The organism is Dactylosporangium sp. NPDC049742, assembly GCF_040674675.1.
Taxonomy (GTDB): Bacteria; Actinomycetota; Actinomycetes; order Mycobacteriales; family Micromonosporaceae; genus Dactylosporangium; species Dactylosporangium maewongense.
On sequence record NZ_JBFANF010000076.1, the window covers coordinates 1 to 56,182 of the forward strand.

Annotated in this window: 55 protein-coding genes; 36 read left to right on the forward strand and 19 right to left on the reverse strand. The window is 72.1% G+C overall.

What is annotated here, in order from left to right; genetic code table 11:
* Window positions 1-971 (reverse strand): DUF4349 domain-containing protein (locus AB0J72_RS50630; RefSeq protein ID WP_363413648.1); only part of this gene is annotated, 971 nt, incomplete at its 3' end.
* Between the two features lie 143 nt (window positions 972-1,114).
* Between AB0J72_RS50630 and AB0J72_RS50635 the strand changes: the two genes are divergently transcribed.
* Window positions 1,115-1,741: an MBL fold metallo-hydrolase gene (locus AB0J72_RS50635; RefSeq protein WP_363413651.1), complete on the forward strand. Its 627-nt coding sequence runs from the start codon at window positions 1,115-1,117 to the stop codon at window positions 1,739-1,741.
* Here AB0J72_RS50635 and AB0J72_RS50640 read toward each other — a convergent pair.
* Window positions 1,738-2,307 (reverse strand): exonuclease, encoded by a 570-nt coding sequence (locus AB0J72_RS50640; RefSeq protein WP_363413654.1) that lies wholly within the window; start codon window positions 2,305-2,307, stop codon window positions 1,738-1,740. The two genes, AB0J72_RS50635 and AB0J72_RS50640, sit on opposite strands and share 4 nt — an antisense overlap.
* 19 nt (window positions 2,308-2,326) lie before the next feature.
* Between AB0J72_RS50640 and AB0J72_RS50645 the strand changes: the two genes are divergently transcribed.
* From AB0J72_RS50645 to AB0J72_RS50655, 3 genes are all read left to right on the forward strand, one after another.
* A complete protein-coding gene (locus tag AB0J72_RS50645) occupies window positions 2,327-3,124 on the forward strand; it encodes a TolC family protein (RefSeq protein WP_363413657.1) in 798 nt (265 codons plus the stop codon).
* Window positions 3,125-3,194: 70 nt separating this feature from the next.
* Window positions 3,195-3,944 carry a hypothetical protein gene (locus AB0J72_RS50650; RefSeq protein WP_360568486.1) on the forward strand — a complete coding sequence of 250 codons (750 nt, stop codon included), beginning with the start codon at window positions 3,195-3,197 and terminating at the stop codon, window positions 3,942-3,944.
* Window positions 3,941-4,888, forward strand: a complete 948-nt coding sequence (locus AB0J72_RS50655) for a GNAT family N-acetyltransferase (protein ID WP_363413661.1) — start codon at window positions 3,941-3,943, stop codon at window positions 4,886-4,888. The genes AB0J72_RS50650 and AB0J72_RS50655 overlap by 4 nt, the downstream gene beginning before the upstream one ends.
* On the opposite strand, the gene AB0J72_RS50660 is transcribed toward AB0J72_RS50655, so the two are convergent.
* Window positions 4,885-5,340 (reverse strand): gamma-glutamylcyclotransferase family protein, encoded by a 456-nt coding sequence (locus tag AB0J72_RS50660; RefSeq protein ID WP_344503816.1) that lies wholly within the window; start codon window positions 5,338-5,340, stop codon window positions 4,885-4,887. The two genes, AB0J72_RS50655 and AB0J72_RS50660, sit on opposite strands and share 4 nt — an antisense overlap.
* A gap of 92 nt (window positions 5,341-5,432) precedes the next feature.
* On the opposite strand from AB0J72_RS50660, the gene AB0J72_RS50665 reads away from it, so the two are divergent.
* The gene (locus tag AB0J72_RS50665; protein ID WP_363413784.1) at window positions 5,433-6,908 is read left to right on the forward strand and encodes an NAD(P)H-quinone dehydrogenase; all 1,476 of its coding nucleotides are present in this window, start codon (window positions 5,433-5,435) and stop codon (window positions 6,906-6,908) included.
* Between the two features lie 6 nt (window positions 6,909-6,914).
* On the opposite strand, the gene AB0J72_RS50670 is transcribed toward AB0J72_RS50665, so the two are convergent.
* Together AB0J72_RS50670 and AB0J72_RS50675 are read right to left on the reverse strand one after the other, a co-directional pair.
* Complete coding sequence (locus AB0J72_RS50670; protein WP_363413665.1) at window positions 6,915-7,457, reverse strand: 2'-5' RNA ligase family protein; 543 nt, start codon at window positions 7,455-7,457, stop codon at window positions 6,915-6,917.
* Window positions 7,430-8,245: a DNA-formamidopyrimidine glycosylase family protein gene (locus tag AB0J72_RS50675; RefSeq protein WP_363413668.1), complete on the reverse strand. Its 816-nt coding sequence runs from the start codon at window positions 8,243-8,245 to the stop codon at window positions 7,430-7,432. Before AB0J72_RS50675 ends, AB0J72_RS50670 begins: the two co-directional genes overlap by 28 nt.
* A 198-nt stretch (window positions 8,246-8,443) precedes the next feature.
* Here AB0J72_RS50675 and thrS point away from each other — a divergent pair, with 198 nt between their 5' ends.
* Genes thrS through AB0J72_RS50700 form a run of 5 tightly spaced genes read left to right on the forward strand, consistent with a single transcriptional unit; the run spans window position 8,444 to window position 12,370 of the window.
* On the forward strand, window positions 8,444-9,640 hold the full coding sequence (gene thrS / locus AB0J72_RS50680; RefSeq protein WP_363413671.1) for a threonine--tRNA ligase: 1,197 nt from the start codon (window positions 8,444-8,446) through the stop codon (window positions 9,638-9,640).
* 46 nt (window positions 9,641-9,686) lie between these two features.
* Window positions 9,687-10,469 (forward strand): DUF3152 domain-containing protein, encoded by a 783-nt coding sequence (locus tag AB0J72_RS50685; protein WP_363413674.1) that lies wholly within the window; start codon window positions 9,687-9,689, stop codon window positions 10,467-10,469.
* Window positions 10,470-10,502: 33 nt separating this feature from the next.
* Window positions 10,503-11,012, forward strand: coding sequence for a SigE family RNA polymerase sigma factor (locus tag AB0J72_RS50690; RefSeq protein WP_363413677.1), 510 nt, complete (start codon window positions 10,503-10,505; stop codon window positions 11,010-11,012).
* Complete coding sequence (locus AB0J72_RS50695) at window positions 11,009-11,971, forward strand: hypothetical protein (protein ID WP_363413680.1); 963 nt, start codon at window positions 11,009-11,011, stop codon at window positions 11,969-11,971. The genes AB0J72_RS50690 and AB0J72_RS50695 overlap by 4 nt, the downstream gene beginning before the upstream one ends.
* Window positions 11,972-12,028: 57 nt before the next feature.
* Complete coding sequence (locus tag AB0J72_RS50700) at window positions 12,029-12,370, forward strand: heavy metal-binding domain-containing protein (RefSeq protein ID WP_363413683.1); 342 nt, start codon at window positions 12,029-12,031, stop codon at window positions 12,368-12,370.
* Between the two features lie 1,403 nt (window positions 12,371-13,773).
* On the opposite strand, the gene AB0J72_RS50705 is transcribed toward AB0J72_RS50700, so the two are convergent.
* The gene (locus tag AB0J72_RS50705; protein ID WP_363413686.1) at window positions 13,774-15,519 is read right to left on the reverse strand and encodes a biotin carboxylase N-terminal domain-containing protein; all 1,746 of its coding nucleotides are present in this window, start codon (window positions 15,517-15,519) and stop codon (window positions 13,774-13,776) included.
* A 124-nt stretch (window positions 15,520-15,643) separates the two neighbouring features.
* On the opposite strand from AB0J72_RS50705, the gene AB0J72_RS50710 reads away from it, so the two are divergent.
* From AB0J72_RS50710 to AB0J72_RS50725, 4 genes are all read left to right on the forward strand, one after another.
* A complete protein-coding gene (locus AB0J72_RS50710) occupies window positions 15,644-16,258 on the forward strand; it encodes a PadR family transcriptional regulator (RefSeq protein ID WP_363413688.1) in 615 nt (204 codons plus the stop codon).
* Between the two features lie 82 nt (window positions 16,259-16,340).
* The gene (locus tag AB0J72_RS50715; RefSeq protein ID WP_344503804.1) at window positions 16,341-17,300 is read left to right on the forward strand and encodes an ATP-binding cassette domain-containing protein; all 960 of its coding nucleotides are present in this window, start codon (window positions 16,341-16,343) and stop codon (window positions 17,298-17,300) included.
* 6 nt (window positions 17,301-17,306) lie between these two features.
* A complete protein-coding gene (locus tag AB0J72_RS50720) occupies window positions 17,307-18,062 on the forward strand; it encodes an ABC transporter permease (RefSeq protein ID WP_344503803.1) in 756 nt (251 codons plus the stop codon).
* A 78-nt stretch (window positions 18,063-18,140) separates the two neighbouring features.
* A complete protein-coding gene (locus tag AB0J72_RS50725; protein WP_363413692.1) occupies window positions 18,141-19,343 on the forward strand; it encodes an MFS transporter in 1,203 nt (400 codons plus the stop codon).
* On the opposite strand, the gene AB0J72_RS50730 is transcribed toward AB0J72_RS50725, so the two are convergent.
* Together AB0J72_RS50730 and AB0J72_RS50735 are read right to left on the reverse strand one after the other, a co-directional pair.
* On the reverse strand, window positions 19,321-19,980 hold the full coding sequence (locus AB0J72_RS50730) for an O-methyltransferase (RefSeq protein ID WP_363413695.1): 660 nt from the start codon (window positions 19,978-19,980) through the stop codon (window positions 19,321-19,323). The two genes, AB0J72_RS50725 and AB0J72_RS50730, sit on opposite strands and share 23 nt — an antisense overlap.
* The gene (locus AB0J72_RS50735) at window positions 19,977-20,591 is read right to left on the reverse strand and encodes a nucleoside triphosphate pyrophosphatase (RefSeq protein WP_363413697.1); all 615 of its coding nucleotides are present in this window, start codon (window positions 20,589-20,591) and stop codon (window positions 19,977-19,979) included. Before AB0J72_RS50735 ends, AB0J72_RS50730 begins: the two co-directional genes overlap by 4 nt.
* Before the next feature lie 27 nt (window positions 20,592-20,618).
* Here AB0J72_RS50735 and mscL point away from each other — a divergent pair, with 27 nt between their 5' ends.
* Entirely contained in the window at window positions 20,619-21,305 is a 687-nt protein-coding gene (mscL, locus tag AB0J72_RS50740) for a large conductance mechanosensitive channel protein MscL (RefSeq protein ID WP_363413699.1), read from the forward strand.
* On the opposite strand, the gene AB0J72_RS50745 is transcribed toward mscL, so the two are convergent.
* A complete protein-coding gene (locus AB0J72_RS50745; RefSeq protein WP_363413787.1) occupies window positions 21,214-21,429 on the reverse strand; it encodes an acyl-CoA carboxylase subunit epsilon in 216 nt (71 codons plus the stop codon). The genes mscL and AB0J72_RS50745 overlap by 92 nt on opposite strands.
* Window positions 21,430-21,492: 63 nt before the next feature.
* Between AB0J72_RS50745 and AB0J72_RS50750 the strand changes: the two genes are divergently transcribed.
* Both AB0J72_RS50750 and AB0J72_RS50755 read left to right on the forward strand, forming a co-directional pair.
* The gene (locus AB0J72_RS50750) at window positions 21,493-23,679 is read left to right on the forward strand and encodes a hypothetical protein (protein WP_363413702.1); all 2,187 of its coding nucleotides are present in this window, start codon (window positions 21,493-21,495) and stop codon (window positions 23,677-23,679) included.
* Between the two features lie 65 nt (window positions 23,680-23,744).
* Entirely contained in the window at window positions 23,745-25,619 is a 1,875-nt protein-coding gene (locus AB0J72_RS50755) for a serine/threonine-protein kinase (RefSeq protein WP_363413705.1), read from the forward strand.
* Between the two features lies 1 nt (window position 25,620).
* Here AB0J72_RS50755 and AB0J72_RS50760 read toward each other — a convergent pair whose 3' ends face one another.
* Window positions 25,621-27,201, reverse strand: a complete 1,581-nt coding sequence (locus AB0J72_RS50760) for an acyl-CoA carboxylase subunit beta (RefSeq protein WP_344504022.1) — start codon at window positions 27,199-27,201, stop codon at window positions 25,621-25,623.
* On the opposite strand from AB0J72_RS50760, the gene AB0J72_RS50765 reads away from it, so the two are divergent.
* Window positions 27,200-28,063 (forward strand): biotin--[acetyl-CoA-carboxylase] ligase, encoded by an 864-nt coding sequence (locus AB0J72_RS50765; RefSeq protein WP_363413708.1) that lies wholly within the window; start codon window positions 27,200-27,202, stop codon window positions 28,061-28,063. The genes AB0J72_RS50760 and AB0J72_RS50765 overlap by 2 nt on opposite strands.
* 66 nt (window positions 28,064-28,129) lie before the next feature.
* Window positions 28,130-28,678, forward strand: coding sequence for a PH domain-containing protein (locus AB0J72_RS50770; protein ID WP_344503794.1), 549 nt, complete (start codon window positions 28,130-28,132; stop codon window positions 28,676-28,678).
* 6 nt (window positions 28,679-28,684) lie between these two features.
* Here AB0J72_RS50770 and AB0J72_RS50775 read toward each other — a convergent pair whose 3' ends face one another.
* Window positions 28,685-29,299, reverse strand: a complete 615-nt coding sequence (locus AB0J72_RS50775) for a GtrA family protein (RefSeq protein WP_363413712.1) — start codon at window positions 29,297-29,299, stop codon at window positions 28,685-28,687.
* Between the two features lie 133 nt (window positions 29,300-29,432).
* The gene (locus AB0J72_RS50780) at window positions 29,433-29,918 is read right to left on the reverse strand and encodes a GtrA family protein (RefSeq protein WP_363413715.1); all 486 of its coding nucleotides are present in this window, start codon (window positions 29,916-29,918) and stop codon (window positions 29,433-29,435) included.
* Window positions 29,919-30,205: 287 nt separating this feature from the next.
* Here AB0J72_RS50780 and AB0J72_RS50785 point away from each other — a divergent pair, with 287 nt between their 5' ends.
* Window positions 30,206-32,032, forward strand: coding sequence for a phosphoenolpyruvate carboxykinase (GTP) (locus AB0J72_RS50785; protein ID WP_363413718.1), 1,827 nt, complete (start codon window positions 30,206-30,208; stop codon window positions 32,030-32,032).
* A 118-nt stretch (window positions 32,033-32,150) separates the two neighbouring features.
* Window positions 32,151-32,921: an isoprenyl transferase gene (locus AB0J72_RS50790; RefSeq protein WP_363413721.1), complete on the forward strand. Its 771-nt coding sequence runs from the start codon at window positions 32,151-32,153 to the stop codon at window positions 32,919-32,921.
* Between the two features lie 49 nt (window positions 32,922-32,970).
* On the opposite strand, the gene otsB is transcribed toward AB0J72_RS50790, so the two are convergent.
* Window positions 32,971-33,771, reverse strand: a complete 801-nt coding sequence (gene otsB, locus AB0J72_RS50795; protein WP_363413724.1) for a trehalose-phosphatase — start codon at window positions 33,769-33,771, stop codon at window positions 32,971-32,973.
* A 428-nt stretch (window positions 33,772-34,199) separates the two neighbouring features.
* Here otsB and AB0J72_RS50800 point away from each other — a divergent pair, with 428 nt between their 5' ends.
* The 8 genes from AB0J72_RS50800 to AB0J72_RS50835 all read left to right on the forward strand — a co-directional run bounded on the left by AB0J72_RS50800 (window position 34,200) and on the right by AB0J72_RS50835 (window position 43,294).
* Window positions 34,200-35,480, forward strand: a complete 1,281-nt coding sequence (locus tag AB0J72_RS50800; RefSeq protein ID WP_360564698.1) for a PhoH family protein — start codon at window positions 34,200-34,202, stop codon at window positions 35,478-35,480.
* A 217-nt stretch (window positions 35,481-35,697) separates the two neighbouring features.
* Window positions 35,698-36,360 carry a lytic transglycosylase domain-containing protein gene (locus AB0J72_RS50805; RefSeq protein WP_363413728.1) on the forward strand — a complete coding sequence of 221 codons (663 nt, stop codon included), beginning with the start codon at window positions 35,698-35,700 and terminating at the stop codon, window positions 36,358-36,360.
* 3 nt (window positions 36,361-36,363) lie between these two features.
* Window positions 36,364-37,047, forward strand: a complete 684-nt coding sequence (locus AB0J72_RS50810; protein ID WP_363413731.1) for a lytic transglycosylase domain-containing protein — start codon at window positions 36,364-36,366, stop codon at window positions 37,045-37,047.
* A 26-nt stretch (window positions 37,048-37,073) separates the two neighbouring features.
* On the forward strand, window positions 37,074-37,727 hold the full coding sequence (locus tag AB0J72_RS50815) for a rhomboid family intramembrane serine protease (RefSeq protein WP_363413734.1): 654 nt from the start codon (window positions 37,074-37,076) through the stop codon (window positions 37,725-37,727).
* A 79-nt stretch (window positions 37,728-37,806) separates the two neighbouring features.
* Window positions 37,807-38,775 (forward strand): NAD(P)/FAD-dependent oxidoreductase, encoded by a 969-nt coding sequence (locus AB0J72_RS50820; protein ID WP_363413737.1) that lies wholly within the window; start codon window positions 37,807-37,809, stop codon window positions 38,773-38,775.
* Window positions 38,776-38,820: 45 nt separating this feature from the next.
* Entirely contained in the window at window positions 38,821-41,361 is a 2,541-nt protein-coding gene (locus AB0J72_RS50825; RefSeq protein ID WP_363413740.1) for a PAS domain S-box protein, read from the forward strand.
* The gene (locus AB0J72_RS50830; protein WP_344503782.1) at window positions 41,358-41,786 is read left to right on the forward strand and encodes a response regulator; all 429 of its coding nucleotides are present in this window, start codon (window positions 41,358-41,360) and stop codon (window positions 41,784-41,786) included. Before AB0J72_RS50825 ends, AB0J72_RS50830 begins: the two co-directional genes overlap by 4 nt.
* Window positions 41,783-43,294: an ATP-binding protein gene (locus AB0J72_RS50835; protein WP_363413744.1), complete on the forward strand. Its 1,512-nt coding sequence runs from the start codon at window positions 41,783-41,785 to the stop codon at window positions 43,292-43,294. The genes AB0J72_RS50830 and AB0J72_RS50835 overlap by 4 nt, the downstream gene beginning before the upstream one ends.
* Window positions 43,295-43,305: 11 nt before the next feature.
* Here AB0J72_RS50835 and AB0J72_RS50840 read toward each other — a convergent pair whose 3' ends face one another.
* Window positions 43,306-43,992, reverse strand: a complete 687-nt coding sequence (locus AB0J72_RS50840) for a TetR/AcrR family transcriptional regulator (RefSeq protein WP_363413747.1) — start codon at window positions 43,990-43,992, stop codon at window positions 43,306-43,308.
* A 111-nt stretch (window positions 43,993-44,103) separates the two neighbouring features.
* Between AB0J72_RS50840 and AB0J72_RS50845 the strand changes: the two genes are divergently transcribed.
* Window positions 44,104-45,009: an NAD-dependent epimerase gene (locus tag AB0J72_RS50845; protein ID WP_363413750.1), complete on the forward strand. Its 906-nt coding sequence runs from the start codon at window positions 44,104-44,106 to the stop codon at window positions 45,007-45,009.
* Here AB0J72_RS50845 and glpX read toward each other — a convergent pair.
* A complete protein-coding gene (gene glpX, locus AB0J72_RS50850; protein WP_360564595.1) occupies window positions 44,992-46,032 on the reverse strand; it encodes a class II fructose-bisphosphatase in 1,041 nt (346 codons plus the stop codon). The two genes, AB0J72_RS50845 and glpX, sit on opposite strands and share 18 nt — an antisense overlap.
* Before the next feature lie 130 nt (window positions 46,033-46,162).
* On the opposite strand from glpX, the gene AB0J72_RS50855 reads away from it, so the two are divergent.
* Window positions 46,163-46,720, forward strand: a complete 558-nt coding sequence (locus AB0J72_RS50855) for a DUF4245 family protein (protein WP_363413754.1) — start codon at window positions 46,163-46,165, stop codon at window positions 46,718-46,720.
* A gap of 91 nt (window positions 46,721-46,811) precedes the next feature.
* Complete coding sequence (locus AB0J72_RS50860; protein WP_363413757.1) at window positions 46,812-47,201, forward strand: hypothetical protein; 390 nt, start codon at window positions 46,812-46,814, stop codon at window positions 47,199-47,201.
* A gap of 1,109 nt (window positions 47,202-48,310) precedes the next feature.
* Here AB0J72_RS50860 and AB0J72_RS50865 read toward each other — a convergent pair.
* Genes AB0J72_RS50865 through AB0J72_RS50880 form a run of 4 tightly spaced genes read right to left on the reverse strand, consistent with a single transcriptional unit; the run spans window position 48,311 to window position 52,340 of the window.
* Window positions 48,311-49,303: a 4-hydroxy-3-methylbut-2-enyl diphosphate reductase gene (locus AB0J72_RS50865; protein ID WP_363413760.1), complete on the reverse strand. Its 993-nt coding sequence runs from the start codon at window positions 49,301-49,303 to the stop codon at window positions 48,311-48,313.
* On the reverse strand, window positions 49,300-51,306 hold the full coding sequence (locus tag AB0J72_RS50870) for an ABC transporter permease (protein WP_363413763.1): 2,007 nt from the start codon (window positions 51,304-51,306) through the stop codon (window positions 49,300-49,302). Before AB0J72_RS50870 ends, AB0J72_RS50865 begins: the two co-directional genes overlap by 4 nt.
* Window positions 51,307-51,585, reverse strand: coding sequence for a hypothetical protein (locus tag AB0J72_RS50875; protein WP_363413766.1), 279 nt, complete (start codon window positions 51,583-51,585; stop codon window positions 51,307-51,309).
* A gap of 11 nt (window positions 51,586-51,596) precedes the next feature.
* Window positions 51,597-52,340 carry an ABC transporter ATP-binding protein gene (locus AB0J72_RS50880; protein ID WP_363413769.1) on the reverse strand — a complete coding sequence of 248 codons (744 nt, stop codon included), beginning with the start codon at window positions 52,338-52,340 and terminating at the stop codon, window positions 51,597-51,599.
* Between the two features lie 152 nt (window positions 52,341-52,492).
* On the opposite strand from AB0J72_RS50880, the gene AB0J72_RS50885 reads away from it, so the two are divergent.
* The 4 genes from AB0J72_RS50885 to AB0J72_RS50900 all read left to right on the forward strand — a co-directional run.
* Window positions 52,493-53,686, forward strand: coding sequence for a sensor histidine kinase (locus AB0J72_RS50885; protein WP_363413772.1), 1,194 nt, complete (start codon window positions 52,493-52,495; stop codon window positions 53,684-53,686).
* Entirely contained in the window at window positions 53,674-54,315 is a 642-nt protein-coding gene (locus AB0J72_RS50890; RefSeq protein ID WP_363413775.1) for a response regulator transcription factor, read from the forward strand. The genes AB0J72_RS50885 and AB0J72_RS50890 overlap by 13 nt, the downstream gene beginning before the upstream one ends.
* Window positions 54,316-54,324: 9 nt before the next feature.
* Entirely contained in the window at window positions 54,325-55,590 is a 1,266-nt protein-coding gene (xseA, locus tag AB0J72_RS50895; RefSeq protein WP_363413778.1) for an exodeoxyribonuclease VII large subunit, read from the forward strand.
* Between the two features lies 1 nt (window position 55,591).
* Window positions 55,592-56,182, forward strand: a 591-nt coding sequence (locus AB0J72_RS50900; protein ID WP_363413781.1) for a GNAT family N-acetyltransferase, incomplete at its 3' end; no start/stop codon positions are given.

Consider the following 56,182-nt stretch of genomic DNA (forward strand, 5'->3'; position numbering starts at 1 on the left):
CGCGGCGCGGCCGGGAACGCCGGCGGGCTCCAGCCCGGCAGCGGACCACCCTGCTGGGCGAGCGCGAGCGCCGGCCGCTTCGGGCGGAACCGGCGGACCAACCGCACCAGCAGGTACAGCGGCACCCCCAGCAGCAGGACCCACGGCGCCAGCCAGCCCAGCACCGTCAGCGCGACCTGCAGCGAGGCCAGGAACGCCTTCATGCCCTCCTTGAAGCCCACCACGATCCCGATCTCGTCCTTGTCGCGGGTGATCGCCGCCTCGGGCCCGAGCAGCTGCAGCGTGATGGTGGACAGCGCGGTCAGCCCGTCGAGCTTGCGCTTGCGGGCCTGCAGGGACTCCAGGTCGGACAGGCGGCGCGACAGCTCCGACTCCAGCGACGTGATCTCGCCGATCGTGGTCGCCTTCGCCAGGAGCGCCCGGATGCGGTCGACGCTCGCCGAGGCGTTGTCCAGCCGCGCCTGGACGTCCACGACCTGGTCGGTCACGTCCTGCGCGTTGACGGTGCGGCTCTCCTCGTCGCCGAGCTCCTTGAGCTGCTCCAGCGTCGTGGTGAACTTCGGCGCCGGCACGCGCAGGACCAGCGTGCCCGTGGAGCGGCGGTCGTCGCTGCGCCGGTTGTCGCCGCCGACGAAGCCGCCCGCCGCGGTGGCGAGGGCGATCGCCTTCGCGGCCGCGTCGTCGACGTTGTCGACGCGGACGGTCATCGTGCCGGCGTAGATGATCGAACGGTCCTCGACGTCGATGTTGTCGGGGGCCTTGTTGGCGTTGGGGTCCTGGGCGGGCTGCTTCGCGGGGCCGGCACCGGGCCCGCCGCCCTCCTGCGCCATGCCGCCGGCCGCGGGTGCGACCGCGCGGTCCGCCGAGCTCGTGCTGGCGGAGTCGCTCTTGTCGGCCGCGCAGCCGCTCACCGCGACGAGCAGCGCGGCACCCGCCGCCGTGAGGAACAGTCTGGTGCGCCTGACTGACATGACGCCTCCTGGGTAGGGTCGATCGGAGCGATCGAACTGCACCCTGGGACGCAGCCGGGCGCCGCGCCGGTTCCCGGGCGGACAGTCACGGTTGTGACACAGTGACGCAACGAAAAGCACGGAGACCGACGGGAGACGGACCGATGCTCATCACCAAGTTCACCCATGCCTGCCTGCGGATCGAGCACGACGGCGGGGTGCTGGTGATCGACCCGGGCGTCTTCACCGAGGCGGAGGCCCTCGACGGCGCCGACGCCGTGCTCATCACCCACGAGCACATGGACCACGTCGACATCGACGCGCTGCGGGCCCTGAAGCGGCCCGAGCTGACCGTGCACACCCACGCCGACGTCGAGGCGCAGCTGAGCGACCTCGACGCCGACATCTACGCGGTCGAGCCGGGTGACACGTTCGTCGCGGCCGGGATGACGGTCCGCGCGCACGGCGGGCGGCACGCCGTCATCCACCCCGACATCCCCCGGATCGCCAACGTCGGCTTCGTGATCGACACGCCCGACGGCCCGCTGTACCACCCGGGCGACGCGTTCCACGTGCCCGACGAGCGGATCGCGACGCTCTTCGTGCCGGTGTCGGCGCCGTGGCTGAAGCTCGCCGAGGCGATCGACTTCACCCGGGCGGTCGCGCCGGAGCGGGCCTACGCGCTGCACGACAGCCTGCTCGTGGACGTCGGTCAGCAGATGGTCACCGGGCACATGACGAGGCTGTCCGGCACCCGGTACACCAGGCTGGAACCCGGCACGTCGATCTAACGCTCCCAGTTCATGAGGTTGGCGAAGAGCTCCGCCTGCTCGATCGCGTCGTCGAGCGCGTGGTGGGTGTGCCGGCGCTGCGACAGCAGGTGCGCCGGCATGCGGCTCTTCACGGCCGCGCCGATCGGGACGCCCGCGCGGACCGCGTAGAGCGTCTTGATGTCCAGGCAGCCGGAGTGGCCGAAGACGCTGCTGCCGGTGAAGCGCAGCAGGTACCAGTAGAGGAACATCCAGTCGAACACGGCCGGATAGGCCACGATCACCGGCCGCCCGTTGCCCGCCGTGCGGGTCACCCAGTCGCTGAGCTCGCCCATCGCCGCGGCCGGGTCGGCGCCGTCGCGCAGCAGCGCCGCCCGGTCGAGGCCGGACACGGCGAGGGCCTCGGGGACGAAGTCGTCGCTGATCGGGCGCAGCTCCCGGTAGAAGGTCTCGGCGGCCGGGTCCGCGGCCCTGAACTCCCCGTCGGACCGCCCGGCGACGGCCAGGCCGACGCTCACCATCGAGTACGGCCCGGGGATCGGGCCGTCGGCCTCGACATCGAGGGAGAAATAGACGTCCGCGCGCATCCGCTGATCCTACGATCGGATGGTGGACGATGCGCTCGCCGCCGTGGTGGCCAGGCTGTACTCGGCGCCGCCGGAGGACTTCGTCGCGATCCGGTCCGAGGAGATCGCGACGGCCCGCAAGGCGCGCGACACCCGCCTGGCGAAGGAGATCGGGGCGCTGCGCAAGCCGACCGTCGCCGCATGGCTGGTCAACCTGCTCGCCCACGAGCGGCCCGACCTGGTCGAGGAGCTGCTGGAGCTGGGCGGGCAGCTCCGCGAGGCCCAGCGTGACCTGCGCGGCGCCGAGCTGCGCGAGCTGTCCACCCGCCGCCGGGCGACCGTCAGCGCCCTCGCCAAGCAGGCCGCGCAGCTCGCCGGCCGCGGCGAAACGGCCCTGGCCGAGGTGGAGGGCACCCTCGCGGCGGCGCTCGCCGATGCGGCCGCCGCCGCGTCGGTACAGGAGGGACGGCTGACGAAGTCGCTCGAATACACGGGATTCGGGGAGACCCCGCGACCGCAGCTGCGGCTGGTCCAGGGCGGCGACGAGCAGCCCGGCCTGAGCACCGTCACCGCGAAACGCTCCACGCCGACGCAGGACGACCGGGAGCAGCGCGCCGAGGCGCGGCGGCGGGAGGAGGAGCGGCGCCGCGCCGAGGAGGAGCACGCCCGGGTAGTCAAGCAGGCCCGCCGCGAGCTGATGACGGCGCTGCAGCAGCTGACCGACGCGGAGACCGCGAAGTCGGAGGCGGAGCGCGCGGTCGCCGCCGCGGAGAAAGCCATCAAATCGGCCGAGAAGCGGGTGAAGCTCGCACAGGACGCCCTCGCGGACCTGTCCTGAACGCGACCCGGCGCATCGCCACGAACGAGTGGCTACTCTGTGATCCACCCGAGCGGGCAGAATGAGCCGGGTGACTCCCGAGCAGGCGGCAGCGGCGGCGAAGCAGGCCGTCCTGATGCTGGGCGGCGCCTTCAGCGACGACCCCAAGACCATGCGCCGGGCTCGGCAGATCGGGCTCACCGGCTGGGCGTTCTACGTCGCCGGACGCGGCGGCGCCCTCGGCGACGTGCGGGCCGACACGGTCGCCGCGGCGCTCGGCTTCATCGCACCCGACGCGGTGCAGGACGGCTGGGACGCGGCCCGCAAGGTCGCCCCGCCCGAGCAGATCGCCGCGGACAACCTCGACGAGTGCTGCCGGTGGGGCCGCGAGCACCTGGAGAGCTTCTACGCGCTGCCGAAGCTGGTCGAGCTCGCCGAGCGGGTCGTCGTCAGCGCCGAGACGGCGGGCATGCCGCTGTTCGCGGCGTGGCGGGCGATGCCGCTGCCCGACGACTCGCCCGGCGCCCGCGCCGCCGTCCTGGCGCACCTGCTGCGCGAGCACCGCGGCGCGGCGCACCTCCTCGCGATCCGCGCCAGCGGGCTGAGCCCCCTGGAGGCGATCATCGCCGGGCCGGAGGGCGAGTCGGGCGCGACGGCGTTCGGCTGGCAGCCGCCGTTCCCGCCGTTCGAGCCGCTGGTGCGCCGCCGCAGCTGGGCCGAGGCCCTCACCGACCGGATCGCCGGCGAGGCGTTCCGCGCGCTCGCACCCACGGAGCGCATCGAACTGGTCAACCTGCTCGACGCGGCGGTGACCACCGTCCGGGAGGCGACACCCGTATGACCACACTGCCGGGACTCGACGGCTGGACGGTGCGCGGCTGCACGCTGCGCGACGTGCCGGCGATCCTCGCGATCACCCGCGCCGGCGACATCGCCGCGCTCGGCGAGCCGGACTGGTCCGAGGACGAGATCGTGGAGACGCTCACGGCCCCCGCGGAGGACCCCGCGGTCGACACGTGGCTCGCCGCCGGGCCCGACGGCGAGCCGGTCGCCTGGGCCTATGTCGACAACCCGCAGCGCGGCCCCCGCGACAACGTGGAGCTCTACGGCTGGCCCGGCCGCGGTGAGCCCGCCTACGGGCCGCTGCTGGAGCTCGCCCTGGTCCGGGCCGCCGAACGGGCCCGCCGCAACGGCTTCGAGCGGGGCGTGCTGCGCGCCGGGACGCTCGCCTCGGAGACGGCGCTGGTGGCGGTACTGGTGGCGCACGGCTTCTCGTTCGTCAAACGCCACGCGCGCATGACCCGCCCGCTCGGCGGCGACGAGCGGGCTCCCGAAGGGTTCGACATCCGGCCGGTGCGCCCCGACGAGCTGCCGCGCTTCCACGAGGTGCTCGAGTCCGCGTTCGCCGACACGCCCGACTTCCAGCCGACGCCCTACGCGGACTGGCGGACGGCGCTGGACAGCCTGCCGTCGATCAGCTGGGACGAGTGGTTCGTGGCCCTCGCCGGCGGCGAGATCGTGGGCGTGCTCCAGTCCGCCGACCAGGCCCTCGAGCGCGGCGAGGGCTGGGTCAAGAACCTGGCCGTGCTGCGCGGGCACCGCAAGACCGGGATCGGCGGCGCGCTGCTGCGCACCGCCTTCGCGGCCTACGCGGCGAAGGGGCGGGCCACCGCCGGGCTCGGCGTCGACCTGACCAACCCGACGGGCGCCTACCACCTCTACACCGGGGTCGGCATGAGGGTGGTCTTCGCCGCGGACGTCTACGAGCGGGCGCTCGTGGTCTAGGGCATCGCGGTCTTGGTGGGTCGGGCCCGCAGCGCTTCGAGGTAGTCCGCGGGCGCGCCGGCCTTCGCGGCCGCGTTGGCGATCTCCGCGAGGTACCACGCCGTCGGCAGGCCACCCTCGTACCCGTTGAAGACGTACACCCACGCGGTCGCGTCGCCGTCGAGCGTGGCGACCCGCAGGTGCAGCTTCTGGTACGTGCCGGCGAGCTGCCCCTCGACCTCGTCGAGCTGCTTCTCGTCGTTGGGGTGGACGTCGTAGAGCGCGACGAAGACCCGGTCGCCGGGCGACTCGACGATCGTGGTGACCGAGCCCTCCCAGCCGAGGACATCCTCACCGGCGAACGTCAGCCGCCAGCCTTCCAGCCAGCCGGTGCCGATCATCGGCGAATACGGACAGTAGGCCCGCATGCGGGCTGGGTCCAGGTTCGAGCCATACGCGGCGTAATGACGCACGGCGATGACGATAAACCCGCCGGGGTGCGGGAGAGAATACTGCGGAGCGTGTCGGATTCGGATCCACTCGTCGGCGCGTTGCGGCCGTTCGGCTGGGTCGCTGCTCAGCGGCGTGTGCCGCCGGGCGACAATGTGCGGCAGGAGTCGGAGAAGGGGTGGCGTTCGTGGGCCGGATCGTGATCATCGGAGGGGGCCCGGCGGGCTACGAGGCGGCCCTGGTCGCCGCGCAGCTCGGCGCCGAGGTCACCGTGATCGAGGCCGAAGGTGCTGGTGGCGCCTGCGTGCTGCACGACTGCGTGCCGTCCAAGACGTTCATCGCCAGCTCCAGCGTGGTCACCGCGCACCTGGACACCGAGGAGTTCGGGGTCATGGGGCCGCCCGGCGACGACGTCCGCGTCGACGGCCCGGCGGTGCACCGGCGGGTGAAGCGGCTGGCCGCGGCGCAGTCCAGCGACATCCACTCGAAGCTCGTCAAGGCCGGTGTCGAGTTCGTCACGGGCACTGCGCGCCTCGGTGAGGACACGCTGGGTCACACCCATGCGGTGCAGATCACACCCGCGGGCGGTGACGCTCCGTATGTGATCGCGGCCTCAACGGTACTGCTGGCGTCCGGCGCGACCCCGCGGGTGCTGCCGACCGCGACGCCGGACGGCGAGCGCATCCTCGACTGGCGCCAGGTCTACGACCTGCCCCAGCTGCCAGAGCACCTGATCGTCGTCGGCTCGGGCGTGACCGGCGCGGAGTTCGCGTCGGCGTATCTGGCGATGGGCATCGACGTGACCCTCGTCTCCAGCCGCGACCGGGTCATGCCGCACGAGGACCCCGACGCCGCGATGGCGATCGAGCGGGTGTTCCGCGCCCGGGGCATGACGATCCTCAACAACTCCCGCGCCGCCGCCGCCCGCCGGGTGGACGGTGGCGTCGTGGTCGAGCTCGCCGACGGCCGCTCCGTCGAGGGCTCGCACGTGCTGATGGCGGTCGGCTCGGTGCCGCAGACGGCGCGGCTCGGGCTCACCGAGTACGGCGTCGAGGTCGCCCCCGGCGGCTACGTCACCGTCGACCGGGTCTCCCGCACCAACGTGCCGGGCATCTACGCGGCCGGCGACTGCACCGGGCTGCTGCCCCTGGCCAGCGTCGCCGCCATGCAGGGCCGGATCGCGATGTGGCACGCCCTCGGCGAGGCGGTCGCCCCGCTGAAGCTGCGCACCGTCGCCGCCAACGTGTTCACCGACCCGGAGCTCGCCTCCGTCGGCATCACCCAGTCCGACATCGACAGCGGCCGCGTCCCGGCCCGCTCGGTCATGCTGCCCCTGGCCGGCAACGCCCGCGCCAAGATGGACGGCCTCGACGACGGGTTCGTGAAGATCTTCTGCCGCCCCGCGTCGGGCCTCGTCGTCGGCGGCGTCGTCGTCGCCCCCAAGGCCAGCGAGCTGATCATGCCGATCGCCATGGCGGTGGAGAACCATCTGAGCGTCGACCAGCTCGCCCACACGATCACGATCTACCCGTCGATCTCCGGCTCCGTTGCCGAGGCCGCCCGCCAGCTCATGCTCCACGCGGCGGACTGAGGGAGGTCACGGCAGTTCCCGGTAGATGTCGCGGGCGTAGTCGACCACCGCTGCCTTCTTGACGGTGGCCTCGATCGGGAGGACCTCCAGGCAGCGGCGCAGCGCGTCGGTGAGGATCGGGCGGGGCACCCGCATGGAGACGGTGCAGTGCGGGACCCACTCGCCGGGGTCGTAGAGGGGCAGCCCCTCGATCCCGGCGCCGGTGAGGTGGCGCCAGACCTCGGCCTGGTGCCGCATCAGGTCCGGGGTCGGCGCCAGGCCCAGGAACACGACCCGCCCGACGAACACCCCGGCGAACTGGAAGTTCAGGCGCAGCGGCGTCGCGACGCGCACCGGCTTGAGCGCCTCGACGACCGCGTCGGGGTCGAGCGCCCGGGCGCTGATCAGCGAGACGTGCGGCCGGTGCTTGCCGTCGTGCGGCGTCCGCAGCGTCTGTACACCGAGATCCTCCAGCAGGTCCCACAGGACGCGGATGCGGCGGGTCGCGCGCTCGTCGAGGTGCAGCTCCAGGGCGGCGACCATCAGCGGGTCCTCTGGCAGACCCGGCACCAGTACGCGTTACGGGCGTTGACCTCCGCCGTCTGCACGGGCGTGCCGCAGACGAGGCAGGGCTGGTTCGTCCGGCGGTACACGTAGACCTCGCCGCCGTGCCGGTCGACGCGCGGGGCGCGGCCCATCGCCTCGGGCAGGTGGATGCTGTGGACGGTGTCGATGCGGCCGTCCGCGACGCCGGTGCGCATCAGGGTCCGCAGGTCCTGCCAGATCGCGTCCCACCGCGGGCGGGTCAGCCGCCGGCCGGCGACCGTCGGGCGCAGACCGGCCCGGAAGAGGGCCTCGGTCACGTAGATCAACCCGGCACCGGCCACGATCGACTGGTCCATGAGCAGCGCCATGAGCGGCCGGTCCGACTTCTTGATGGCCTTGAACGCCTTGACGCCGCCGTCGTCCTCCTCGGCGAGCGGGTCGGGGCCGAGCCGGGCGTGCAGGGCGTCGATCTGGAGGGGGTCGAGCAGCTCGCAGGCGGTCGGACCGCGCAGGTCGAGCCAGTGCTCGCCGTTCGCCATCCGCAGCCGCACCTCCCCGACCGCGGGCGGGGGGTCGCCGTCGCCGTCGGTGAACTTGCCGTACAGGCCCAGGTGGACGTGCAGCGTGACGTCGCCCTCGTACTGGTGGAGCAGGTGCTTGCCGTGCGCCGCCGTGTCGAGCAGCACCCGCCCGTCGACCTGGGCGGCGCCGGCGGCGAACCGGCCCTGCGGGCTGCTGACGGCGACGGGCCGGCCCGCGAACAGCTTGCGGTGCCGCTCGGCGAGACGGTGGATGGTGTGACCTTCAGGCACCGCACGTTTATACCCGTCGCACCCTCCGAACGGCGCGCTATTCTCGTCGGCATGAGTCACAGCGCACTGTTCACGACGACGCCGGGCCTTCCCCGGCGGCGCTGACACTCACCTGTTCTCAGCAAAGCTCCGGGGCGCCCGCGCTCCGGAGCTTTTTCGTGCGCGGCGCCCCCTTGTCGCATCAAGGGAGTCAAGACCATGCAGGACCATCGCAAGCTCGGCCGCGACCTCGAGCTCTTCCACTCCGACCCGCTCGTCGGCGCGGGGCTGCCGCTGTGGCTGCCGGCCGGCGCCGCCGCCCGCCGCGCCGTCGAGGACTACCTCCACGCCCTCGAACGCCGCAGCGGCTACCAGCACGTCTACTCGCCGCCCCTGGCCAAGCAGGAGATGTACCTCAGATCGGGGCACCTGCCACACTTCGCCGACGACATGTTCCCGCCGATGGCGCTCAGCGAGCACGACGCGTTCGTGCTGCGGCCGAGCCTCTGCCCGCACCACGCGGCGGTGTTCGGGGCGCGCGGCCGCTCCTACCGGGAGCTGCCGCTGCGCATCGGTGAGATCGGCGGCCAGTACCGCGCGGAACGCTCCGGCGTCCTCGGTGGGCTGTCACGCGTGCGGGCGATCTCCCTCAACGACGGGCACGTCTTCTGCGCCGAGGAGCAGGTGCGCGACGAGGTCGTCGAGGCGCTGCGGCTCATGCGGGTGGTGCACGCCGCGCTCGGCTTCGAGCCGTCGTCGTTCCGGCTGTCGCTGCGCGGCGAGGGCGGGAAGTATGTCGACGACCCCGAGATGTGGGCGGCGGCGTCGTCGGTACTGCGGGAAGCGCTGGACATCGCAGGGGTGTCCTACGTGGAGGCACCCGGCGAGGCGGCCTTCTACGGGCCGAAGATCGACGTGCAGCTGCTGGACCACGCCGGGCGGGAGAGCACCCTCGCGACCGTGCAGGTCGACTACTTCCAGCCGGCCCGCTTCGACCTGTCCTACGTGGACGCCGGCGGCGAGCGGCGGCGCCCCGTGATGGTGCACCGCAGCGCGGCGGGCAGCATGGAGCGGCTCTTCGCGCACCTGATCGAGGTGCACGACGGGGCGTTCCCCGCCTGGTACGCGCCGCTGCAGGTCGCCGTCCTCCCCGTCGCCGACGCGCAGGCCGGCGGCGACTTCGTGCGCGCCTGCCGGGCCGCCGACCTGCGGGTCGAGGAGTGGCACGCGGGCAGCCTGGGCGCGCGGATCCGGCAGGCGGCGGCGCGGAAGGTGCCGTTCGTCGCGGTCGTGGGGGAGCGGGAGGCGGCCGGCGGCTCGGTCTCGCTGCGCCCGCGGGATCCCGGGGCGCTGTCGGGGGTGCTGCCGATCGCCGCGGCGGTCGCGGGCCTGTCGGAGGTGTGTGCTGCGCCATAGGTCCGCGTCATAAACAGGTGGGCGGGGGCGGTGCGTCAGTCCCGGTGTGCGGATCTTCCCGACCATCGTGACGCTCGCCCTCGTGGCCGGCTGCTCGTCCACGCCGTCCTTCTCGGCGTCGGCCGCCTCGCCCGCCCCGTCGATCGCGTCCTCGTCACCCTCCCCCTCTCCCTCCTCGCCATCGGCTTCACCGTCGTCGCGGGGACCGGCCACGACCGACGTGCCGGTCATCCGGTTCCCCGTCGACGGCGGCGGCACGTTCGGCTTCGCCACCGCCGGCGGGCCCGTCATCGGGGCGGCGGGCCGGCTGCTGACCTACCGGATCGGGGTGGAGCACGGCATCACCGGCGTCGACGCGGCCACGTTCGGCGACGCCGTCGAGCTGATCTTCGCCGACCCGCGCAGCTGGCCCGGCACCGGCAACTGGCGGCTGCGCCGGGCCGGGCAGGGCGAGCCGTTCGACTTCACCATCTACCTCGCCACCCCCGCGACCCGCGACGTGCTGTGCGGTGGCGGCTACGACCGGTACACCTCCTGCAGGAACGGCAACACCGTCGTCGTCAACGTGGCCCGCTGGGCCCGCGGCATCCCCGGCTACGGCGCCGACCTCGCCGCCTACCGGGCCTACGTCGTCAACCACGAGACCGGTCACCGCCTCGGCCGCGGCCACGAGCTGTGCCCCGGCCCGGGCCGGCCCGCCCCCGTCATGCAGCAGCAGACCTTCGGCCTGCACGGCTGCGTAGCCAACCCGTGGCCGATCGTCGACGGCCGGCCCTACGCGGGGCGCTCCGGCCAGTACGACGACCCAACTCCGTCGGAACAGCCATAAACGCCCGACCCCACCGGCAACGTCAAGGAAGACGTGCAGGACTTCGACGAATTCGTGACGGTGCGCAGCGCGGCGCTGCTCCGGTTCGCGTACCTGCTGACCGGCGACCGGCACCTGGCCGAGGACCTGACCCAGGAGGCGCTCGTCCGGGCGCACCGCCGCTGGCACGCGATCACCGGCGACGAGGGTCCCGAGCCCTACGTCCGCCGGGCGGTCCTGCGGCAGTACCTGTCGTGGCGGCGCCGCCGCGCGAGCACCGAACGGCCGGTCGCCGACCCGCCCGACGGCGCGCCGCCCGGCTCCTCGCCCGACGCGCTCGCCGACCGGGTCGTGGCCGCGGACGAGATGTGGACGGCGTTGAACGCGCTGCCCCGCTCCCAGCGTGCCGTCGTCGTCCTGCGGTACTACGAGGACCTCCCCGACGCCGAGATCGCCAGGCTGCTGGGCTGCGCCCAGGCGACCGTCCGCGTCCACGCGTTCCACGCGCTGCACAAGCTCCGGTCGGCACTGACCCCCGTCCCACTCCGCAGAGGCGAGCCATGAACGACCTTTCCCCGCAGCGCGGTGCGGTGAGCGACGTCGAGCAGCGCGTCCGTGACCTGATGCACCGCCACGCCGCCGAGGCCCCGGCCGGGGCGGCGCTGCTCACGGTCGTGCGCGCGGAGAGCCGCCGGCGCGCGCGGCGGACCCGCGTCGTGGTCGGCGCGGTCGTCGCCGTGCTGGCCACCGTCGGGGTCACCGTGCCGCTGCGGCTGGCCGCCGCCCCGGTGGCGGTGGCCGCGCCGTCGGTGCTGGCCTCGCCGTCCGGCCCGCTGACGGTCACGTTCCCGCTCAGCCCGCCACCGTCGGGCGCCGCTCCCGAGGTACGCCTCGCCGCCGGACTCCCGACGCTCAGCCATCCCCTGCCGGACGGCGCCGCCACCGCCACGCTGACGGTCAGCCCTACCCGCCCGCTCGCGACCGGGACCGAGCCGATCATGGTCCGCGGTGTCGTCGGGTACGCCGCGGAATCCGCCGACACGGGGACCTCCCTGATCTGGCAGGAGGCGCCCGGGCAGTGGTTCGAACTGCGCGCGTCCCCCGCCGTGCCGGTCGACCGGCTCGCCGGGTTCGCCAAGAGCCTCCTGCCGCAGCCCGTCAGCGTGCCGGCGCCGTTCACGTTCGCGCTGGTCCCCGACGGGTACACGGTCGACAACATCAGCCCGGCCGCGGTCACCTTCTGCCCGCCGGACGGCACCGCCGACGAGACCTTCGTCGGCAAGCTCACCGTGATGCTGGGCGTGACCGACGAACTGTCCACGGGCCGCGCGGTCGACGTCGCGGGCCGCCCCGGCATCCTGACCGACCAGGTCGACGGCTTCTTCTCGCTGCAGGTCGACCTCGGCGACGGCCGGCTGCTCGTGATCCAGTCCGCGACGCCCGTGCCGCTGCCGGAGCCCGACCTGATCCGCTTCGCGGCGGGGATCACGGTCAACCCCAACGCCACCCCCGGGCAGGGCTGAGGGGGTGGTTCCCAGTAGATCCACCCTAAACCGTACATATGTGCATACGATTCATATGTGCTGGTTGTAACGACTGAGGGTTTACCGGGGTACGAGATCACGACCGTGCTCGGCGAGGTGCTCGGGGTGTGCGCGACGTCGCGGAACCCGTTCGCCGCGGGGCTACGCTCGACCGAGGGCGGCCCGGGCCTCGACATGTCCCAGTTCCTCGTGCAGACCCGGGCGCGCGCCGTCGGCCAGATGGTCCACGTCGCCGAGCAGCGCGGCGCCAACGCCGTCGTCGGCATGCGCTTCGACCACCGCGACTTCACCAACACCTGGGCCGAACTGTGCGCCTACGGCACCGCCGTCGTCGCCGTCCCCCTCCACGCCACCACAGGCGCCCACGCCGCACCGTAATTCCCCCCACCGCTGCCGCGGCGGGGCCCGGCGGGGATTCTCACCCGCACCCCAGATGCGCCGCTCCGCGACGCACTGCCCGCGCCGAGACGCGAGGCAGCACAAGCGGCGCATACGCGCCGCATCCGGTGGTCCCCCCACCTGCGTTCAGCAGCACGGTGCCCCCCGGCCCCATGATCCAAGGACGGTTCCGGCCGTCCGGGTAGCCGCATTCGTCCGTCGATCATGCTGACGGTCGATCCGCTGTGCCCCCGGTCAGCGGTGATGGAGGTCGGTCCCGGGGCTTGCCGGGTTTGCCGTCGCCCCCCGGTGATCCAGGGACGGTTCTGGTCGTGCGGGTGGCCGGATCCGTCCGTCGATCATGGCGGTGGTTGAGCTGTTGTGGCGGGTCGGTGGTGGTGGAGGTTGGTCCTGGGGCCTGTCGGGGTTCGCCGGTGCCTCCCGTCGTGATCCAAGGACGGTTCTGGTCGTGCGGGTGGCCGGATCTGTCCTTTGATCATTGGTCGGGAAGGTGAGCCGTGCGAGGTGTGGTGGTCAGGGCTGCTTGAGTGGCCGACTGCGGTATGCCGCCGCGTCCGGCGGTGCGGTGTTCGCGGTCATGGCACTGAGTGGGCGTGGCGTGCCTCGTGGTGGAGGAATTCTGCCGATTGATCCGCTTCGTCCGGTCGGTGGTGGTGGAGGTTCGCCCTGGGGGCTACCAGGTTCGCCGGTGCCTCCCGTCGTGATCCAAGGACGGTTCTGGTCGTGTGGGTGGCCGGATCCGTCCGTCGATCATGCTGATGGTGGTTGATCCGCTGTGTCGGGTCGGTGGTGGTGGAGGTCGGTCCGGGGCTTGCCGGGTTCGCTGGTGCCTTCCGTCGTGATCCAAGGACGGTTCTGGTCGTGTGGATGGCCGGATCTGTCCTTTGATCATTGGTCGGGGAGGTGAGCCGTGCGGGGTGTGGTGGTCAGGGCTGCTTGAGTGGCCGACTGCGGTGTGCCGCCGCGTCCAGTGGTGCGGTGTTCGCGGTCGTGGGCCCTGAGCGGGTGTGGCATGCCTCGTGGTGGAGTAATTCTGCCGATTGATCCGCTTTGTCCGGTCGGCGGTGATGGAGGCTCGCCTTGGGGGCTGCCGGGGTTGCCGGTGCCTCCCGTCGTGATCCAGGGACGGTTCTGGTCGTGTGGGTGGCCGGATCCGTCCGTCGATCATGCTGGTGGTGCTCGGCGGACAGGGGCTCACCAGGCCAGATCCGCCTTAGAGCTTCCGCCCGGGGGATCGGTCATGGGGCCCGCCGAACGATGCCGGCCGGGGCGGAGGTGGTTGCGGCAATGTCGCCGGTGAGGACGCGGGCCCGCCACCGGAACCGCGGGGCTTGTGCGGCGGTGCCGGGTGCTGGAGTGGCGCGGCTGCGTGGTGGAGGCGGCTACTTCAGGGTGGCGATGACGGCGCCGGCGGAGACGACCTCGCCGACGGTGGCGGAGAGGTCGGTGACGACACCCGACTTGTGGGCGTTGAGGGGTTGCTCCATCTTCATCGCCTCCAGGACGACGATCAGGTCACCCTCGGCGACCGTGTCGCCCTCGGCCACGACGATCTTCACGATCGTGCCCTGCATGGGGCTGGTGAGGGCGTCGCCGCTCGCGGCGCCCGACTGCTTCTTGGTGCCCGAGCGGCGGCGCGGGGCCGGCGAGCCGGCGGCGGCGGGGCCGGCGCCGAAGCCCGCGGGCAGCGACACCTCCAACCGCTTCCCGCCGACCTCGACGACCACCGTCGAGCGCTCCTCGGCGGCGGGCAGGTCGCCGGAGGGGGCGGTGAACGGCGGCACCGTGTTGACCCACTCGGTCTCGATCCAGCGGGTGTGCACCCGGAAGGGGGAGTCGGTGAAGGCCTCGTCGCGCAGGACGGCGCGGTGGAAGGGCAGGGCGGTGGCCATGCCGTCGACGACCATCTCGTCCAGGGCGCGGCGGGCCCGCTCCAGGGCCTGCTCGCGGGTCTCGCCGGTGATGATGACCTTGGCGAGGAGAGAGTCGAAGTTGCCGCCGATGACGCTGCCGGACTCGATGCCGGTGTCGACGCGGACGCCGGGGCCGGTGGGCAGGCGCAGGGTGGTGACGGTGCCGGGGGCGGGCAGGAAGCCGCGGCCCGGGTCCTCGCCGTTGATGCGGAACTCGATGGAGTGGCCGCGCGGGGTGGGGTCCTCGTCGAAGCGGAGCTTCTCGCCGTCGGCGACCCGGAACTGCTCGCGGACCAGGTCGATGCCGGCGGTCTCCTCGCTGACCGGGTGCTCGACCTGGAGGCGGGTGTTGACCTCGAGGAAGGAGATGGTGCCGTCGTTGCCGACGAGATACTCGACGGTGCCGGCGCCGTGGTAGCCCGCCTCGCGGCAGATCGCCTTCGCCGACTCGTGGATCTGGGCGCGCTGGGCGTCGGTGAGGAACGGCGCGGGCGCCTCCTCGACGAGCTTCTGGTGGCGGCGCTGCAGGGAGCAGTCGCGGGTGCCGACGACGATCACGTTGCCGTGCTGGTCGGCGAGGACCTGGGCCTCGACGTGGCGGGGCTGGTCCAGGTAGCGCTCGACGAAGCACTCGCCCCGCCCGAACGCGGCGACCGCCTCGCGGGTCGCGGACTCGAAGAGCGCCGGGATCTCCTCCAGCGTGCGGGCGACCTTCAGGCCGCGGCCGCCGCCGCCGAAGGCGGCCTTGATGGCGACGGGCAGGCCGTGCTCGCGGGCGAACGCGACGATCTCGTCGGCGTCGCGGGCGGGCTCGGCGGTGCCGGGGACGAGGGGCGCGCCGGCGCGCTGGGCGATGTGCCGGGCGGTGACCTTGTCGCCGAGGTCGCGGATCGCCTGCGGGGCCGGGCCGATCCAGGTCAGCCCGGCGTCGATGACGGCCTGGGCGAAGTCCGCGTTCTCGGACAGGAACCCGTAGCCGGGGTGGACGGCGTCGGCGCCCGCGGCGAGGGCGACCTCGACGACCTTCTCGATGCGCAGGTAGGACGTGCCGGGGGTGTCGCCGCCGAGGGCATAGGCCTCGTCGGCGAGGCGGGTGTGCAGCGCGTCGCGGTCGGAGTCCGCATAGATCGCGACGCTGGCCAGGCCGGCGTCCTGGCAGGCGCGGATGACGCGGACGGCGATCTCGCCCCGGTTGGCAATCAGAACCTTGCGCACGCTGAACGCTCCCTTGGGTAACCCTCAGCCGCAGTCTAAGCGACCTGTACGACAAGTCCCGCTGCCAACAATGTCATAGTCAAATCAACCCTATTAAGCTTATGTCGTGTCTACTACGCGTTTGATGATCATGGGGTTGATCTCCTACCTGCAGCCCGTCCACGGTTACGACATCCGCAAGGAGCTGACCAGCTGGAACGTGGAGAGCTGGGCCAACGTCCAGCCGGGGTCGATCTATCACGCGTTGCGCAAGCTGGCCGAGGAGGGCCTGCTCGAGGCGGTCGACACCGAGCAGGTGGACGGGCGTCCGGCCCGCACGAGGTACCAGCTGACCAAGGCCGGCGAGGTCGAGTATCAGGCCATGCTGCGCCGGTACTGGTGGGAGTACGCGGAGCCGGTCGACCCCTTCCAGGCCGCCTTCGCTTTCCTGCCGTCGCTGCCGCGCCCCGAGGCGGTCGGCGCGCTGCGGGCCAGGGCGCGGCTCCTCAACGACTGGGTTGCAACCTATCGCGACAGTATCGACGAGTGGATCGCCGACAAACCGCCGCACGTGGGCTGGCAGCTGGAGCTCACGGCGGTGCGCGCCGAGGCGGAGGCCCGCTGGTGCCAGGACGTGGCCGCGCGGGTCGAGGCCGGCGAGGGTGCGCACTTCAACGAGGGTGGGCAGAGCCCCGATGCCTGGCGCGCGGCGATCCGTGAGCAGTTCGGCGACCCGCAGGACGACGAGGATGAGGTTTAAAACGCGATATAACGCGCTTGACTAGTGGTTTATATCGCGTTAGGTTGACCCGCGTAGCACACAGACGACAGGGGAGACCGTCATGATCGAGACGAAGGGTCTGCGGAAGTCGTACCGCTCACGGGCCGGTCGGGAGACCAAGGTCGTCGAGGCGGTCCGGGGGGTCGACCTCTCCGTCCGGGAGGGGGAGATCTACGGGTTCCTCGGCCCCAACGGCGCCGGCAAGACCACGACGCTGCGGATGCTGGCCACGCTCATCACGCCCGACGGCGGCGAGGCGGTCATCGCCGGCGCCGACCTGCTCAAGCACCCGGGCGAGGTCCGCCGCCGGATCGGTTACGTCGCCCAGGGCGGCAGCACCTGGGACGAGAGCACCGCGCGCGAGGAGCTGGTCCTGCAGGCCCGCTTCTACGGCATCCACAAGGCCGAGGCGCTCGAGCGGGCCGACAAGGCGCTCGCGGCGTTCCAGCTCACCGAGTACGCCGACCGCAAGACCAAGACCTACTCCGGCGGCCAGCGCCGGCGGGTCGACATCGCGCTCGGCATCATCCACGGGCCGAAGGTCGTCTTCCTCGACGAGCCGACCACCGGCCTCGACCCGCAGAGCCGCGCCCACATGTGGGACGAGGTGCGCCGCCTGCGCGCCGAGGGCATGACGGTCTTCATCACCACCCACTACCTCGACGAGGCCGACGCGCTCTGCGACCGGATCGCGATCATGGACCACGGCGAGATCGTCACCGAGGGCACGGTCGACGCGCTCAAGCGCGAGGTCGCCGGCGACGTCGTGACCGTCGGCACCGCCGGAGCATCCGCTGAAACGGCGATCGCGCTGCTCAGGAACCAGGACTACGTCCGCAAGCTCGAAGAACACGCCAAGAACGAGCTCCGGCTGTACGTGGACGAGGGCGCCGTCGCGATCCCGCACATCCTCCGCGTGCTCGACCACGCCGGCGTGCAGCTCACCCAGATGGAGCTGCACCGCCCCAGCCTCGATGACGTCTTCCTCACCAAGACCGGCCGTTCACTTCGGGAAAGCTGAGCAGCGATGAAATTCCTCCGTGACACCTGGCTCGTCTTCGCCCGCCAGATGCAGCTCATGCTCCGCCAGCCGGTGTGGCTGATCGTCGGGGTCATCCAGCCGCTCTTCTACCTTCTGCTCTTCGCGCCGCTGCTGAAGCCGGCGCTCGGCGTGAAGACCAACGCCGAGGCCTACGAGCTGTTCGTGCCGGGCCTGCTGGTGCTGCTGGCCATGTTCGGCTCGCTGTTCACCGGCTTCGGGCTGATCGCCGAGCTGCGCGCGGGCGTCATCGAGCGGAGCCGGGTCACCCCGGTCAGCCGCCTGGCGCTGCTGGTCGGCCGCTCGCTGCGCGACGTCGTGTCGCTGCTGTTCCAGGCGGCGCTCATCGTCATCGTCGCGGTCGGGTTCGGCCTGAGCGTCGGCGTCCTGGACGTGCTCGCCGCGTTCGCGCTGATGGCGGTCATCTCGCTGATGCTGTCGGCGTTCTCCTACGCGATCTCGCTGAAGCTGCGCAGCGAGGACGCCCTCGCGCCGCTGCTGAACACGATCTCGCAGCCGCTGCTGCTGACCGCCGGCATCCTGCTGCCGCTCACGTTCGCCCCGGCGTGGCTCAAGCGCGTCGCCGACTGGAACCCGTTCTCGTGGGCCACCGACGGCGTCCGGGCCCTCTTCGCCGGAAACCCCGGCGCCGACTCGGTCTGGCAGGCGGGCGTCGTCATCGGCGGTCTGACCCTGATCACCGTGGTCTGGGCCTCCCGCGCCTTCGCCAGGGGCGTCCGTTAGGCCGGTCAACTTTACCGGTAACGACAATCACCGTCACGGCCCCTTCCACCACGGGAGGGGCCGTGACACCGTCAGGCGGTGCCCAAACTCGTCCGCGACCGCCTCACCTGGGTGATCTACGTCCAGCTGTCCCTGTGGTGCTACTTCCTCTACGGGTTCGGGCCGGTCGCCCCGCTGCTGCGCGACGAGCTGCACATCAGCAGGACCCTCGCGAGCCTGCACGGGACCGGGTTCGCCGTCGGCGGCATCGTCGGCGGCGCCGTCATTCCGGCGTTGACCCGCCGGTACGGGCGGCACCGCCTCATCTGGGCCGGCCTGACGCTGATCAGCGGCGCCGCCGCGGGCATGTTCGCCGCGCACCACCTGGCGCTGACCCTGACGTTCGCCACCCTCGCGAGCTTCGGCGGGTCGTTGCTGGTCAACGGCATCGTCGCGGCGCTCACCGAGCACCACGGGACCGCCGGGCCGGCCGCGATCAGCGAGGCCAACGCCGCCGCGGCCGCCGTCGGCCTGGTCGCGCCGCTGGTCGTCGGGCTCGCCTACGGCACCGGTCTCGGGTGGCGGGCCGGGCTGGTCCTCGTGGTGGTCCCCACCGTCCTGTTGGCGGTGTTCGCCGGTGTACGGGCACCCGAGCCGCTCCAGCACGGCACCGCCGACGGTAGGCGCGCCCGCCGGCTCCCCGCCACCTACTGGCTGGCCGCGACCAGCCTGTTCGCGACCGGTTCGGTGGAGGTCTGCCTGACGCTGTGGGGCAGCGACGTGCTCCGCGACCACGCCCACGTGTCCGCCGGGGTGGCGACGGCGGCCGTGTCGACCATGATCGCCGGGATGGTGACCGGGAGGGTCGTCGGCGGGCGGCTGCTGCTGCGGTACCGCCCGACCCGCATGCTCCTGGCGGCGCTCGCCGTGTCCGCCGCCGGGTTCGCGCTGTTCTGGTCGGCGACCGTGCCCTGGCTGGCGATGGCGGGCCTGTTCGGCTGCGGGCTCGGCTGCGGCCTGCACTACCCGCTCGGGATCGGCCTCGCCCTCGCCCACTCCGACGGGCAGCCGGACCTGGCCGCGGCCCGGGCCTCGTTCGCCGTCGGGATCTCGTTCGCGGTGGCGCCGTTCGCGCTGGGCTCGCTCGCCGACCGGGTCGGGCCGCACACCGCGTTCCTGCTCGTGCCGGCGTTCCTGCTGCTGAGCGCCGCGGTGGTGGCGCGCCTGGAGAGACTCACGGGGCGCGCCACCCTGATCACCGCGCAGACCGCGGCGCCGGTCAGAGCCGCCGAGCCAGTGTGAGCCCGTCGGCGATCGGGATGAGCACCGACTCGACCCGGTCGTCGGCGAGGACCCGCTGGTTGAACTCGACGATCGCGAGGGTGCCGTGGTCGCCCGGGTCCGGGTCGAGCACGTGCCCGTGGCGCAGCACGTTGTCCACCAGGATCAGGCCGCCGGGCCGCGTCCGGGGCACGACCGCCTCCCAGTAGCCGAGGTAGCCGGTCTTGTCCGCGTCGATGAAGGTCAGGTCGAGGTGCGGCTCGGCCGGCAGCGCGCCGAGGGTCTCCGCGGCCGGCCCGATCCGCAGCTCGATGCGGTCGTCGAGGCCGCCGCGCCGCCAGTACCGCCGGGCGATCGACGTGAACTCCTCCGACACGTCCAGGCAGGTCAGCCGGCCGCCGTCGGCGAGGCCGCGGGCGATCGCGATCGACGACAGCCCGGTGAACGTGCCGATCTCCAGGGCCTGCCGGGCGCCGCTGATCCGGGTGAGCATCGTCAGCAGCGCCGCCTGCTCCGGCGCGACCTGCATGCCCGCGTCGCGCGGCAGCGCCGCCGCGGTCTCCTCGATCAGGTCGCGGACCAGTTCGTCGGGCTCGCTGCCGTTGGCGACGACATACGCGTGCAGCGCGTCGGTGAGGGCAAGTGTCTGTCTCGTCATGATTCGATCCTGCCCCGCCAGAAGTCGGTGATGCGGACCCCGAGGATCGACAGCAGCACCCGCAGCGTCGGCAGCGACAGGCCCACGACGTTGCCGTGGTCGCCCTCGATCCGGTCGACGAACACGCCGCCGAGCCCGTCGATGGTGAACGCGCCGGCCACGTGCAGCGGCTCGCCCGTCGCCACGTACGCGGCGATCTCCTCGTCGTCGGGCTCCGCGAAGTGCACGACGGTGCCGACGGTCTTCGACGTGTTGCTGCCGGACTCGGCGTCGACCAGGCAGTGGCCGGTGTACAGCACACCGGAGCGGCCGCGCATCGCCTTCCAGCGGGCGACCGCCTCGTCGGCGTCGGCCGGCTTGCCGAGCACGTCGCCGTCGAGCTCGAGCACCGAGTCGCACCCCATGACCAGAGCGTCGGTGCCCGCCACCCCGGCTGACTCGGCGACGGCGAGGGCCTTGAGCTCGGCGAGCGTGCCGGCGAGGGCGGCGCCGCCGGCCGCCTGGATCGCGGACTCGTCGACACCGCTCACGATGACCCGCGGCTCGATTCCGGCGGCCTGCAGCAGCCGGCGGCGGGCGGGGCTGGCAGAGGCGAGGATGAACGTCTTCACGGGACGGACGTTAGTACCATCGCGGCCATGCGGAAGCTCTGGGCGGAGTTCAAGGCGATCGCGATCGGCGGCTCGGTCCTGGACCTGGCGCTCGGCTTCATCATCGGATCGGCCTTCGCCACGCTCGTCCAGTCCTTCGTCACCAACCTGTTCCTGCAGGCGGTCGCCGCCGTGGTCGGCGAGCCCGACTTCCAGCAGCTGAAGATCACGGTGCACCGCACGCCGATCAAGTACGGCGTGTTCCTCAACGACCTGCTGCAGTTCATCCTGCTGGCGGTCGCCCTGTTCGTGATCATCAAGTTCATGACCTGGATCGGCGTGGAGCGGGGCAGGTCGCTGGACCAGCGGCAGTGCCCGTTCTGCTACGACCGGGTGCCGGCCGCGGCGCTGATCTGCCGCTCGTGCGGGCAGCAACTGGTCGAGGACCTGCCGACGCTCGCCCAGGCCGAGCTCCTGCAGGACGAGCGCGAGGCCCGCCGCTGGCCGACGCTGCCGGCCCTGCCGCCGATCGTCATCCCACGCCGGCGCCCGCCGACCGGCCGGCCACCGGCGGGCGAGCCGCCTGTCAGCGAGCCCCCTGTGAACGATCCCACTGCCGGCGAGCCTCCGGCGGGTGGCGGCGCTAGCGCCAGCGGGGACGAGCCGCCGGCCGGGCGCTCTGGCGCCAGTGCGACACCGGCTGAGGAGCCACCGCCGCAGCGGCGGGACGGCTGAAGAGCACCCCGACGATCGCCGCGACCTCCTCGGCCGTCGGCGTGCCGCGGACGACCTTGAACAGCGGTTCCTCGGCCACAGGACCTCCCGGAAAGTACGCGAAACGTTGCCGTCCTGCGAGCATACGCATGCATCGGCGGCGCATACTCAAGCGGAACGGGAGTCGATGGCGAGCTTGGGGGGCGCATTGACAAACGCCCCATTCCGGGCCGCATCGATGCTCATCGTCGGCGCGCTCCTCGCGGTACTGCTGCCCGGGGTGTCCGCAGCGCGTGAGGGCGAGCAGCCGGCGTCGGTGTCCGCGTCGCTGCGGTATCAGATCACGTTCGCGGCGCGCTCCTGCGGCTCGTACGACGACGTCATGGCCAACCGGGTCCGCGACGACCGCATCGAGGCGGCGTCCGCCCCCGGCCGCGCCAGCGCCTACAAGGACGGCCAGGCGGTCGACCCGGCCGTCGAGGCGGCCAACGGGGCCGGCTGCACCGCCCTGCCCGGCTGGCACTTCTCGCTGGGGCCCGGGCAGGAGAAGAAGGGCGCGCTGTCGACGGTGACCATGCCGGCGGTCGACTCCGGCGCGACCGCCGCCCAGGTGCCGCTGCTGGACGCGGCCGGCCACAAGACCGACAAGCTCATCGACGGCGCGGTCACCCTGCAGCTGACCCCGGAGCAGGCGAGCGCCTCCTCGCACCGGCAGCTGTGGGTGCAGGGCGGCACGCCGGGCGACCCGCTGCTCGCCGCGGCGCTGCCCGGGCACGGGTTCGGCGTCCTGCGCTGCGGCGCCGACGGCCACGCCGGCGGCAACGTCCAGTGGCTCGGCTTCCCCGCCGGGGCGCGGCACGTGCTCTGCTTCGCGTACTACGTGAAGTCCGCGCAGGCCCCGGCCACGCTCGTGGTGAAGGCCCGCACGACGGCCCCGGCCGGCTACCAGCAGCGGTTCGCCTTCGACGCCTCCGCCAGCTACGCCGCCGACAAGCGGATCTACGCCGACGCGAAGACCGACGCGACCCTGGTGCGCAGCTCCGGCGGCCAGCCCGGCACGGTCGTGTCGCGGACCCCGGCGGGCTGGACGCTCACCGACCTGAGCTGCGGCAAGAGCGGTGCCGGGCGCAGCCTCACCGCCACCGACCTGCCGACGGGCGCCGCCACCGTCACGCTCGCCCCCGGCGAGGTCGTCACCTGCACGTTCACCTACACCCCGCCGGTCGCGCCGCCGGGGCTGACGCTGCGGCTGTTCGGCGACGCGCCCGGCGGCGCGTTCAACCTGTCCGTCGCCTCGGGCGGCGGCGCCGACCCGCCGCGCCTGCTGCAGGCCGCGCCGGCAGGTGACGGCTCCGCCACCGTCGCGACCGGCGCCGACCTGAGCACGCTGCTGCCGGGGGCGTATCCGGTGACGCTCACCGCCCCGGCCGGCGAGACCGACGCGTGGTCGCTGACCGGGGTCGGCTGCGGGTCGACCGAGCTCAAGCCGGAGGGCATGTCCGTCACCGTCATGATCGCCGCCGGCGCCCCGACCGACTGCGCGCTGCGGGTGACCCGCAAGGGCGGCAGCATCCAGCTGCGGTCGGTGACGGTCGGCGGGATCGGCGCGGCGTCGTTCGTCATCGCGCCGCGCGGCGAGGGCTCGCCCGGCTGGTCCGGGGTGGCGACCACGACCGCGTTCGGCGAGGCCGCGATCGCCCAGGGCATCCCGGCGGCGCTGCCGCTCGGCGACTACGTGGTGACCCCGCTGCCGCCCCTGGCGACGGTCGAGGGCAGCTGGCGGCTGAGCTCGTTCGCCTGCGACCCGGGCGAGTCGCAGGACGTGCCCAACGTCGGCGCCGACGTCGTGCCGCTCACCGCCGCCGTGCCCGCCGCGAAGTGCACCGCGTCCTACCTGTTCGTCGAGGCGCACCAGCTGCAGGTCACGGTCCGCTTCGCGGGCAGCACCAGCGGCCGCGACGGCCCGATCGTGCTGGATGTGGACTGCACCGACGGCTCGACCGGCCGGGTCGTGCTGCCCGGGGACGACAACAGCGAGGCGTCGCTGCCCACGCCGCTGGGCTTCCTGGACCCGGCGAAGTGCACGGTGCAGCGCCCGGCGACACCCGCCGCGCCCGGCGCCGCGGTGGCCGTCGGCGCGACGGTCGACCCCGCGCCGGGCAACGCGCCGCTGCCGATCCCCGGCACCGTCGTCGTCGGCGAGGAGGCCGGCGCCGACGTCGACCTGTACACGGTGACGGTCACGGTGACCTTCACCGCCGACGACAGGGCACCGACCCAGCAGAAGGTCCTCGACACGTTCCGGGTCCTGCCGGTGGCTCTGATCGGCGCCGGTCTGGTCGGTATCGGTCTCGTCATCCTATTGATCATGGTCTTGCGGTCCCGCACCGACTGAGACGGGTGATCTCGCCCAGGTCCGGGCTGTCTGGAACGTGCGCTCGTTCGGTAGCGTCTGTGGTGATGACGCAGTCCACGTCCCTGATTGCTGAGCGCTATCGATTGATCGAGTCGCTCGGCGCCGGTGGCATGGGCCGGGTGTGGCTCGCCCGCGACGAGATGCTGCGCCGCGACGTCGCGATCAAGGAGGTCATCCCGCCCGAGGGGCTGACCGCCGAGGAGCGCGAGGAGCTGCGGCTGCGCACCCTCCGGGAGGCCCGCGCCGCGGCCCGCCTCAACGACGCGAACGTCGTGCGGATCTACGACGTCGTGCAGACCGAGCAGGCACCGTGGATCGTGATGGAGTACGTGCCGTCGCGGTCACTCCATCAGGTGATCACCGACGACGGGCCGCTGCCGCCGGAGCGGGTCGCGCAGATCGGGCTCGCCGTGCTCAACGCGCTGAAGGCCGCGCACGCCGCCGGGGTGCTGCACCGCGACGTGAAGCCCGGCAACGTGCTGCTCGCCGACACGGGCCGGGTGGTGCTCACCGACTTCGGCCTCGCGGTCTTCGAGGGCGGCGACGGCGCCGTCACCCGACCCGGCCTGATCCTCGGGTCACCGCAGTACATCTCCCCGGAGCGCGCGCGAGAGGGCACCTCCGGACCGGAGTCCGACCTGTGGTCGCTCGGTGCCACGCTCTACGCGGCCGTCGAGGGCCGCTCGCCGTACGCGCGCTCCACGACGTACGCGACGCTGACGGCCCTCGCGACCGAGGACCCCGACCCGCCGACCCGCGCGGGCGTGCTGAAGCCGGTCCTCAACGCGCTGCTGCGCAAGGACCCGAAGGCGCGCGCCGCCGTCGCCGAGACCGAGCGGCTGCTGCAGCGGGCCGCGTCGGGGGAGGGCCGCGCCTGGTCCTGGACCCTGCCCGCGCTGCCCCGGCCGCGCCGCTCGCGGGAAGGCCACCCTTCGGGCCTGCGCAGCTCCTCCAGCGGCCCGTCGCGAGGCTCGTCGCACCCGCTCGGCGGGGGGTCGCCGCGGCCGGAGGCGCCGGTCAGCTCGCCGCCCGCGGGCCTGGACCAGGACAGCCCGGCGCAGGTCGCCGAGGACGCCGCGGCCCGGATCGACTTCCCCGGCAAGGCCCGCGGCAGCGCGCCCGTCGGCGCCGGCCTCTACTCCCGCGGTGCGGTTCCCGCCCCCGTGGTGGTGCCGGTCAGCGACGACGTCGCGACGGTGCCGCCCGGCCAGCACCGCGGCCGCTGGATCGCCGCGGTCCTCGTCGCGCTGGCCCTGCTCGTCGGGGCCGTGATTCTGATCGCCGACTCGGGCGACGACCCGCCGCAGACGCTGCCGACCGGCGCGCAGGCCACCGGGCTGGGGGCCGGGCCCGCCACGTCCGGCGCCGCGGGCCCGGCGTCGGGCAGCCCCGCCGCGAGCGCGTCGCCGGACGTCCGCGGCACCTTCGGCGGCACCGTGATGGACCTGCCGGCCGGCTTCCACTGGGAGACCGACGCCAAGTACGGCTGGGCGGTCGCGGTGCCGGACGGCTGGGTGCGCACGGTGAAGAAGCCCAGCTACCCGTCGATGATCTCGTTCGTCGACCCGCTCGACGGCCGGTGGGAGGTGGCGATCGACACCTCCTTCAACCCGCCGAAGGGCGACCCGGCCGCCGACTGGCGCGAGCAGGAGGCGGCGCGGCTCAAGGACGGGATGTACCCGGGCTACGAGCAGGTCGGGATCGGCACGGTCAACTTCCGGGACGGCTGGGCCTGCGCGGACTGGCAGTGGCGGTACACGGCGCCCAGCGGCCGCCTGCACATCTCCAACATGGGCTGCCGGGTCAACCCGGGCCGGGGCCACGCCATCTACTGGCAGACCCCGGACGCGCAGTGGGAAGACTCCGCCACCGTCAACAAGTTCAACATCATCAAGGTGTCGTTCAGGGTGACGGCCTGACCTACAGCGGGATGTTGCCGTGCTTCTTCGGCGGCAGGGTCTCCCGCTTGGTGCGCAGCAGCCGCAGCGCCCGCACGATCTCCACCCGAGTCGCCGACGGCGCGATGACCCCGTCGACGTAGCCGCGCTCCGCCGCCACGTACGGGTTGGCGAGGGTGTCCTCGTACTCCTGGATCAGCTCGGCGCGCAGGCCGGCCGGGTCCTTCGCGTCGCGCAGCTCCTGGCGGTACAGGATGTTGACCGCGCCCTGCGCGCCCATGACCGCGATCTGCGCGGTCGGCCAGGCGAAGTTGAGGTCGGCGCCGAGGTGCTTGGAGCCCATGACGTCGTAGGCGCCGCCGTACGCCTTCCGGGTGATGACCGTGACCTTCGGGACGGTGGCCTCGGCGTAGGCGTAGATGAGCTTCGCGCCGCGCCGGATGATGCCGTCCCACTCCTGGCTGGCGCCCGGCAGGAAGCCCGGCACGTCGACGAACGTGAGGATCGGGATGTTGAACGCGTCGCAGGTCCGCACGAAGCGGGCCGCCTTCTCCGACGCGTCGATGTCCAGGCAGCCGGCGAAGTGCATCGGCTGGTTGGCCACGACGCCGACCGGGTGGCCCTCGACCCGGCCGAAGCCGATCAGGATGTTCTGCGCGAACAGCGGCTGCACCTCGAGGAAGTCCTCGACGACCGACTCGATGACCGTGTGCATGTCGTACGGCTGGTTCGCCGAGTCCGGGATGACGGTGTCCAGCGCCAGGTCGTCCTCGGACACCTCCAGCGAGGCCGGCAGCGGCACGACCGGCACGTCGTCCATGTTGTTGGACGGCAGGTAGGACAGCAGGGCCTTCACGTACTCGATCGCGTCGTCCTCGTCGGTGGCGAGGTAGTGCGCGTTGCCGGACTTGGTGTTGTGCGTCCGGGCCCCGCCCAGCTCCTCGAACTCGACGTCCTCGCCGGTCACCGTCTTGATCACGTCGGGGCCGGTGATGAACATGTGCGAGGTCTGGTCGACCATCACGGTGAAGTCGGTGACGGCGGGGGAGTACACCGCACCGCCCGCGCACGGCCCCATGATCAGTGAGATCTGCGGGATGACGCCCGACGCCCGGACGTTGCGGAAGAAGATCTCGCCGTAGAGCCCGAGCGAGACGACCCCCTCCTGGATGCGCGCGCCGCCGGAGTCGTTGATCCCGACCACCGGGCAGCCGATCTTCATCGCCAGGTCCATGACCTTCACGATCTTCTCGCCGAAGACCTCGCCGAGGCTGCCGCCGAAGATCGTGAAGTCCTGCGCGAAGACGCAGATCTGCCGCCCGTCGACGGTGCCGTACCCGGTGACGACGCCGTCGCCGTACGGGCGCGACTGCTCCATCCCGAAGTTGGTCGACCGGTGCCTGGCCAGCTCGTCGAGCTCGACGAACGAGCCGGGGTCCAGCAGCAGCTCGATCCGCTCGCGTGCGGTCTTCTTGCCCCTGGCGTGCTGCTTCTCCACGGCCCGGGCGGACCCCGCGTGCACGGCCTCGTCGGTCCGCCGGCCCAGATCGGCGAGCTTCCCCGCGGTCGTGTGGATGTCAGCGCCGACACCAGCCTGCTCAATGGTCACGTTCGGCATCGTAATCGGGCGGAGATACGGTCGACCTGTGAACATTTACACCGACCTGGAGCGCCCCCCGCTGCATGCAGCCGCGCTCCGGCACGCGCTGGTCGTCCCCGGCGGGCTCTGGACCGACCTGCGCGTGGTCGAGGAGACCGGCTCGACCAACGCCGATGCCGCCGAGGCCGCGCGGGCCGGCGCCGCCGAAGGTCTGGTGATCGTCGCCGAGCGGCAGACCGCGGGGCGGGGCCGGCTGGGCCGGCAGTGGCAGTCACCGCCGCGGGCCGGCCTGGCGCTGAGCATCCTGCTGCGCCCGGTGGTGCCGGTGTCGCGCTGGGGCTGGCTGCCGCTCCTGACCGGGGTCGCGCTGGCCGACTCCGTGCGCCGCGTCGCCCGCCTCGACGCCTACCTGAAGTGGCCCAACGACCTGCTGCTGCAGGGCGACCGCAAGACCGCCGGCATCCTCGCGGAGGGGGTCGGCGACGGCGCGGTGGTGGTCGGCATCGGGCTCAACACCACGCTGCGCGAGCACGAGCTGCCCCGTCCCGACGCGACGTCCCTCGCCCTCGCGGGCGCCGCCAGTGCCGACCGCGACCCGCTGCTGCGCGCCCTGTTGCGCGGGTTCGAGGAGGTGTACCGGCAGTGGCAGGCCGGCGACGACTCCGGCATCCGCGAGGCGTACCTCTTCCACTGCGGCACCATCGGCCGGCGGGTCCGGGTCGACCTTCCCGGCGGCGCCACGCTCGACGGCACGGCCACCGGCGTCGACGTCGACGGCCGGCTGCAGGTCACGGACGTGTTCGGGAAGGTGCACGAGGTCGCCGCCGGGGACGTGGTGCACGTCCGCGCAGAGACGACCGGGTAGGCCAATGTCGCACCGGGTCGGGACGGTCTAGCCTCCACCTCGACATTCATGAACGAGGAGGTTGGCGTGGGGTTCCCGGAAAGCGTCCTGACCAAGGACGAGCAGGTGGTGCTGCACCTGCACCCCCACTGGAAGGCACTGTTCCTGCCGGTGCTCTGGTTCGTCCTCACCGCCGCCGCGGTCGTGGCCATTTCCCTGTTCACGGGGGTGGGCATGATCGGCACGCTGATCGCGGCCGGGGTCGGCCTGGTGATCGTGCTCGTCGTCACCGTGTGGCCGTGGATCAAGTGGAAGACCACGCACTACGTCTTCACCAACGAGCGGGTGATCATGCGCAGCGGCGTGTTCTCGCGCAGCGGCCGGGACATCCCGCTGGGCCGGGTCAACGACGTGTCGTTCTCGCACTCGCTCTTCGAGCGGATGCTCGGCTGCGGCACGCTGACCATCGAGTCGGCCGGTGAGCGGGGTCAGGTGCAGCTCACCGACATCCCGCAGGTGGAGAAGACCCAGAGCATGCTCTACGAGCTGGTCGACGCGGACCGGCAGAAGCACACCTTCGGCGACGACGACCGGCAGGCCCTCGTCGACGAGATCAAGAACGACGCGGCGTCCTGATTCTGGTCAACGGTGGCCGGCGGGTTCATTGAGGGTCAGCTCGCCGGCGCCGTCCTCCTCGGGGTGGCGCGGCACCGGCGCGACGGCCACGTCGGTCAGCGCCACCTCCAGGGCCTCGACCTCGGCCTCCAGTTCGGCGTCCGCGATCACCTGCGGGTCGTCGGAGGCCACCGGCGTCTGGAAGACGAACGTCCGGTACGCCCAGAAGCGGAACACCATCGCGATGCCGATGCCGAGCGCGCTGGCGATGTTGAAGGCCAGCCGGTCGGCGCTGTTGGTCTCGCTGAAGCCCAGCCCGTACTTCGCCACCGCGAGGACCGCGCTCTGGATCAGCAGGCCGACGCCGTTGAGCGCGAAGAACAGCGTGTACTCCCGCCGCATGCTCTGGCGGTCGCTGTGACGGTAGGTCCACTGCCGGTTGAGGAAGTAGGACGCCGTCGTGGCCACGACGGCCGCGACGATCTTCGCCTTCAGCGGGCCGATCGACAGCAGCAGGTTGAGCACCGCGAAGTCGATGATCGTGTTGATCCCGCCGACCGCCAGGAACTTGAACAGCTCGGTCACGAGCGAGCGGTGCCGCTCGGGGACATACCGGTCGCGAAGATTGCTGGCAAGGCGCACCGTGCAACCTTACGGTAGGTCGCCAAGCATCGCCCTGGGTACGGCGCAGACTGCGGGCCAGCTCACCCGCATCTTGACCCCTGCGCAACCAGGCTGTTACCTGCCGCTGCGTTTGAACTTCAGTTTATGCCGGTCAGGCCGTCTTTCGGAACACGATCTGCCGATAGCTCCAGAAACGGAACAGCGTCCCGAACGCCATGCCGACCACGTTGGCCGCGATGTTGTCGGCGAGCTTGCCCTCGAACCAGGGCCACACCGAGCCGAGCCCGTAGTGGCTCGCCCACAGGCAGAGCAGGCCGATCAGCAGGCCGACCAGGTTGAACAGGAAGTACAGCGTGTATTCGCGGCGCAGGTTGGTGCGCTCGCGGTCCCGCCAGGTCCAGAACCGGTTGCCGATGAAGGCGACGGTCGCCGCCACCACCGTGGAGATCGTCTTCGCCAGAAGGGTCGGCGTGCCGCCGAAGAGCAGCACGTTGAAGATGGCGACGTCCACGATGAACGCCACGATCCCGACCGTCCCGAACTTCCCCAGCTCGTGGACGAGGTGCTCGAAGCGTGCGAACAGGCCGCGCAGGCCGCCCGGCCGTGGCTCGGACGCCACCGACTGCAGTTCCGTCACGTGGCAGAGGGTACGGCACCGCTGACCCCAGCGGGCGCACCTGCCACAGACCGCACGGTTTGCGCATTGATGCGCGGTTGACGAAAAGTTCACGCGTGATTCTGCGAACGGCCGCGAGATTCTCCGGTCCTTGTGCAAGGTTTCACAAGCTCTCACGCTGCCCGGCCCGGTTGACCGGTTTAGGCTGAGGGAAATCAGTAGAACGCATTCACGGCCGCTCGCAGCATCGCGCGCCGTGCTTTGGCATTTGCGCCTACAGGTCAACGCCGACCACAGGGAGATTCTCGATGTCAGCACCGGTCACGGTCCCGGGTCTCGACCAGGCACCCACCGCCCATTCCAAGCTCCTCGCCTGGGTCCGCGAAGTCGCCGAGCTCACCACCCCCGACCGGGTGGTCTGGTGTGACGGCTCCGAGGGTGAGTGGCGCCGCATCACCGACGAGCTCGTGGACAAACAGGTCCTGGTGCGGCTGCGGCAGAAGCCCAACTCGTTCTGGGCCCGCACCGACCCGTCGGACGTCGCCCGGGTCGAGGAGCGCACGTTCATCTGCTCCGCGGACGAGGCCGACGCCGGCCCCACGAACAACTGGATGGCGCCCGCGGAGATGAAGCGGGTGATGACGGAGCTGTACGACGGCTCGATGCGCGGCCGCACGATGTACGTGGTGCCGTTCTGCATGGGCCCGCTGACCGCCGAGCGGCCGATGTTCGGCGTCGAGCTGACCGATTCCCCGTACGTCGTCGCCTCCATGCGGATCATGACCCGGATGGGTGCCGACGTGCTCGACCGGATGGGTGCCGACGCGCCGTTCGTGCCCTGCCTGCACTCCGTCGGCGCGCCCCTCGCACCCGGCGAGCAGGACGTCGCGTGGCCGTGCAGCGACACCAAGTACATCTCCCACTTCCCGGAGAGCCGGGAGATCTGGAGCTACGGGTCCGGGTACGGCGGCAACTCGCTGCTGGGCAAGAAGTGCTTCTCGCTGCGCATCGCCAGCGTCATGGGCCGCGACGAGGGCTGGCTCGCCGAGCACATGCTCATCCTCAAGCTGACCGGACCGTCCGGCCAGGTGAAGTACGTGGCCGCCGCGTTCCCCAGCGCCTGCGGCAAGACCAACCTGGCGATGCTGGAGCCGACCATCCCCGGCTGGAAGGTCGAGACGCTCGGCGACGACATCGCCTGGATGCGCTTCGGCGCGGATGGGCGGTTGTACGCCGTCAATCCCGAGTTCGGCCTGTTCGGCGTCGCGCCCGGCACCGACTGGAAGACCAACCCCAATGCGATGCGGACCCTCGCGAAGGGCAACTCGGTCTTCACCAACGTCGCGCTGACCGACGACGGCGACATCTGGTGGGAGGGCATGGGCGAGCCGCCCGCGCACCTCACCGACTGGAAGGGCCGCGACTGGACGCCCGACTCGGACGAGCCGTCGTCGCACCCGAACTCGCGCTTCTGCACGCCGATCGAGCAGTGCCCGATCCTCGCCGACGAGTACGCCGACCCGCGCGGCGTGCCGATCGACGCGATCCTCTTCGGCGGCCGGCGCAAGACCACGATCCCGCTGGTCACCGAGGCCCGCGACTGGGTGCACGGCGTCTACCTCGGCGCGACCCTGTCCAGCGAGACCACCGCGGCGGCCACCGGCAAGGTCGGCGTGGTCCGCCGCGACCCGATGGCCATGCTGCCCTTCATCGGCTACAACGCCGGCGACTACTTCGCCCACTGGATCGAGATGGGCAAGGGCGCCTCCTCCGGCACCGCGCAGCTGCCCAGGATCTTCTACGTCAACTGGTTCCGCCGCGGCGACGACGGCCGCTTCCTGTGGCCCGGCTTCGGTGAGAACGCCCGCGTCCTGAAGTGGGTCGTCGAGCGCATCGAGGGCACCGCCGACGCCGTCGAGACCCCCATCGGCCGGGTGCCGGCGCCCGGCGCGCTCGACGTCGACGGCCTCGACCTCACGGCCGAGGACCTCGCCGCGGTCCTGCGGGTCGACGCCGACGAATGGCGGGCGGAGATCCCCCAGGTGGTCGAGTGGTTCGAGCGGTTCGGCGACAAACTGCCCGGGGTCCTCTGGGCCGAGCTCGACGCCCTGAAGGCCCGGCTCGACGTCGCATAGTGGCTGGTCGGCGGCCGGTCAGTCGGCAGATCGGCCGCCCACCCACCCGCCGTTCAGCACTGTCCGGTGCACGGCTGACGGTGTCGCTTTGCCCGGTAGGTCGCTACTCTTCTCGACCGTGGGCCTGCGTGACGTGGTGTATTCGTTGTACGAGAAGCGTCTCGCCCGACGGCTGCACGGCAAACCTCAGCCGCGACACGTCGGGGTGATCGTCGACGGCAACCGGCGCTGGGCGCGCGAGATGGGCTACGTCGATCCCAACGACGGCCATCGCGTCGGCGCCGAGCGGATCAAGGAGCTCCTGCGCTGGTGCGACGGCGCCACGGTGAAACACGTCACCCTGTGGCTGTTGTCCACCGACAACCTGTCCCGCCCCGCCGCCGAGCTCGACCCGCTGCTGCAGATCATCGAGAACCTGGCCGCCGAGCTCGCCGACGAGGGCAACCCCTGGCAGCTGCGCATGGTCGGCGCGCTGGACCTGCTGCCCACCGCCAGCGCCCAGTCCCTCAAGGCGGCCGAGGAGCGCACCGTCAACCGCACCGGCGGCGCCCAGGTCAGCCTCGCCGTCGGGTACGGCGGCCGCCGCGAGATCGCCGACGCCGTGCGCTCCCTCCTCCACGAGCACGCCAAGGCCGGCACGTCGATCGAGGAGCTCGCCGAGATCCTCGACGTCGACCACATCTCCGACCACCTGTACACCCGCGGCCTGCCCGACCCCGATCTGGTGATCAGGACCAGCGGCGAGCAGCGCCTGTCAGGCTTCCTGCTCTGGCAGAGCGCCCACTCCGAGTTCTACTTCTGCGACGTCCACTGGCCCAGCTTCCGCCGCGTCGACTTCCTCCGCGCCCTGCGCTCCTACGCCAACCGCCAACGCCGCTACGGCGTCTGAGCTGCTGCATTTCCGCCCCACCGCTGCCGCGGCGGGTCCCGGCGGGGAATTACAGCAGCGCGAGCAGGGTGCGGAGGAGGGCGGGGACGTCCTCGGGGGCGTCGACGTGGATGTCGGCGGCCTCGATCAGGGCGTGGCCGCTCTCGGCGTTGGCCACCGCGACCCGCACGCCGACGAAGTCGGGGTCTGCCGCCTCGCGGGCGGTGAGGGCGTCGAAGGCGCGCAGGTCGGCCACGTCGTCGCCGAAATACCAGGCGCAGCTGTGGCCCTCGGTCTCCTCGCGCAGGACGCTGCCCTTGTCGCGCTGGCCGGGGGGCTTCAGCTCGACGACCATGCGGCCCGCCTGGAGGCGCAGGCCGAGCTCGCCGGCGCGCTCCTTGGCCCACTGCTCGACCTCCGGGCCCAGGTGGGGCGCGTTGCGGTAGTGCACGGCCACGGAGAGGCGCTTGTACTCGACCCGGGTGCCCGCCGGCAGCTCCGCCCGGGCGCGGTCGGCCAGGTCGCTCATGACCTGGACGAAGGGGGCCGCCGACGGGTCGGTCTCGACCAGGCCGCCGGGGCGTTGGACCTCCAGCCCGTACAGGCCGAAGACCGCGACATCGGGCAGGTCCGCGAAGCGCTCGCGGAGGAAGCCGGCCGGCCGGGCCGAGACGATGACGACCTTGCCCAGGCGGCGGCTCAGCTCGCCGAGGACCTCGACGATGCCGTCGGCCGGGTGGACCGTCTCGGGGTCTTCCTGGATGGGCGCGAGCGTGCCGTCGAAGTCGAAGAAGAAGGCGCAGTGGCCTGCGCGCTCCGCGGTCAGCTGGAGGATGGCCTCGCGCGAGCGTGCAGTGTCAGGGACCGCCATGTGCCAAGCGTACTGAAGAATTCACGCAGCGGCGTACCTCACAAGGCGGGCAATCAAGGACTCGATCTAGTGGATTTTGCTTGCAGCGGTTAGCGTCTGTGCTGTGGCTTGGGGTTTTCCCGGCCATCCGAGGCCCGGACCGAGCGATCACTGTGAAGCCACGGGGCCAAGCACCCGACCCCGTGCGGGCGTCGGAGGACGCGAGTGCGGGCGGCGAGGTGCCCGTCCCCGGAGATCCCGTGACCGTTCGCCGTAGTCCCTCGGAGTCCACCCCTCCCGCTCCACGCGGCCGCGCCAAAAAGGCGCAGCCCGCGGAGGCGCCTGAGGTCGTCAAGCCGGTCCGTCGCACCAGGAAGACGGCCCAGGAAAAAGCTCAGGAAGTAGTCCAGGAGAAAGCCCAGGAGCAGACACCGGACAAGCGCACCTTCGTGCTGGACACGTCCGTGCTGCTGGCCGACCCGGGCGCGTTCCTGCGCTTCGGGGAGCACGACGTGGTCCTGCCCCTGGTCGTCATCTCCGAATTGGAGGGCAAGCGGCACCATCCCGAGCTCGGATACTTCGCGCGGCGTTCGCTGCGGTTCCTGGACGACCTGCGGGCCAAGCACGGCCGGCTGGACGTCCCGCTGCCACTGACGGACTCCGGCGGCACCCTGCGGGTCGAGCTGAACCACGCCAACCAGAACGTGCTGCCGGCCGGCTTCCGGGCCGACACGGACGACGCCCGGATCCTCGCGGTCGCGCTCGCGCTCGCCGCCGAGGGCAAGGACGTCCTGCTGGTCACCAAGGACATGCCGCTGCGGGTCAAGGCCGGCTCGGTGGGCCTGGCCGCGGACGAGTACCAGCCGGGTCCGGCGACCAACCAGAGCTGGACGGGCATGGTCGAGCTCGGCATCGCCGAGGACGAGGTGAAGCGGCTCTATGCGGGTGAGGCGATCGACCTCGACGGCGCCGGCGACCTGCCGGTGCACACGGGTCTGGTGCTGACCTCGCAGAACGGTTCGGCGTTGGGGCGGGTCTGCGCCGACAAGTCGGTGCGGCTCGTGCGGGGCGACCGGGAGGCGTTCGGCGTGCGGGGGCGCTCGGCGGAGCAGCGCATCGCGCTGGACCTGCTGCTGGACGAGTCGATCGGCATCGTGTCCATGGGTGGGCGGGCCGGCACCGGTAAGTCCGCGCTCGCGCTCTGCGCGGGCCTGGAGCAGGTCATGGAGCGGCGCAAGCACAAGAAGGTGATCGTCTTCCGGCCGCTGTACGCGGTCGGCGGGCAGGAGCTGGGGTACCTCCCCGGCGACGCCGCCGAGAAGATGTCGCCCTGGGCGCAGGCGGTCTTCGACACGCTCGGCTCGCTCGTGCACGACAACGTGATGGAGGAGGTGGCGGCCCGGGGAATGCTCGAGGTCCTGCCGCTGACCCACATCCGCGGTCGCAGCCTGCACGACGCGTTCGTGATCGTCGACGAGGCCCAGTCGCTCGAACGTGGCGTCCTGCTCACCGTGCTGTCCCGCATCGGCAGCAACTCGCGGGTGGTGCTGACGCACGACGTCGCTCAGCGTGACAACCTGCGGGTCGGCAGGCACGACGGCATCGCCGCGGTGATCGAGGCGCTGAAGGGCCACCCGATCTTCGCCCACGTGACCCTGACCCGTTCGGAGCGGTCACCGATCGCCGAGGTCGTCACGGACCTGCTGGAGGACCTCCCGTTCGAAAGGTGAGTTGAGTAAAAGAGTCCTAATTGTCACGTGATTAGGATCACATAACCTACTGTTTGGGTTCTCACCTGCGAATGCACTAGGCGATGGTGGGGAACGAGCGCGTGACGCCAGGCGAACCGGCATCAGGCGCTCACGGTGCGTCATCGGCCCGGAGGGCAGGTCCGCTGCAACGCGTGGACCGCCGTCCGGGCCGTGCGCCGCGACCTGTCCCCGACGAATGGATACGTTCGTGATCCAGCTGTGGCAGCGGATCGGCAAGATCCGTGCCCTGGCGGCCCTCGCGCTCGTCGCGGCCCTCGCGGGCGGCGTCGTGATCGCCAACTGGGACAGCGGCGAGAAGGCTGAGCCGGTCAACGCCGCCGCCAACGCCGCCCTTCCGAAGCCGTCGGAGACGAGCGCCAGCGCCGCGCAGTCGCAGGACCCGCAGAGCAAGGCGCAGGACGCCGCCTCTGCCGCCGCCGCGCAGGCCAAGGCCGCCGAGGACGCCGCGCGCAAGAAGAAGGAAGAAGAGGCGAGCCGGTCCAACACCCGCTCCGCCGGCCCGCCGTCCTACCCGGCCCCCGCCTCGTGCGGCGTCTACTCCGGCCACAGGAACACCGGCTGCACGCTGATGGTCGCCGCCGGCTACGGCCTCGACCAGATGCCGTGCCTGGACAAGCTGTGGACCAAGGAGAGCGGCTGGAACCCCGCCGCGCACAACAACGGCAGCGGCGCCCACGGCATCCCGCAGGCCGTCCCCGGCGACAAGATGGCCGCCTACGGCGCGAACTGGAAGACCGACGCCGGCACCCAGATCAAGTGGGGGCTGAGCTACATCAAGGGCCGGTACAAGACGCCGTGTGGCGCATGGGGTCACAGCCAGAGCACGGGGTGGTACTAGGCCATGGACGTCCTGACGCTGCTGTGGCAGCGGGTCGGCAAGATCCGTGTCCTGGCCACCCTCGCGCTGGTCGCGGCCCTCGCGGCGGGTGTCGTGATCGCCAACTGGGACAGCGGCAAGAAGGCCGAGCCGGTCAGTACCGCCGCCGACGCCAACGTCCCGAAGCCTTCCGACACGAGTGCGAGCGCCAGCGCCGCGCCGACGTCCCAGGAGGCCCAGAGCAAGGCGCAGGACGCCGCCTCCGCGGCCGCCGCGCAGGCCAAGGCCGCCGAGGACGCCGCGCGCAAGAAGAAGGAAGAGGAGGAGACGAGCCGGTCCACCACGCGGACCCTGGGCCCGCCGACCTACTCGATCCCGGCCGCTTGCGACGTGTACAAGGGCAAGAGCGACAACAAGTGGCGCGGCTGCGGGCTCGTGTTCCAGGCCGGCTTCGGGTTCGACCAGATGTCGCCGTGCCTGGAGAAGCTCTGGGACAAGGAAAGTCACTGGACGACGACGGCGCGGAACAAGAGCTCCGGCGCCTACGGCATCGCCCAGGCGCTCCCGCCGTCGAAGATGGGCTCGATCGCGAGCGACTGGTCCTGGAACCCTGAGACCCAGATCAAGTGGGGCCTGGGCTACATCAAGGGCCGCTACAAGACGCCGTGCGGTGCCTGGTCCCACAGTCAGTCCACCGGCTGGTATTAGCGCGCGAAACCTGTTACCAACGTGGCGTGACCGTCGATGCCACGAGTCCGTCCGACCCAACGCGATTCGGCACGGAGGCGTTCTACGCCTCCGTCGGCCGAGCCTTCGTCGCCATGTGCGCGTTCGTGCCGGTGCTGTTCGCGGTCGAGTTCCTCGACCGGCTCACCGGTGAGCGGCTCGACCAGGACGGTGGCATCAAGCCGCACCATCTCGACGGCCTGGACGGCATCGTCTTCTCGCCGTTCCTGCACGCCGGCTTCGCCCACGTCCTGGCCAACAGCATCCCGCTGATCCTGCTCGGCACGTTCGTCCTCGCCGCCGGCACCACCCGCTTCCTGCTCACGACCGCCTTCATCGCGATCGTGGCCGGGGTCGGGGTGTGGTTCATCGGCGATCCGGACACCGTCGTGGTCGGGGCCAGCGGCGTCATCTTCGGCTATCTCGGCGTGATCCTGATGCGGGGCGCGGTCGAGCGCAGCTGGTGGCACATCGCCGTCGGTGTCCTCATCGGGCTCCTGTACGGCTGGCAGCTCTTCGGCGTCCTCCCCGGCGAGGAGGGGGTGTCCTGGCAGGGGCACCTGTGCGGGTTCATCGGCGGCCTCGTCGCCGCGGTGATCTTCCGGCGCCGCAGGCCACGCCGCTCCGACGACCCCCTGGCCATCGACACCGACACCAAATAGCAAGCCGCGGCGCCGGCGCCGCGCGGCAAGCCGCGGTGTCCTCTGGTCATCGGCTCCGGCGCCGCATAGCGTTCCCCGTATGCGGGATGTCGACCTGGCCATCGTCGGCGCGGGACCGGCCGGGCTCTTCGGTGCCTACTACGCCGGCTTCCGGGGGCTCAGCACCGCCCTGATCGACGCGCTGCCGGAGCCCGGCGGCCAGGTCACGGCCATGTACCCCGAAAAGATGATCTTCGACGTCGCGGGGTTCCCCGGCATCCGGGGCCGCGACCTGGTCGCCAACCTCGTCGAGCAGGCCGGGCAGTTCAACCCCCATTACCTGCTCGGCGTGCGGGCCGAGGGCCTCACGTACGACGAGGGCCGCCCCGTGCTGACGATGTCCGACGGCACCGTCCTGCGCTGCGGCGCCGTGCTCATCACCGGCGGGCTCGGCAGCTTCACGGCCCGCCCGCTGCCCGCCGCCGACGGGTTCACCGGCACCGGCCTGCTCTTCTTCGTGCCGCACCTGGCCGACCTGGCCGGGCACGACGTCGTCATCGTCGGCGGCGGCGACTCCGCCTTCGACTGGGCCCTCGCGCTGGAGCCGGTCGCCAGGTCGGTGACGCTCGTGCACCGCCGCGAGAAGTTCCGGGCGCACGCCTCGACCGTCGCCCGCGTGCAGGCCCTGCCGATCGAGATCATCGTCAACGCCGAGGTCACCCGGATTCTCGGGGACGCCAGGTGCACGGGCGTCGACGTCGCCGTCCGCGGCGCGGCACCGCGCACCCTCCCCGCCGACTCCGTCGTCGCCGCGCTGGGCTTCACCGCCGACCTCGGCCCCCTCGCCGACTGGGGCCTCGAGCTGGACAAGCGCCACATCAAGGTCGACTCGACCACCGCCACCAACCTGCCGCGGGTGTTCGCCGCCGGCGACATCAGCGAATACCCGGGCAAGGTCCGGCTCATCGCGGTCGGCTTCGGGGAGGCCGCCACCGCCGTCAACAACGCCGCCGTGATCATCGACCCGGCCGCCCACCTCTTCCCGGGGCACTCGTCCGACAACGGGTGAGCAACTTCTCAGTAACCGCAGCGCACCGCCGATCTGCAGAGCGTGGTGGGCGTCCGTCTGCAGGTCCTCGGGGTGGTGCTGCTCGGCCTGCTGGTCTCCGGCGGGGCGGGTCTGCTGATGCACCGCGTCGAGCTGGACAACGCCGGCCAGACCCTCGACCGGCGGGTCGCCGCCGCGCAGGAGGCGGTGGCGTCCACCGCCCAGCGGTACGTCGACGCGGTGCAGCTGGTCGCCGGCAGCCTGGAGGCGCTGCCGAAGATCGACGCCACCTCGTTCACCTCCGCCACCGCCCCGCTCGGCCGGCTCTGGCTGCCCGGCGCCGCGTCCGCCGACTTCGTCGTCGCAGTGCAGCGCTCCGACGTCCAGGCCGCCCAGGACGACTGGCGGACCCGCGGCGCGGTCGGGCTGACGCTGCGCCCGGGCACCGACGCCGGCCGGCACTACTTCACGGTCCTGCAGCGCAACCTGACGCAGGACACGAGCGACGGTGTCGGCCAGGACCTCACCACGGCGCCGGAGGCGGCCCTGGCCCTGGAGCGGGCGCAGCGGATCGGGCTGCCGGCGATCTCCGGCCCGTACCTGCTGCCGCGCGACGCCGACCTGCCGGAGCAGGAGCGGCAGCACTCCGTGGTGCTGCTGCAGCGGGTTGTGGACCAGGTCACCGGCGAGCTGCGCGGGTTCGTCGAGCTGACCGTGCGGATGCAGGCCTTCTTCACCGACACGATGCTCCAGCCGTCCCGCGAGCTGGTGGACGTGACGCTGTCCGCGATCGAGGACAACGCGTGGACGCCGATGGCCCGCATCTCGCGGCAGCACGTCGGCGGGCCCGACCTGCGCCGCAGCGTCATCGTGCAGGTCGCCGACCAGCAGTGGCGGCTGATGGTCGTCACCGACAGCGAGGCCCTGATGGGCGCCGAGAGCCACCTCGACGCGGGCATGGTGTTCAGCGGGCTCGCGCTCACCGTCGTCACCGCCGTGCTCGTCTACACCCTCGCGACCTCGCGCCGCCGGGCCGAGGACCGGGTCGCCCAGGCCACCGCGGACCTGCGGCACCAGGCGACGCTGCTGTCCGCGGTGATGAACACGATCGGCGACGGCGTGGTGCTCCTCGGCCCCGACGGTGCCGCGGTGTGGCTCAACCCGAGCGCCCGCGAGCTGCTCGGCGACGACGTCGAGCGGCAACCGCCGGCCGAGTGGGCGCGGCTGCTCGACGCGTACGAGAGCGACGGCGTCACCCCGTTCCGGTTCGAGGACCTGGTGAGGCGCCCCCTCGCGGCGCAGGCCGAGATCATCGTGCGGGGCCGCCGGCTGGACGTGCGGCTCCGGCCGCTGGTCCACCGGGACGGCGACGGCGGCGCGGTCGCCGTGCTGCGCGACGTCACCGACCTGCACGACGCCGACGAGAAGGTGCGCGCCTCCGAGGAGCTGCTGCAGCTGCTGCTGGACGGCGCCCGCGACTACGCGATCTACATGCTGGACCCCGACGGTGCCGTGATGAGCTGGTCCGCCAACGCCGAACGGATCAAGGGCTACCGCGAGGACGAGGTCATCGGCCGCTCCTACGCGATGTTCTTCACGCCGGAGGAGGCCGCCGAGGGGGTGCCGCAGCGCGTCCTCGCGCAGGCCACCGAGTACGGCCGGGTCGAGATCGACGGCCCGCGGGTGCGGCGCAACGGCAGCCGCTTCTGGGTGCACGGCACGCTCACGGCGGTGCGCGACCCCGACGGCTCGATCCGCGGCTTCGTCAAGGTCGGCCAGGACGTCACCGAGCGCAAGACGGCCGAGCGGGCGGTCGAGCGGCTCAACGCCGAGCTGGAGCTGCGCGTCGCGGAGCGCACCGCCGACCTGCGCGAGGCCAACTCGGAGCTGGAGTCCTTCTCGTACAGCGTCTCCCACGACCTCCGGGCGCCGCTGCGGGCCGTGGACGGCTTCGCCAAGATGCTCGCCCTCGACCACGGCGACGCGCTCGACGAGCAGGGCCGCCGGTACCTGTCCCGCATCCGCGCCGGCGCGCAGCAGATGGGCGAGCTGATCGACGGCCTGCTCGCGTTCTCCCGGCTGCAGCGGCAGGAGATGGCGAGCCTGCGCGTCCACCTCGACCAGCTCGTCGCCGACGTCTGGGATGAGCTGAGCGTCGAGCGCGGCGACCGCGACATCGTCCTGACCGTGGGGGACCTGCCGGACGCCCAGGGCGACCCGCGGCTGATCCGGCACGTGGTGGGCAACCTGGTCGGCAACGCGGTCAAGTACACCCGCGCCGTCTCCCCGGCCCGGATCGAGGTCGGCCACAAGGTCACCACCGAGGCGGACGCTGCAATGCCGGGCGTCGGGGGCGACGCCGTCTATTACGTGAAGGACAACGGCGCCGGTTTCGACATGCGGTACGCCGACAAGCTGTTCAAGGTCTTCCAGCGGCTGCACCGCGCCGAGGACTACGAGGGCACCGGCATCGGGCTTGCGCTCACCCACCGCATCGTGGTGCGGCACGGCGGCCAGATCTGGGCCGACGCGGCGCCCGGCGAGGGGGCCACCTTCTACTTCACCCTTCCGGCATACGCAGACACGCTGTTGGAGGTGGGCGGATGAAACCGCTGTCGAACAGGGTCCTGCTCGTCGAGGACAATCCCGACGACCTGGAGCTCGCCCGCCTGGCCTTCGAGCGGGGCAGGTTCGCCCGCAACGTCGACGTCGCCCGCGACGGCGCCGAGGCCCTCGACTACCTGTTCGGGCGGGCCGCCGCCGACCCGCCGCAGGTCGTGCTGCTGGACATCAAGCTCCCGCTGGTCGACGGCATCGACGTGCTGCGCCGGGTCAAGGCCGACGCGCGCACCCGCCACATCCCGGTCGTCATGCTCACCTCGTCGGCGCAGGACCGCGACCTGCACGCCTGCTACGAGCTGGGCGCCAACAGCTACATCGTCAAGCCCGTCGACATGGAGCAGTTCCTGTCCGCCGTCAACAGCATCGGCCTGTACTGGCTGGGGCTCAACCTGACCGACCAGCACTCATGAGGATCCTGCTCCTCGAGGACAACCCCGACGACGCCGAGATGCTCGTGTTCGAGCTGCGGCGTTCCGGCTTCGCGCCCACGTGGCGGCGGGTCGAGTCCCGGGCGGAGTTCCAGGCCGCACTCGACGACCCCGAGGGCCTGCCGCAGGTGATCCTCGCCGACTACTCGCTGCCGCAGTTCAACGCCCTGGAGGCGCTGCACATGCTGCGCACCGGCGGCTACGACATCCCCGCGATCGTGGTCAGCGGCGCGATGAGCGAGGAGTCGTGCGTGGACGCGCTGCGCCACGGCGCCGTCGACTACCTGCTCAAGGACCGGCTCAGCCGGCTCGGCTCGGCCGTGCAGCACGCCCTGTCGCAGCAGCGGCTCGTCGCCGACCGGCGCCGCGCGGAGGAGACGTTCCGCGCCGCGTTCGACCACGCCCCGGTCGGCATGGCCGTCACCGACCTCGACGGGCACGTGCTGGAGGTCAACCAGGAGCTGGCCCGCATGACCGGGTTGCAGCCCTCGCAGCTGCTGCTGGACATGGTCGCCGAGGAGGACCGGCCGATCGTCGCGGAGAAGATGAAGCGCCTCGTCGCCGGCGAGGCCGAGAAGGTCAGCAAGGAGCTGCGGCTGTGCCGCTCCGACGGCGCGCCGCTGTGGGGGCAGTACTCGGCGTCGCTCATCGGCTCGGGCGGCAGCGCCCGCGGCCGGGGCCATCACGGGGCGCACCACGTGGTGCACCAGATCGCCGACGTCACCGACCGGCGGCGCGCGGAGGAGGCCCTGCAGCGGCAGGCGGCGAAGCTCGCCCGCACCAACAGCGACCTGCAGGAGCTCGACCGGCTCAAGAGCGAGTTCGTCGCGACCGTCTCCCACGAGCTGCGCACGCCGCTGACCAGCATCCGCGGCTACACCGAGATCCTCGCCGACGCGCACGCCAGCTCTCTCGGCGCGACCGAACGCAAGATCGTCGGCATCATCGACCGCAACGGCCGCCGCCTCCTCGACCTCATCGAGGACCTGCTGACCTTCTCCCGCATCGAGTCCGGCACGCTCACGCTCAGCGTCGGGCCGGTGCAGATGCGGCAGATCATCGACGCCGCGTACGAGGCGATCCGGCCCTCCGTCGAGGCGGCCGGCCTCGGCGTCACCCTCGACGTCGACGAGCACATCCCGGTCGTGCAGGGCGACGGCGAGCAGCTCGAACGCGTCGTGCTCAACCTGCTGACCAACGCGGTCAAGTTCTCCGACGCGGGCGGAGCGATCACGGTGACCGGCCGCGAGCGCGACGGCGAGGTCGTCGTCTGGATCCGTGACACCGGGGTGGGCATCCCCGAGCACGAGCAGAGCATGTTGTTCACCCGCTTCTTCCGTACCGCCGACGCGCAGAAACGGGCGATCAAGGGCAGCGGCCTGGGCCTCGCGATCAGCAAGGCGATCGTCGAGGCACACGGCGGATGGATCGCGCTGGAGTCCATCGAGGGCAGCGGGACCACCGTCGGCTTCGGCATCCCGACCCCCTAGACCCCCTCGACCTAGATCCCGACGAACCCGGCCTGCGCCCGCATCTGGTGCTCGAAGAACTCGTCGCGGTGCTCGACGACGTTGTTGAGCTGGCCGAACACCTCGAAACTGACCAGGCCGAAGAGCGTGACCCAGGCGGACAGGGCGCGGGCCGTCACGGCGTCGGGCACGTCCGGGGCGATCACGGCGCCGGCCCGCCGTACATCCTCCGCGACCGCGTCGGGGACGGGCTCCCGCGGCCCGGGCGGCAGCCGGCGCGCCACCGCGGCGTCCTGGATGATCGTGCCCAGCACGGTGACCGCCCTGGTCGCCGCGGCGACGGTGTCCGTGGGGGCCTGGTATCCGGGCACGGGGCTGCCGTAGATCAGCGCGTACTCGTGCGGGCGCTCCAGCGCCCACCCGCGCACCGCGTCGCAGACCGCCATCCAGCGACCGGTGAGGTCGTCGCGGCCGACCGCGCGCTCCCGGTCCTCGACGGTCTGCCCGAGGGAGTTGTACGCGTCGAGGATCAGCGCCGTCAGCAGGTCGTCCCGGCTGGCGAAGTACCGGTAGATCGCCGAGGAGACGACGCCGAGGTCGCGGGCCACGGCGCGCAGCGACAGGTTGGCCCCGTCGGTGGCCAGGTGCCGCCGGGCGATCGCCTTGATCTCCTCGGTCATCTCCGCACGGACCCGCGCCCTGATACCTGTCGCCTTCATGCCGTACATAGTCTCATGCTCTTTTGCGAGAGCACTGCTCTTGTTTCGACGGACGACACATGCTCTACTGAGAGAGCAGTGCTCTTGCAATCGTCGTCAGGGGAGGCAGTCATGCAGGTCATCATCGGTGCCGGCGCCGTCGGCTCGATCATCGCGGCGCGGCTCGCGGAGTTCGGTGAGTCCGTCAAGATCGTCAGCCGCTCCGGCGGCGGGCCCGCCCACCCGCTGATCGAGCGGGTCGCCGCGGACGCCGCCGACGCGGCCGCCCTGCGCCGGATCGCCGCCGGCGCCACCGTCATCTACAACTGCGTCAACCCGCTGTACCACGCCTGGACGACCGACTGGCCGCCGATCAACGACGCGCTGATCCGGGCCGCGGCCGCCAACGACGCCGTCCTCGCGATCACCGGCAACCTGTACGGCTACGGGCCCGTCACCGGCCCGATGACCGAGGACACGCCGCTCGCGGCGACCGGTCGCAAGGGTCGCGTGCGGGTGGCGATGTGGCGCGACGCGCTGGGCGCCGGCATCCGTACGTTCGAGGCCCGCGCGTCGGACTACATCAGCCCCACCTCGTCGATCATCGAGATGGCGCTGCCGGCGATGCGGGCCGGGACGACCGCGTGGCTGCCCGGCGCCCTGGACGTGCCGCACACCTACACGTACATCGGCGACGTCGCCGACACGCTCATCTCGCTCGCGACCGACGAGCGGGCATGGGGCAAGGCGTGGCACGTGCCCTCGCCGCCGCCGATGACGGGCCGCTCACTGCTGGACACCGTGGCCCGCGTCGCCGGCCTGCCCGCCCCGCGCCTGCGCCCCTACCCGGCGGCCGCGGTGTGGGCCGCCGGGCTGACCGACAAGTTCGCCAAGGAGTTCCGCGAGGTGCGCCACCAGCACGTCAAGCCGTTCGTCATGGACTCGTCCCGGGTCACCGCGACGTTCGGCCTGACGCACACGCCGGTCGACGAGGCCGTCCGGTCGGTGCTCAGCCTCTCGTCAGCCAGTGCTGGGTAGCGCGCCCTCAGGCTCGATCGCCAGCGGCGGCAGGATCCCGTCGAAGTCGACCAGCGAGTAGGCCCGCAGCTTCTCCAGGCGGTGGAACGAGTCGACCACCCGGATCGTGCCCGACCGGGACCGCATCACGATCGACTGCGTCTCCGCCCCACCCCGCCGGTAGCGGACGCCCTTGAGCAGGTCGCCGCTGGTCACCCCGGTCGCGCAGAAGAACATGTTGTCGCCGCTGACCAGGTCGTCGGTGTGCAGCACGCGACCGAGATCGTGGCCGGCGGCGACGGCCTTCTCCCGCTCGGCGTCGTCCTGGGGCCACAGCTTGGCCTGGATCGCGCCACCCATGCACTTCAGGGCCACCGCGGCGACGATGCCCTCGGGCGTGCCGCCGATGCCCATCAGCACGTCGGTCTCCGAACCTTCGCGGGCGGCGCTGATCGCCCCGGCGATGTCCCCGTCGGAGATGAACCGGATCCGGGCCCCGGTCCGCCGCACCTCCTGGATCAGCTGCTTGTGCCGGGGCCGGTCCAGGATGCAGACCGTGACCTCGTCCACCCCGGCCCGCTTCACCCGCGCGATGCGCCGCAGGTTCTCCTCGACGCCGGCATCGATGTTGATCACGTCCGCGTAGTCCGGCCCGACTGCCAGCTTCTCCATGTAGAACACGGCGCTCGGGTCGAACATCGCCCCGCGCTCCGCGACGGCCAGCACCGCCACCGCGTTGGGCATCCCCTTGCTCATCAGCGTCGTCCCGTCGACCGGGTCGACCGCCACGTCCACCTCGGGGCCTGTCCCGTCCCCGACCCGCTCGCCGTTGTACAGCATCGGCGCGTTGTCCTTCTCACCCTCGCCGATCACCACGACGCCCTGCATCGGCACCGAGTTGATCAGCAGGCGCATCGCGTCGACGGCCGCACCGTCGCCGCCGTTCTTGTCCCCCCGTCCGACCCACCGTCCGGCGGCCATGGCCGCGGCCTCCGTGACTCGTACCAGGTCGAGGGCCAGATTCCGATCCATCTCACGACTCATGTGTGTGCTCTCCTCGCGCGGCGTTGCGTGGGCGGGCGGGCCACCCTCAATCGTGTCAGGCCGGCGTGTTCCGCGTCGCTAGTGGCCGGGCGGTTGTGGCAACTTCCATCCGATGGTTCACGATGGGGGTGTGGAAACCGCTGCTCCCGCACCCGCTGGCTCCTCGTCGTCGTCGGCTCCCGCTTCTTCGGAGCGTGCCGGTCGCCGCCCGCGCGACATGGCGCTGTCGATGCTGGTCCTGCTGGTGCCGGTCTTCCTGCTGGTCGGCTTCTACCGCTACCTCGGCCACGAGGACCCGCCGGCGGTCGACACCACCGAGGTGTACGGCTCGGTCGAGCGCGCCGGCCAGTTCACCCCGCTGCGCCCCACCGATCTGCCACCGGGCTGGCGGATCGCCTCGGCCACCTACACCGACGGCATCCTGCGCCTGGGCGTGACCGCCCCCTCCGACGGCGCCATGCAGCTCGTCCAGAGCGCCCAGCCCGCCGCCACCCTCATCCCGTCGATCATCGGCACCGGCGGGTCCGCCGGCGCCCCGGTCTCGATCAACGGCACCGACTGGCAGCGCCACGACGATGCCCGCCCGGGCGAACGCGCCCTCATCCAGTCCACTTCGACCCGCACCGTCATCATCTTCGGCCGCGCCACCGACTCCCAGCTCCAGCGCCTGGCCTCCTCCCTCCGCTGACCGCCGTCCTCCGCCGTCGGTCGGCCGTCCGATCCCGCAGTGTCGGCCACATGATCGCGGCGGCGCGGACCTGGGGGATACCGTCCCCGGCATGTTCGGATTCGGCCGGAAACCCGGCGCCAAGGCAGTCAGCGCACGTGGCGAGATCGCCCACGTGGACTTCGGCCTGCAGAGCGTCGACCAGCAGGGCCATACCCGGTCGGCGAGCTACACCGTCCGCGTCCAGGTCTTCCCCGACGGCGCGGCCCCGTTCCTGGCCTCGATCAAGGTCAAGCTCCGCGGCACCGCGGGCCCGATGATCGGCGAGGAGACCTGGGTCCGCTACCAGCCGAACGACAAAGAGCGCATCGACTTCGACCGCGACCAGATCAAGCTCCGCGCGTACGACCGCGTCCGAGCCAACCCCGCCCTCCAGCTCGTCGTCGACACCCTCTACACCCACGGCGACCCCCCCATCAGCGTCATCGCCACCGCCCGCTGACCCACCCCCCATGATCCAGAAGACTTCGTGTACCCAGGGGTGCACAAGGTCTTCCGGATCATGAGAACCAAGGGCCAGGCGTCCTCACACGGTGGGCGGCCCTCGCTCAGGCGATCACCGGCCCCCTGGCCAGCGCGATCTGCCCCGCCCGGCATTGCGCCAGCTGGTTGGACGTTGTGCGGTGGCCAGCACCCCCGTGATCCGGAAGACCTTGTGTACCCAGGGGTGCACAAGGTCTTCCGGATCATGAGAACGGAACGGCAAGTGTCCCCATGCGGTGAGGTAGCCATGGCTCAGGCGATCGCCGACCCCCTGTTGTCAGCCTGATCGGCACCCGCTCGGTTCTGCGCCAGCTGGACCAGCTGTGCGCGGTGGCCGGCGTCCCCGTGATCCGGAAGACCTCGTGCACCCAGGACCGCACAAAGTCTTCCGGATCATGAGAACGGAACGGGCAAGTGTCCCCGTGCGGTGAGGGGTAGCCATGGCTCAGGCGATCACCGCCCTGGTCAGCGCGATCTGCCCCGCTCGGCGTTGTGCCGTCTGGGTCGACGTTGTGCGGTGGCTGGCGTCCCCGTGATCCGGAAGGGTTTGTGTACCCAGGGGTGCACAAGGTCTTCCGGATCATGAGAGCCGAGGGTCGGGCGTCCTCGTGCGGTGGGGCGGCCGGCGCTCAGGCGATCGCCGCCCTTGGTCAGTGCGATCTGCCCCGCTCGGCGTTGTGCCGTCTGGGTCGACGTTGTGCGGTAGCTGGCGTCCCCGTGATCCGGAAGGGTTTGTGTACCCAGGGGTGCACAAGGTCTTCCGGATCATGAGACATGTGGCCGCCAGGAGTTGCGGCATGGGTGGAGCGGTCGCCGTGCGGCGCGTGCTGTCTGCGGGTCGGTCGACGTGTTGTGCTGGTTCGGGTCGGGACCCCGTCTCCGGTCCTGCGGGCTGCCTGGCGTCGCGGGTGAACGTTCGGCCTCGCCGTTGTGCAGCGCCTCACCTGCCTCGGCCACGCCCACATGGAGCTGGGTGGTGGCGGGGCACAGCAGCGACGCGGACGGCGTCGGCCCGTCGATGACCGGCGGCGGCGAGGCGGCGGCGAGGTGGCGGGGGAGAGCGAGCCGCTACGACAGGGTTTTGGCGACCTCGGCGGCGCGGGTGGCGGCGTTGGCCTTCATGTCGCGCTTGAGCTCCTGGGGCAGGGAGAACACGAGCTTCTCCTGGGCCGTGGTGATCTCGGCGACGTCGGTGAAGTCGCGGGCGGCCAGGAAGTCGAGGACCTCCATGACCAACTCGTCGGGGACCGAGGCGCCGGAGGTGACGCCGACGGTGGTGGCGCCGGTGAGCCAGTCGTCCTGGATCTCGTGGGCGTAGTCGATGAGGTAGCCGGCGCTGGCGCCCGCGTCGACGGCGACCTCGCGGAGGCGCTGCGAGTTGGACGAGTTCTGCGAGCCGACGACCAGCACCACGTCGCAGTTGGGTGCCATCGCCTTCACGGCGTCCTGCCGGTTGGACGTGGCATAGCAGATGTCGTCGCTGGGCGGGGACATCAGCAGCGGGAGCTTGGTCTTGAGGCGCGCGACCGTCTCCAGGGTCTCGTCGACCGACAGCGTGGTCTGCGAGAGCCACACCACCTTCGACGGGTCGCGGACGGTGACCTTGTCGACGCCGTCGGGGCCGTCGACGAGCTGGATGTGGGCGGGGGCCTCGCCGGCCGTGCCGATGACCTCTTCGTGCCCCTCGTGACCGATGAGCAGGATGTCGTAGTCCTCGGCGGCGAACCGGCGGGCCTCCTGGTGGACCTTGGTGACCAGCGGGCAGGTCGCGTCGATGGCCTTCAGCGAGCGGGCGGCGGCCTGCTCGTGGACCTCGGGCGCGACGCCGTGGGCGGAGAAGACGACGGTGGCGCCCTCGGGCACCTCCTCATTCTCCTCCACGAAGATCGCGCCCTTCGCCTGCAGCGTGCCGACGACGTGCTTGTTGTGCACGATCTCCTTGCGGACATAGATCGGCGCGCCGTAGAGCTTCAGCGCCTCCTCGACCGTCTGGACCGCACGGTCGACGCCGGCACAGTAGCCGCGGGGCTTGGCGAGCAGAACGCGCTTCGAACCAGTCACCCCGCCATGGTACGTGCCCCCACCGACAACATCCTCCGTCGGAAAAACGGTACAAGCGAGGCAAACATCGCAAGCAGCGCACACGCACCCGCCACGGCGGCCAGCGTGGCCCACGGCATGACCAGCGTCACAGGTGCGCCGACCTCCTCCTGCAGCCCGGCCCGCGCCTCGAAGAGGGCCGGCACGGCGACCGCCAGCCCCAGCAGGACGCCGAGCGTGACCGCGAGCAGTGACTCGACGACCACGAAGCGCGCGGTCTGGCCCGTCGTCGCTCCGGTACGGCGCAGCGTCGCCAACTCCTGCCGCCGCCCGTACGTCGCCATGAGCACGGTGTTGGCCACCGCGAGCCCCGTGTAGCCGACGGAGATGCCGAGCAGCACCGCCAGGAACAGGTTCACCAGGTCGTTCTCGCTCGCGGCCTCCCGCTCGACGTACGCCCGGGCCGTCATGGCGACGGCGCCCGGCGACGGCACGAACGCGCCGGACAGGTCGACCACCTGCGTCATCGCTGTCGGGTCGTGCTGCCGTACCAGGTCCCGCGGCAGCAGCACCGAGTCGGACGAACCGGTCACCCGAAGCGGCACCACGACCCCGTCGGCGAACCGCAGCGGCACCACCGAACCCACCTGGAAGCCCAAGACCGAAGGAACCGAAAAACCCGAGAAATCGGGCGCGCCGGAGACGGGGACCGACTCGCCCGAGGGCAGGTACGCCACGGACGGCAGCACGGAACGCCCGGGCTGCGCGGAAACGGCCGCCTCGGAGAGGCCGGGGACACCGGCGGCGCCCGCCGCGACCGAGGAGGAGGGAAGCGCCGAGGCGTCCTCGATGCTCACCGCCTCCGAAGCGGTCTGGAACGTGCCGACCAGCAGCACCGCGAACCCCACCGCCGCGAGCACCGGCGCCGCGACCGATGCCAGCCGCCGCGCCGACACCGCCGCCGCGCCCCGGACGAGGACGCCGGTCGCACCCCGTCCGGCGGGCGTCAGCCGTACCAGCGGAACAACGACCACGGGAGCCAGCAATGCCGCCGCGACCAGCAGGAACATCGCCGACGCCAGCACCAGGGTCGGCTTGTCCTGCGCCGAGGAGCCCGGCAGGAGCAGCGCCAGCCCGCCGCCGCCGAGGCCGCAGAGGATCCCGGCCGCCCAGCGGGTGCGGGTCATCGGCCGCCGCTCCGCCGCCGCCTCGCGCAGCGCGTCCAGCGGCGACACCCGCCCGGCCCGGCGCGCGGAGAGCCACACCCCGGCCGTGGCCACGACGAGCCCGGCCAGGACGGACACGCCCAGCGCCCACCACGACAGGCCGACGGTGAACCCGGTCGGCTCCAGGCCGACGGACACGAACGGGCCGGCCAACAGCGGCGCGGCGAGCGCGCCGAGCAGCGCGCCGGGCACTCCCGCCGCGAGCGCGACGAGGATGGTCTCGGTGAGCAGCAGCCGCCGCACCTGCCCGGGGGTGGCGCCGACGGCGCGCAGCAGCCCGAGCTCCCGCCGCCGTGACGTCACGGCGAACGCGCAGGTCGACGACACCACGAACACCGCGACGAACGCGCCGACGAACACGGTGGCGATGATCAGCTGCGCGCCGATCCACCGGGTCCGCGTGTCCTGCTCCGGCTCGACCGCGGCCCGCGCGTCGCCGGTGAGCACCGTCCCGGCCGCCCCGGCGTCGAGCCGCACCGAGGCGCCCGGCTCGAAGCGGACGCCGATCACCCGTACACCACCCGCCGACTCCGACGCGGTGGCCTCGTCGACGTAGAAGCCCTCGCCCTCGAAGACGCCCGTCACCGTCCAGCTCGCGGGTCCGGCGGCGGTCAGGACCGGCAGCGTCGCGCCGACGGGGACACCCGCCGACGCGGGCACCACCACCTCGCCGCGACCGGCCGGCGGTTTGCCGTCGCGGATGGTGTACCCGCCGAGCCCCGCCGACGACCAGGCGCGTCCACTGTGGACCGAGTCGCGGGGGTTCCCGATTGGCTGCCCGTCGACGAGGCGCTGCACCTAGAACGTCCGGAACGGCACCGCCGCCAGGACTCCGGGCGTCGCGCCGAGGTCGGCGACCAGCGAGGACACCTCGTCCGGCGACCACGGGCGGTACACCGGAAAACCGCCGTCGACGGGATCGAACGACGGCGAGGCGACCACCGCGTCCGTGGCCGCGAGCGCGTCGGGGACCCGCGGCTGGGCGGCCGCCCACAGGGTGAGGCTGCCGGAGATGACGGCGACGCCGAGCAGCAGCACCGCGAACGTGCCCAGGAACCCGGCCCACCTGTGCCGCACGGAGGCCAGCGTCATGACAGCGCCGCCATCCGGGTCGCGATGTGCTCGGCGCCGCGCGGCTCGTGCAGGTCCTCGACGATCGCGCCGTCGGCGAGGAAGAGGACCCGGTCGGCGTACGCGGCGGCGAGGGGGTCGTGGGTCACCATGACCACCGTCTGGGCGTGCCGGTCGACGGCGGCCCGCAGCAGCCGCAGCACCTCCCGGGACGCGGTCGCGTCGAGGGCCCCGGTCGGCTCGTCGGCGAACACCACGACCGGCCTGGTGACGAGGGCCCGGGCGATCGCGACCCGCTGCTGCTGCCCGCCGGACAGCTCACCGGGCCGGTGGGTGGCCCGGTCGGCGAGCCCGACCTCGGCGAGCATCGCGTCGACCTGTCCGGGCGCGGCCCGGCGGCCGGCGAGGCGCAGCGGCAGCTCCACGTTCTGCGCCGCGGTCAGCGACGCGACGAGGTTGAACGCCTGGAACACGAACCCGATCCGGTCGCGCCGCAGCCGCGTGCGCGCCTTCTCCCGCAGCGGTCCGAGCTCCACCCCGTCGACGAGGACGCGGCCGTCGCTGACCTGGTCGAGGCCGGCCGCGCAGTGCAGCAGCGTGGACTTGCCGGAGCCCGAGGGGCCCATCACGGCGGTGAAGCTGGCCGGGGCGAACCCGACGGAGACCCGGTCGAGGGCGGTCACGGCCTGCTCGCCGGCACCGTACCGGCGGGTGACCGTGTGCAGCTCGACGGCCTGGCGCAGTTGCAATGTCGTCGTCACGCTGTCGAGCCAACCGTTTCGCCGGCCCTGGCACAGTCGCGCTGCGGCGACAGTCGAAGGTAACGCCAGCCATACCGTGCCCGGGCGGCGTGGTCGGTAGCGTCACCTGGGTGCCGGTCCGATCCGCGTTGGAGTCGCTGACGCTGCCACCCATGAAGTTCCTGACCTCCTCGTGGCCGTGGCGGTCGCTGCTGTACCTCGGCAGCGGCGGTCTCTTCGGGGTGGTCATGGGGGCGGTGCTGTTCGGCCTGCTCGCGTTCGGGGTGATCCTCACGCTGTTCGTGGTCGGCATCGCCGGGTTCCTCGCGTTCGCGCTGTCCGGCGTCTTCGTCGCCAAGGTCGAGCGGTGGCGGCTGCGGCTCGTCGACGCCGTCGACCTGCCCGACCTGCACCGGCCCGTCGAGGAGCCGGGGCTGCGCGCGTGGGTGACGACCCGGCTGCGGGAGGGGGTCACCTGGCGCGAGCTGGGGTACACGATCGTGATCTGCGCGATCCTGGGCTGGCTCGACTCGCTCGTCGTCGCGTTCGTGGTGTGGGCGGTCACGGCGCTGCTCTGCGGCCCGCTCTACATCCACGACACCCCGCTGGGGTGGACGCTCCTGGGCAGCGTCGCCGGCCTCGCGCTCGCGGTGATCGTGTTGTACCCGGTGACGGCCTGGGCGGGCGCGCGCGCCGCGATCACCAGGTCGATCCTGGGTCCCCGCGCCGAGGACGACCCCCGGCTGGTGGAGCTGACCAGGTCCAGGGCGCGGCTGGTCGACGCGTTCGAGGTCGAGCGCCGCCGCATCGAGCGTGACCTGCACGACGGCGCGCAGCAGCGGCTCGTGGCGCTGAGCATGCAGCTCGGCCTGGCCCGCCTGGAGCTGCCCGACGGTTCGCCCGCCGCGGATTCGGTACGGCGCGCGCACGACCTCGCGAAAGAGGCGCTCGCCGAGCTGCGGGAGCTGATCCGCGGCGTACACCCGAAGATCCTGACCGACCGTGGACTCGCCGCGGCGGTCCGCGAGGTCGCCGACCGCGCCCCGCTGTCCGTCGACGTCGACATCGCCCTGCCCGCCCGGCTGCCGGAGCCCGTCGAGGTGACCGCGTACTTCGTCGTCGTCGAGGCCCTCGCCAACGTCGCCAAGCACAGCGGCGCGCGGCGGGCCAGGGTCGTCGCGTCGGTCGTGTTCGACCGGCTCACCGTGCAGATCCGCGACGACGGCCGGGGCGGCGCCGACCCGGCGCGCGGCACCGGACTCGCCGGGCTCGTCGACCGGGTCGCTGCCGTCGGCGGGACCGTCGCGCTCGCCAGCCCGCACGGAGGGCCTACGGTGGTGCACGTGGAGCTTCCGTGCGGGTCGTGATCGCCGAGGACGGGATTCTCATCCGGGAGGGGATCGCCGGCCTGTTGCGGCGGTTCGGGCACGAGGTCGTCGCCGCCGTCGGCACCGCCGGCGAGCTGGTCGCCGCGGTCCATGCCGCGCCACCCGACCTGGTGGTCACCGACGTGCGGATGCCGCCGGGGTTCACCGACGAGGGGCTGCAGGCGGCGATCGCGCTGCGGGCCGCCTTCGCGAACCTGCCGGTGCTGGTGCTCAGCCAGTACGTCGAGCAGACGTACGCCGCCGAGCTGCTGGACTCCGGGCGGAACGGGTACGTCGGGTACCTGCTGAAAGACCGCATCGGGGACGTGGCGGAGTTCGTCGACGCGGTGGACCGGGTCGCGGCCGGGCACACCGTGGTCGACCCGGAGGTGGTGATGCAGCTGCTGGGCCGCCGCCGCGACCCGCTGCAGCGGCTCACCCCGCGCGAGCGCGACGTGCTGGCGCTGATGGCCGAGGGGCGGTCCAACGCGGCGATCGCCCGCACGCTCGTGGTGTCGGAGGCGGCCGTCTCGAAGCACATCAACAGCCTGCTGGCCAAGCTGGACCTGCCCCCCGACGAGGACGACCACCGCCGGGTGCGGGCGGTTCTCGCGTACCTGCGCGGCTAGGGTGTCTCAGTGACTACTGACGCTCCGTCGTCGACCTCCGACTCGCCCTGGCCGGTCCGGGTCGTCTCGCAGAAGATCGGCGCGTGGATCGGCAAGCTCGGCTGGATCTGGGTCGACGGCCAGGTCGCGCAGATCACCCGGCGCCCCGGCACCAACACCGTCTTCCTCACGCTGCGCGACCCGTCCGCGGACCTGAGCCTCACCGTCACCACTAACCGTGACGTCGTCGACCTCGGCGCGCCCGGCCTCAGCGACGGCGCCCGGATCGTCGTGCACGCCAGGCCCGAGTTCTACGCGGCCCGCGGCTCGCTCAGCCTCCGCGCCGACGAGATCCGCCAGGTCGGCCTCGGCGAGCTGCTCGCCCGGCTCGAGCAGCTCAAGAAGCTCCTCGCCGCCGAAGGCCTGTTCGACCGGGCCCGCAAGCGCCGCCTGCCCTTCCTGCCCTCGAAGGTCGGCCTGATCACCGGCCGGGCCAGCGCCGCCGAGCGCGACGTCCTCACCAACGCCCGCCGCCGCTGGCCGACCGTCGACTTCCGGGTCATCAACGTCGCCGTGCAGGGGACTTCCGCGGTACCGCAGATCATCGACGCCCTCGCCGTCCTCGACCGCGACGAGACCGTCGAGGTCATCGTCCTCGCCCGCGGCGGCGGCTCCACCGAGGACCTGCTGCCGTTCTCCGACGAGGCGCTGTGCCGGGCCGTGTTCGCGTGCCGGACCCCGGTCGTCTCCGCCGTCGGCCACGAGACCGACGTGCCGCTGGTCGACTTCGTCGCCGACGTGCGCGCCTCCACCCCCACCGACGCGGCCAAGCGCGTCGTGCCCGACCTCGCCGACGAGTTCCGCCTGATCGGCCAGGCCAAGCAGCGCCTGGACCGCGCGATGTCCGGCCTGCTCGACCGCGAGCAGCACCGCCTCGACGCGATCCGCTCCCGCCCTGTCTTCGCCCGCCCGCTCACGATGGTGGAGCACCGCGCGGCGGACGTGACCCAGCTGCGCGACCGGGCCAGCCGCAGCCTGAGCCACCGCCTCGACCGGGCGTCGACCGAGCTCGACCACACCCTCGCCCGCCTGCGGACCCTCTCCCCGCTGGCGACCCTGGAGCGCGGCTACGCCATCGTCCAGCGCCCGGACGGCGCCGTGGTCCGCGCCGCCGCCGACGTCACCCCCGGCGACGAGCTCCGCGTCCGGGTCGCGTCGTCCTCCTTCACCGCCACCGTCTCCGGCCCTGTCCCCGGCCCTGTCTCCGGTCCCGTCTCCGGAAACTCGGAAGGCTGACATGTCGCAACGGATCCAGGACTACCTGCTCGCCAGCGCTTCCGCGGGCCGGGAGGTCGTGCCCGTAGGCCCGTTCACGGTGACCATCAGCCCGCACGACCCCCTCGTGTACATCAACTACGCGATCCCGGCCGCCGGCGCCGCCCCGACGCCCGCCGACGTCGCCGCGCTGGAGGAGGCCTTCGTCTCCCGGTCGCGGACGCCCCGCCTGGAGTACCTGCCTGGCCTGGCCCCGCTGGTCGAGCCCGCCCTGGTCGCCGCCGGCTTCACCGTCACCGACCGCCTCCCCCTGATGGAGTGCCCGCCCGGCGCCGTCGCCGACCTGCCCCTCCCTCCGGACATCGAGCTCGTCACCCCTTTTGCCGACGACGAGCTGCGCGACCTGCTCACCGCTCAGCACGAGGCCTTCGGCGAACCCCCACCGACCGCCGCCCACCTGGAGAAGGCCCGCACCTCCGGCGGCATCCGCGTGCTGGCCCGCACCCTGTCCGGCGAGCCCGTCGGCGGCGGCGCGGCGGTCGCGGTGAGGGACGGCATCAGCGAGGTCGCCGGCATCGCCGTCCGCTCCGCGTTCGAACGCCACGGCATCGGC

What these genes read in the sequence shown, in the direction of transcription:
- AB0J72_RS50635 (WP_363413651.1), top strand. Translation starts at nt 1,115, where the DNA reads ATGCTCATCACCAAGTTCACCCATGCCTGCCTGCGGATCGAGCACGAC.
- AB0J72_RS50640 (WP_363413654.1), bottom strand. Translation starts at nt 2,307, where the DNA reads ATGCGCGCGGACGTCTATTTCTCCCTCGATGTCGAGGCCGACGGCCCG.
- AB0J72_RS50645 (WP_363413657.1), top strand. Translation starts at nt 2,327, where the DNA reads ATGGTGGACGATGCGCTCGCCGCCGTGGTGGCCAGGCTGTACTCGGCG.
- AB0J72_RS50655 (WP_363413661.1), top strand. Translation starts at nt 3,941, where the DNA reads ATGACCACACTGCCGGGACTCGACGGCTGGACGGTGCGCGGCTGCACG.
- thrS (WP_363413671.1), top strand. Translation starts at nt 8,444, where the DNA reads ATGCAGGACCATCGCAAGCTCGGCCGCGACCTCGAGCTCTTCCACTCC.
- AB0J72_RS50695 (WP_363413680.1), top strand. Translation starts at nt 11,009, where the DNA reads ATGAACGACCTTTCCCCGCAGCGCGGTGCGGTGAGCGACGTCGAGCAG.
- AB0J72_RS50710 (WP_363413688.1), top strand. Translation starts at nt 15,644, where the DNA reads ATGATCATGGGGTTGATCTCCTACCTGCAGCCCGTCCACGGTTACGAC.
- AB0J72_RS50715 (WP_344503804.1), top strand. Translation starts at nt 16,341, where the DNA reads ATGATCGAGACGAAGGGTCTGCGGAAGTCGTACCGCTCACGGGCCGGT.
- AB0J72_RS50720 (WP_344503803.1), top strand. Translation starts at nt 17,307, where the DNA reads ATGAAATTCCTCCGTGACACCTGGCTCGTCTTCGCCCGCCAGATGCAG.
- AB0J72_RS50730 (WP_363413695.1), bottom strand. Translation starts at nt 19,980, where the DNA reads ATGACGAGACAGACACTTGCCCTCACCGACGCGCTGCACGCGTATGTC.
- mscL (WP_363413699.1), top strand. Translation starts at nt 20,619, where the DNA reads ATGCGGAAGCTCTGGGCGGAGTTCAAGGCGATCGCGATCGGCGGCTCG.
- AB0J72_RS50745 (WP_363413787.1), bottom strand. Translation starts at nt 21,429, where the DNA reads ATGCTCGCAGGACGGCAACGTTTCGCGTACTTTCCGGGAGGTCCTGTG.
- AB0J72_RS50755 (WP_363413705.1), top strand. Translation starts at nt 23,745, where the DNA reads ATGACGCAGTCCACGTCCCTGATTGCTGAGCGCTATCGATTGATCGAG.
- AB0J72_RS50765 (WP_363413708.1), top strand. Translation starts at nt 27,200, where the DNA reads ATGGTCACGTTCGGCATCGTAATCGGGCGGAGATACGGTCGACCTGTG.
- AB0J72_RS50785 (WP_363413718.1), top strand. Translation starts at nt 30,206, where the DNA reads ATGTCAGCACCGGTCACGGTCCCGGGTCTCGACCAGGCACCCACCGCC.
- otsB (WP_363413724.1), bottom strand. Translation starts at nt 33,771, where the DNA reads ATGGCGGTCCCTGACACTGCACGCTCGCGCGAGGCCATCCTCCAGCTG.
- AB0J72_RS50805 (WP_363413728.1), top strand. Translation starts at nt 35,698, where the DNA reads ATGGATACGTTCGTGATCCAGCTGTGGCAGCGGATCGGCAAGATCCGT.
- AB0J72_RS50810 (WP_363413731.1), top strand. Translation starts at nt 36,364, where the DNA reads ATGGACGTCCTGACGCTGCTGTGGCAGCGGGTCGGCAAGATCCGTGTC.
- AB0J72_RS50820 (WP_363413737.1), top strand. Translation starts at nt 37,807, where the DNA reads ATGCGGGATGTCGACCTGGCCATCGTCGGCGCGGGACCGGCCGGGCTC.
- AB0J72_RS50830 (WP_344503782.1), top strand. Translation starts at nt 41,358, where the DNA reads ATGAAACCGCTGTCGAACAGGGTCCTGCTCGTCGAGGACAATCCCGAC.
- AB0J72_RS50835 (WP_363413744.1), top strand. Translation starts at nt 41,783, where the DNA reads ATGAGGATCCTGCTCCTCGAGGACAACCCCGACGACGCCGAGATGCTC.
- AB0J72_RS50840 (WP_363413747.1), bottom strand. Translation starts at nt 43,992, where the DNA reads ATGAAGGCGACAGGTATCAGGGCGCGGGTCCGTGCGGAGATGACCGAG.
- AB0J72_RS50845 (WP_363413750.1), top strand. Translation starts at nt 44,104, where the DNA reads ATGCAGGTCATCATCGGTGCCGGCGCCGTCGGCTCGATCATCGCGGCG.
- glpX (WP_360564595.1), bottom strand. Translation starts at nt 46,032, where the DNA reads ATGAGTCGTGAGATGGATCGGAATCTGGCCCTCGACCTGGTACGAGTC.
- AB0J72_RS50860 (WP_363413757.1), top strand. Translation starts at nt 46,812, where the DNA reads ATGTTCGGATTCGGCCGGAAACCCGGCGCCAAGGCAGTCAGCGCACGT.
- AB0J72_RS50885 (WP_363413772.1), top strand. Translation starts at nt 52,493, where the DNA reads ATGAAGTTCCTGACCTCCTCGTGGCCGTGGCGGTCGCTGCTGTACCTC.